The organism is Ruegeria sp. HKCCA0370, assembly GCF_013033705.1.
In the GTDB taxonomy this organism is placed as follows: domain Bacteria; phylum Pseudomonadota; class Alphaproteobacteria; order Rhodobacterales; family Rhodobacteraceae; genus Ruegeria.
On sequence record NZ_WQEP01000003.1, the window covers coordinates 229,490 to 287,160 of the forward strand.

General features: G+C 57.0%; 45 protein-coding genes and 3 pseudogenes (2 of these 48 running past the window's edge). 29 read left to right on the plus strand and 19 right to left on the minus strand.

The features are described from left to right. Positions 1-95, minus strand: partial view of a cytochrome c gene (locus GOW31_RS09705; protein ID WP_171169642.1) — the beginning only. The gene continues 373 nt to the left of window position 1, outside the view; the window shows 95 of its 468 coding nt (coding positions 1-95); the start codon lies at positions 93-95; the stop codon falls past the left edge of the window. 86 nt (positions 96-181) lie between these two features. On the opposite strand from GOW31_RS09705, the gene GOW31_RS09710 reads away from it, so the two are divergent. The 3 genes from GOW31_RS09710 (at position 182) to GOW31_RS09720 (ending at position 3,323) form a co-directional block, all read left to right on the plus strand. After that, on the plus strand, positions 182-1,027 hold the full coding sequence (locus GOW31_RS09710) for a LysR family transcriptional regulator (protein WP_171169644.1): 846 nt from the start codon (positions 182-184) through the stop codon (positions 1,025-1,027). 509 nt (positions 1,028-1,536) lie between these two features. Continuing rightward, positions 1,537-2,679, plus strand: a complete 1,143-nt coding sequence (locus tag GOW31_RS09715; RefSeq protein ID WP_171169646.1) for a sensor histidine kinase — start codon at positions 1,537-1,539, stop codon at positions 2,677-2,679. Beyond that, positions 2,676-3,323 (plus strand): response regulator transcription factor, encoded by a 648-nt coding sequence (locus GOW31_RS09720; protein ID WP_171169648.1) that lies wholly within the window; start codon positions 2,676-2,678, stop codon positions 3,321-3,323. Before GOW31_RS09715 ends, GOW31_RS09720 begins: the two co-directional genes overlap by 4 nt. 248 nt (positions 3,324-3,571) lie before the next feature. Here the strand turns inward: GOW31_RS09720 and GOW31_RS09725 are convergent, their stop codons facing one another. After that, the gene (locus tag GOW31_RS09725; RefSeq protein ID WP_171169650.1) at positions 3,572-4,495 is read right to left on the minus strand and encodes a LysR family transcriptional regulator; all 924 of its coding nucleotides are present in this window, start codon (positions 4,493-4,495) and stop codon (positions 3,572-3,574) included. 117 nt (positions 4,496-4,612) lie between these two features. Here GOW31_RS09725 and GOW31_RS09730 point away from each other — a divergent pair, with 117 nt between their 5' ends. The 3 genes and pseudogenes from GOW31_RS09730 to GOW31_RS22030 all read left to right on the plus strand — a co-directional run bounded on the left by GOW31_RS09730 (position 4,613) and on the right by GOW31_RS22030 (position 7,221). Continuing rightward, the gene (locus GOW31_RS09730; protein WP_171169652.1) at positions 4,613-5,239 is read left to right on the plus strand and encodes a pyridoxamine 5'-phosphate oxidase family protein; all 627 of its coding nucleotides are present in this window, start codon (positions 4,613-4,615) and stop codon (positions 5,237-5,239) included. A gap of 58 nt (positions 5,240-5,297) precedes the next feature. Next, positions 5,298-6,278, plus strand: coding sequence for an alpha/beta fold hydrolase (locus tag GOW31_RS09735; RefSeq protein WP_171169654.1), 981 nt, complete (start codon positions 5,298-5,300; stop codon positions 6,276-6,278). 55 nt (positions 6,279-6,333) lie between these two features. Continuing rightward, positions 6,334-7,221 (plus strand): annotated as a pseudogene (locus GOW31_RS22030) (PhzF family phenazine biosynthesis protein). A gap of 200 nt (positions 7,222-7,421) precedes the next feature. On the opposite strand, the gene GOW31_RS09745 reads toward GOW31_RS22030, so the two are convergent. After that, a complete protein-coding gene (locus tag GOW31_RS09745) occupies positions 7,422-8,642 on the minus strand; it encodes an adenylate/guanylate cyclase domain-containing protein (RefSeq protein WP_171169655.1) in 1,221 nt (406 codons plus the stop codon). 348 nt (positions 8,643-8,990) lie between these two features. Here GOW31_RS09745 and GOW31_RS09750 point away from each other — a divergent pair. The 10 genes and pseudogenes from GOW31_RS09750 to GOW31_RS09795 all read left to right on the plus strand — a co-directional run bounded on the left by GOW31_RS09750 (position 8,991) and on the right by GOW31_RS09795 (position 23,453). Next, positions 8,991-10,015: pseudogene (locus tag GOW31_RS09750) on the plus strand (LacI family DNA-binding transcriptional regulator). A gap of 95 nt (positions 10,016-10,110) precedes the next feature. Further along, positions 10,111-11,415 (plus strand): sugar ABC transporter substrate-binding protein, encoded by a 1,305-nt coding sequence (locus GOW31_RS09755; RefSeq protein WP_171169657.1) that lies wholly within the window; start codon positions 10,111-10,113, stop codon positions 11,413-11,415. A 109-nt stretch (positions 11,416-11,524) separates the two neighbouring features. Next, the gene (locus GOW31_RS09760; RefSeq protein ID WP_171169661.1) at positions 11,525-12,391 is read left to right on the plus strand and encodes a carbohydrate ABC transporter permease; all 867 of its coding nucleotides are present in this window, start codon (positions 11,525-11,527) and stop codon (positions 12,389-12,391) included. 12 nt (positions 12,392-12,403) lie between these two features. After that, positions 12,404-13,234, plus strand: a complete 831-nt coding sequence (locus GOW31_RS09765) for a carbohydrate ABC transporter permease (RefSeq protein ID WP_152460301.1) — start codon at positions 12,404-12,406, stop codon at positions 13,232-13,234. A gap of 12 nt (positions 13,235-13,246) precedes the next feature. Continuing rightward, positions 13,247-14,251, plus strand: coding sequence for an ABC transporter ATP-binding protein (locus tag GOW31_RS09770; protein ID WP_171169663.1), 1,005 nt, complete (start codon positions 13,247-13,249; stop codon positions 14,249-14,251). After that, entirely contained in the window at positions 14,248-15,021 is a 774-nt protein-coding gene (locus GOW31_RS09775) for an L-iditol 2-dehydrogenase (RefSeq protein WP_171169664.1), read from the plus strand. The genes GOW31_RS09770 and GOW31_RS09775 overlap by 4 nt, the downstream gene beginning before the upstream one ends. Further along, on the plus strand, positions 15,021-16,526 hold the full coding sequence (locus GOW31_RS09780; RefSeq protein WP_171169666.1) for a mannitol dehydrogenase family protein: 1,506 nt from the start codon (positions 15,021-15,023) through the stop codon (positions 16,524-16,526). Before GOW31_RS09775 ends, GOW31_RS09780 begins: the two co-directional genes overlap by 1 nt. 207 nt (positions 16,527-16,733) lie before the next feature. Continuing rightward, positions 16,734-19,652 (plus strand): M10 family metallopeptidase C-terminal domain-containing protein, encoded by a 2,919-nt coding sequence (locus GOW31_RS09785; protein WP_171169668.1) that lies wholly within the window; start codon positions 16,734-16,736, stop codon positions 19,650-19,652. A 745-nt stretch (positions 19,653-20,397) separates the two neighbouring features. Beyond that, positions 20,398-22,137: a type I secretion system permease/ATPase gene (locus tag GOW31_RS09790; protein ID WP_371808055.1), complete on the plus strand. Its 1,740-nt coding sequence runs from the start codon at positions 20,398-20,400 to the stop codon at positions 22,135-22,137. Continuing rightward, positions 22,137-23,453: an HlyD family type I secretion periplasmic adaptor subunit gene (locus GOW31_RS09795; RefSeq protein ID WP_171169670.1), complete on the plus strand. Its 1,317-nt coding sequence runs from the start codon at positions 22,137-22,139 to the stop codon at positions 23,451-23,453. Before GOW31_RS09790 ends, GOW31_RS09795 begins: the two co-directional genes overlap by 1 nt. 11 nt (positions 23,454-23,464) lie before the next feature. Here GOW31_RS09795 and GOW31_RS09800 read toward each other — a convergent pair whose 3' ends face one another. Genes GOW31_RS09800 through GOW31_RS09810 form a run of 3 tightly spaced genes read right to left on the minus strand, consistent with a single transcriptional unit; the run spans position 23,465 to position 26,488 of the window. Next, positions 23,465-24,472: an ABC transporter substrate-binding protein gene (locus GOW31_RS09800; RefSeq protein ID WP_171169672.1), complete on the minus strand. Its 1,008-nt coding sequence runs from the start codon at positions 24,470-24,472 to the stop codon at positions 23,465-23,467. Beyond that, on the minus strand, positions 24,451-25,830 hold the full coding sequence (locus tag GOW31_RS09805; RefSeq protein WP_171169674.1) for a sensor histidine kinase: 1,380 nt from the start codon (positions 25,828-25,830) through the stop codon (positions 24,451-24,453). The genes GOW31_RS09800 and GOW31_RS09805 overlap by 22 nt, the downstream gene beginning before the upstream one ends. Continuing rightward, positions 25,820-26,488 carry a response regulator transcription factor gene (locus tag GOW31_RS09810; RefSeq protein ID WP_171169676.1) on the minus strand — a complete coding sequence of 223 codons (669 nt, stop codon included), beginning with the start codon at positions 26,486-26,488 and terminating at the stop codon, positions 25,820-25,822. The genes GOW31_RS09805 and GOW31_RS09810 overlap by 11 nt, the downstream gene beginning before the upstream one ends. Before the next feature lie 107 nt (positions 26,489-26,595). On the opposite strand from GOW31_RS09810, the gene GOW31_RS09815 reads away from it, so the two are divergent. From GOW31_RS09815 to GOW31_RS09835, 5 genes are all read left to right on the plus strand, one after another. After that, positions 26,596-27,579, plus strand: coding sequence for a tripartite tricarboxylate transporter substrate binding protein (locus GOW31_RS09815; protein WP_171119311.1), 984 nt, complete (start codon positions 26,596-26,598; stop codon positions 27,577-27,579). A gap of 66 nt (positions 27,580-27,645) precedes the next feature. Beyond that, on the plus strand, positions 27,646-28,128 hold the full coding sequence (locus GOW31_RS09820) for a tripartite tricarboxylate transporter TctB family protein (protein ID WP_152460311.1): 483 nt from the start codon (positions 27,646-27,648) through the stop codon (positions 28,126-28,128). Between the two features lies 1 nt (position 28,129). Further along, a complete protein-coding gene (locus GOW31_RS09825) occupies positions 28,130-29,641 on the plus strand; it encodes a tripartite tricarboxylate transporter permease (RefSeq protein ID WP_152460312.1) in 1,512 nt (503 codons plus the stop codon). Further along, entirely contained in the window at positions 29,634-30,818 is a 1,185-nt protein-coding gene (locus GOW31_RS09830; protein WP_171169678.1) for a CoA transferase, read from the plus strand. Before GOW31_RS09825 ends, GOW31_RS09830 begins: the two co-directional genes overlap by 8 nt. Then, positions 30,815-31,582 (plus strand): citryl-CoA lyase, encoded by a 768-nt coding sequence (locus GOW31_RS09835; protein ID WP_171169680.1) that lies wholly within the window; start codon positions 30,815-30,817, stop codon positions 31,580-31,582. Before GOW31_RS09830 ends, GOW31_RS09835 begins: the two co-directional genes overlap by 4 nt. A 4-nt stretch (positions 31,583-31,586) precedes the next feature. Here GOW31_RS09835 and GOW31_RS09840 read toward each other — a convergent pair whose 3' ends face one another. The 7 genes from GOW31_RS09840 to GOW31_RS09870 form a co-directional block, all read right to left on the minus strand. Continuing rightward, positions 31,587-32,783, minus strand: coding sequence for an acetate/propionate family kinase (locus GOW31_RS09840; protein ID WP_171119313.1), 1,197 nt, complete (start codon positions 32,781-32,783; stop codon positions 31,587-31,589). Next, a complete protein-coding gene (locus GOW31_RS09845; RefSeq protein WP_171169682.1) occupies positions 32,780-34,177 on the minus strand; it encodes a bifunctional enoyl-CoA hydratase/phosphate acetyltransferase in 1,398 nt (465 codons plus the stop codon). Before GOW31_RS09845 ends, GOW31_RS09840 begins: the two co-directional genes overlap by 4 nt. 172 nt (positions 34,178-34,349) lie before the next feature. Beyond that, positions 34,350-36,527: a Tex family protein gene (locus GOW31_RS09850; RefSeq protein WP_171169684.1), complete on the minus strand. Its 2,178-nt coding sequence runs from the start codon at positions 36,525-36,527 to the stop codon at positions 34,350-34,352. Between the two features lie 163 nt (positions 36,528-36,690). Continuing rightward, complete coding sequence (locus tag GOW31_RS09855) at positions 36,691-37,431, minus strand: aspartate/glutamate racemase family protein (RefSeq protein ID WP_171169686.1); 741 nt, start codon at positions 37,429-37,431, stop codon at positions 36,691-36,693. Between the two features lie 39 nt (positions 37,432-37,470). Next, positions 37,471-38,709, minus strand: a complete 1,239-nt coding sequence (locus GOW31_RS09860) for an FAD-binding oxidoreductase (protein WP_171169688.1) — start codon at positions 38,707-38,709, stop codon at positions 37,471-37,473. 1 nt (position 38,710) lies between these two features. Then, a complete protein-coding gene (locus GOW31_RS09865) occupies positions 38,711-40,924 on the minus strand; it encodes a TRAP transporter fused permease subunit (RefSeq protein WP_171169690.1) in 2,214 nt (737 codons plus the stop codon). A gap of 80 nt (positions 40,925-41,004) precedes the next feature. Next, a complete protein-coding gene (locus GOW31_RS09870) occupies positions 41,005-42,012 on the minus strand; it encodes a TAXI family TRAP transporter solute-binding subunit (RefSeq protein ID WP_171119318.1) in 1,008 nt (335 codons plus the stop codon). Between the two features lie 129 nt (positions 42,013-42,141). Here GOW31_RS09870 and GOW31_RS09875 point away from each other — a divergent pair, with 129 nt between their 5' ends. Further along, complete coding sequence (locus tag GOW31_RS09875) at positions 42,142-43,086, plus strand: LysR family transcriptional regulator (RefSeq protein ID WP_171169692.1); 945 nt, start codon at positions 42,142-42,144, stop codon at positions 43,084-43,086. A 44-nt stretch (positions 43,087-43,130) separates the two neighbouring features. Here GOW31_RS09875 and GOW31_RS09880 read toward each other — a convergent pair whose 3' ends face one another. The 3 genes from GOW31_RS09880 to GOW31_RS09890 are packed head-to-tail and all read right to left on the minus strand — an operon-like array spanning position 43,131 to position 47,247. Beyond that, complete coding sequence (locus tag GOW31_RS09880; RefSeq protein WP_171169694.1) at positions 43,131-45,344, minus strand: PAS-domain containing protein; 2,214 nt, start codon at positions 45,342-45,344, stop codon at positions 43,131-43,133. A 3-nt stretch (positions 45,345-45,347) separates the two neighbouring features. Beyond that, the gene (locus GOW31_RS09885; RefSeq protein ID WP_171169697.1) at positions 45,348-46,517 is read right to left on the minus strand and encodes an FIST N-terminal domain-containing protein; all 1,170 of its coding nucleotides are present in this window, start codon (positions 46,515-46,517) and stop codon (positions 45,348-45,350) included. Between the two features lie 46 nt (positions 46,518-46,563). After that, on the minus strand, positions 46,564-47,247 hold the full coding sequence (locus tag GOW31_RS09890; protein WP_171169699.1) for a response regulator transcription factor: 684 nt from the start codon (positions 47,245-47,247) through the stop codon (positions 46,564-46,566). Positions 47,248-47,447: 200 nt separating this feature from the next. On the opposite strand from GOW31_RS09890, the gene GOW31_RS09895 reads away from it, so the two are divergent. The 5 genes from GOW31_RS09895 to GOW31_RS09915 all read left to right on the plus strand — a co-directional run bounded on the left by GOW31_RS09895 (position 47,448) and on the right by GOW31_RS09915 (position 52,157). Next, a complete protein-coding gene (locus tag GOW31_RS09895; protein WP_171169701.1) occupies positions 47,448-47,684 on the plus strand; it encodes a hypothetical protein in 237 nt (78 codons plus the stop codon). A gap of 72 nt (positions 47,685-47,756) precedes the next feature. Continuing rightward, complete coding sequence (locus GOW31_RS09900; protein ID WP_171169703.1) at positions 47,757-48,281, plus strand: CoxG family protein; 525 nt, start codon at positions 47,757-47,759, stop codon at positions 48,279-48,281. Positions 48,282-48,309: 28 nt separating this feature from the next. Further along, complete coding sequence (locus tag GOW31_RS09905) at positions 48,310-48,792, plus strand: (2Fe-2S)-binding protein (RefSeq protein WP_171169706.1); 483 nt, start codon at positions 48,310-48,312, stop codon at positions 48,790-48,792. 80 nt (positions 48,793-48,872) lie between these two features. Continuing rightward, positions 48,873-51,233: a xanthine dehydrogenase family protein molybdopterin-binding subunit gene (locus GOW31_RS09910; RefSeq protein ID WP_171169708.1), complete on the plus strand. Its 2,361-nt coding sequence runs from the start codon at positions 48,873-48,875 to the stop codon at positions 51,231-51,233. 132 nt (positions 51,234-51,365) lie between these two features. Beyond that, positions 51,366-52,157: a xanthine dehydrogenase family protein subunit M gene (locus GOW31_RS09915; RefSeq protein ID WP_171169709.1), complete on the plus strand. Its 792-nt coding sequence runs from the start codon at positions 51,366-51,368 to the stop codon at positions 52,155-52,157. Positions 52,158-52,346: 189 nt separating this feature from the next. Here GOW31_RS09915 and GOW31_RS22265 read toward each other — a convergent pair. The 3 genes and pseudogenes from GOW31_RS22265 to GOW31_RS09930 form a co-directional block, all read right to left on the minus strand. Further along, a pseudogene (locus GOW31_RS22265) lies at positions 52,347-52,556 on the minus strand (FAD:protein FMN transferase); the annotation flags it as partial. A gap of 307 nt (positions 52,557-52,863) precedes the next feature. Beyond that, positions 52,864-54,690 (minus strand): BCCT family transporter, encoded by a 1,827-nt coding sequence (locus tag GOW31_RS09925; protein WP_171169712.1) that lies wholly within the window; start codon positions 54,688-54,690, stop codon positions 52,864-52,866. A 423-nt stretch (positions 54,691-55,113) separates the two neighbouring features. Next, positions 55,114-56,058, minus strand: coding sequence for a PDR/VanB family oxidoreductase (locus tag GOW31_RS09930; RefSeq protein ID WP_171169714.1), 945 nt, complete (start codon positions 56,056-56,058; stop codon positions 55,114-55,116). A 140-nt stretch (positions 56,059-56,198) separates the two neighbouring features. Between GOW31_RS09930 and GOW31_RS09935 the strand changes: the two genes are divergently transcribed. Both GOW31_RS09935 and GOW31_RS09940 read left to right on the plus strand, forming a co-directional pair. Further along, on the plus strand, positions 56,199-57,104 hold the full coding sequence (locus GOW31_RS09935; RefSeq protein ID WP_171119329.1) for a LysR substrate-binding domain-containing protein: 906 nt from the start codon (positions 56,199-56,201) through the stop codon (positions 57,102-57,104). A gap of 103 nt (positions 57,105-57,207) precedes the next feature. Then, positions 57,208-57,671, plus strand: the 5' end (the start) of a protein-coding gene (locus GOW31_RS09940) for an aromatic ring-hydroxylating dioxygenase subunit alpha (RefSeq protein ID WP_171169716.1). Its footprint extends 694 nt past the window's final position; only the first 464 of its 1,158 coding nucleotides appear in the window; it begins with the start codon at positions 57,208-57,210; its stop codon lies beyond the right edge, outside the window.

The window sequence follows — 57,671 nt, forward strand, 5'->3', positions numbered from 1 at the left end:
TTCACCGCAGGATTTTCGCTTTCATGGGCGATGGCTGATCCAATGATAGCTACCGACAACAAACCTGCCGCAACGGCCGGGATTTTCTTGATCATTGTGCGTCTCCCTGTTCAATGCGTCGGATATTAACCTGAACAATTTTTCTTGTAATTGTTTGTTACTCGTCGTTCCTTGTTAATTTATGCACAACCAAAACTGGGATGATCTTCGATACGCGCTGGCCGTAAGGAAACACGGATCACTGAATGCGGCTGCCGGGGCGCTGGGTGTCACTCATGCAACAGTGCTGCGTAGAGTCGCCGCGCTTGAAGACCGTTTTGGATGCGTGATCTTTCAAAAACACCCGTCAGGGTACACCGCCCTGCCCGAGGCCAGAGCCATTCTTTCGGCGATGGAAAGCGTTGAAGAGGCCGTACTTTCCGTAGAGCGGGCAATAGTTGGGGCAAACCGGTCCCCTGCGGGTCAAGTCCGCATTGCGTCCACGGACAGCCTTTGTCAGCTTGTACTGCCCCAAATATTGACTGAGATATCGCGGCTTTACCCCGGCTTGGAACTGACTTTGTTAAGTGGCAACAGCCATCATGATCTGTCGAGGTTGACCGCGGACATCGCCGTGCGACCCTCGATCAAACTTGAAGAAGGGCTTGTCAGCGAACGAGCGGGAACATTGTCATTCGGCGTTTTTGACGATGGTTCCCCAAACCGAAAATGGATGAGGCTTGATGGGGCGTTGAGCCGCTCGCTTCCCGCCAAATGGTTGGCCGAACATGTCAGCGCCGATGAGATGGCCAACGGGGCAGACAGCTTTTTGGTGCTTCAGCAGATGGCGGCATCCGGGGTGGGCAAAGCGTTTCTGCCCTCGTTTATCGGGAATGCGGATCCTCGGCTTCATCGGTCGTCAGAAATTGATCCCGGAATAGACGTTCCGCTGTGGGTGGCGACACTGGACGAGATAGCGCGCACTCCCAGATTTGCCATTGTGCAAAGAGCTTTGGTTGAACGCCTGTCCATTGCTCTGCCGGGGTGACAAAAAAATACTCGCCCGTAGGTGTGGCTCCTCCGAGGACGGCTTTGGGCCGATGCGCTGGTCGTCTGGACGGAGTTTTGAGCGAACTCCGTGTACCTCCTGCAAGGCCACGCGTGCCTTCTGTCCGCCGCCTGCGCGATTGCGCGATCAAGGGGTCGACATGATCCAAATTCTGAAACCGAACGCTGATGAGTTCAGACCAAGGTCGGTGGTGCGGTCAGGGATTGTCGTTCATAGTTGAACACGAAATGAGACCCGAGATTTCCGATCTGTCAGTTCGCAATTGGTCATTGTCGCGAGTTTTCCTTGCGGCCTGCATTGTCGTGATGGGAACGGCCACCGCGATAGTTGGCGTATGGGTGTCAAATCGGATCGAGAATGCAGTTGTGCAAAATTCAGCCAATTCCGCAGCGCTGTATATGGAGAGCATCGTATCCCCTCTCAGCCAGGAACTTGCATACGGGGATCGTCTCTCAGATCAAGCAAGGCGGGCACTGGACGAAATATTCATGACCCAGCCAATGCGGGACCGCATTGTGTCCTTCAAGTTTTGGAAACAAGGCGGCGTGATCGCGCACGCATCGGATCCAACCATCATTGGACGCCGCTTCGACCCGACTGATGATCTGAGCCGAGCCTGGAGCGGAGAGATTTCGGGTTCTTTCGAAGATCTCGACCATGCTGAAAGCGCCGCAGAAGCAGCACTTGGGATCCCGCTACTTGAAGTGTACAGCCCGATCCGAGAACTCTGGTCAGGAGATATCATCGCAGTTGCAGAGTTTTACGAGAAAGCTGAACAGCTGGAAGTTGATATGGCCAGAGCCCGCCGGACAAGCTGGCTGGTCGTCGGGTCAGCATTTACAGCAAGTACAATCGTGCTGTTTTCCATCGTGGCAATCGGTGACAACACCATTCGACGCCAGGGGCGCCTGTTGGAGCGGCGTCTGAAAGAGAGTGAGCAGATGGCAGAGCAGAACGCCAGGCTGCGGTCGCGCGTGGTCGAAGCGTCGGAACGATATGCCACGCAAACGGATCGCTTTCTGAAGAAACTTGGTTCCGAGCTTCATGACGGCCCAGCTCAATACCTGTCCCTTGCGGCCCTCAGGTTGGAGGCGGCGTTCTCGGACAGGCCAGAAAAGCCTGCGGAAGCTGAGGAAATACAACAGTCTTTGCAGAAGTCCCTGGCCGAAATTCGTGCGTTGTCGCGGGGCTTGTCCGCTCCGGACATCGACAATCTGGCGCTGATTGATGTGGTGAAAAGAGCCATAGAAGATCACTCGGAACACAGCCCGCTGCGGCCAGAAGTTTCACTTCAGGGAAGCCAGACGATCGAGTTGTCCGTCTCCGACAAGTTGTGTGTTTTTCGGTTCCTTCAGGAAACGCTTTCCAATGCCGCCAGGTATGCTCCGAATTCTCGATGCACCGTCATTTGCAAGGCGCATGACGATCGGGTCGTCATTCATGTCGACGATGACGGGCCCGGATTTGACCCCTCGGACGGAAAAGTACTGCGCGACGATGGAGGCCAGGGGCTTCTGGGTTTGCGAGATCGTGTTGAGAGTATCGGTGGCAGGTTCGAAGTCTGGTCAAGCCCTGGCAAAGGCACCTCTGTCACAATGACATTATTTCCCAGAAAGATGAGTACGTCATGACAACATCTGTCGTAATAGCGGATGATCACCCGATTTTCAGGGACGGTTTGCACCGGACATTGGACGAAGCCGATGGGTTCGAAGTTCTCGCTGCCGGCTCGAGCGCGGATGAGGCAATTTCACTTGTCGGCATTCATCAACCTGACATCGCCATCCTCGATCTTTCGATGCCCGGGGGCGGCATAAATGCGACGCGAAAAATCGCGGCTATGGCAAACCCGCCATTCATCGCGATATTGACGGTCTCGGAAAACAACAGTGACGTTGCGGATGCTTTGGAAGCAGGGGCAATCGGCTACATCGTCAAAGGTGTGACAGCCAGCGAATTGACAGCCTCATTGCGCAGCATCGCCGCAGGTGAAGGATTCGTGTCGCCCGGGTTGGCCTCGCGCGTGCTGCTTCAGATCAACAGAGAGGCGGAAGCTTCCAAAGACAGTGATGTTCTGGATGATCTCACGCATCGCGAGGAAGAAATACTTCGACGTGTGGCGAAGGGGATGAGCAATCGGGAGATCGCAGATCAACTGGATCTTCAGGAAAAAACCGTAAAGCACTACATGACGGCGATCCTGTCCAAGCTCCACGCCCGAAACCGGGTCGAGGCCGCGCTGATCGCGCACGATGCTTGGGGCAAGACCGATTAAACCATGGGTCAAACGTGATTGCATGCTCAATGCTGGCCCTATCGCTTCGAAAAGCGTGTGCACCCGGGATCTGAGATTTCAGTTTCGTGCCGGCAAATCCGGTTGGTGGCGAGCTTTGTTGCACATGTTCGCATATGGGCAGACCCCGCGCTGTATCACCTCAAAGGGCATGCCCAGAGTGATCTGCCGGTCAGGACCGTGGTGATGCTGGCCGCGACCGGATGGCGTGGTTCAGCGAATCTTTTGGCCTAACTCTCAGGCCTGTGTCGGAATCCATCCAAATAGGGGTCGGATTTGAGACGCTTGGCCGCAAAATCGACAAAAGCGCGCACTTTTGCAGACACGGTGCGGCCCTCTTGATGCACAAGATGGATGGGGACCTCGGGTGGTTCATACGAATTCAGAACGGTCCTGAGCCGCCCGTCCGCAACGTAGGGTGCAACCTGATAGGATAAAAGCCGCCCGATGCCATGCCCTTGCAGGGCCAGCTCGATCACCGCGTCATTGGTGTTCATGCTGATGCGCGGGTTTACGCGCTTTGTCATAACCATTTCGCTTTTTTGAAAATGCCATTGGGCCGAGGCGTGCAGGGCGGTTGAGTTTATGATGGCGTGATTGGCCAGGTCGTCGGGTGTGTCTGGTTCGCCGCGCGTATCGAGATATGCCGGAGCGGCAAACACGACCTGCCTCACCGCACCGCATCTCAAGGCCATCAGGCTTGAGTCTGCAAGATTTCCAATCCTGATGCCGACGTCGAGGCCCTCATCCACCAGATTGACCACGCGGTCCACATAGAGAGTGCGCGCAGAGATCTTTGGATGCAGTTCCAGAAATTCACCCAGAATCGGAGTGACGAACATGCGGCCGAACAACACCGATGCGGTCACGCTGAGTTCCCCGGTCGGTTCGGCATAGGATCCGACGGCGGCACGCTCTGCCTCCTCGAGATCCATCAAAATGCGTCTGGCATCTTCAAAAAACCTTCGCCCGCTGTCCGTCAGCATGACTGATCGCGTGGTGCGCACAAAAAGACGAAGCCCCAGGCTGTCCTCCAGCATGGAGACCAGTCGGGTTACCGTTGGTGGCGACATATTGAGGTGGCGCGCCGCGGCCGCAAAGCCTTTCAGCTCGGCCACCTTCACAAAAACGCTCAGTGCGTGAAATCTATCCAAACAACTATTCCATATTTTGGAATAATATATTGCCAAATAGGGATATTCTGCAACACCAAGGCTTTGACTAGCTTCACCTCAACCCCAGGGCTCTGCCCGGCTGAGATGGAGAATTCAATGACACGCCCATTTGCAGAAATCAGTTTTACGCCTTCCGTACGTGCAACACAGGCCAAGAACGGATCGGCTGAAGGCTACGCAAAGTTTCTGGCCGGCGCTGTTCAGGAAGACCTCATCAGCCCGGTCGAAGCCAGCTTCATCGCACAAAGGGACGGCTTCTATCAGGCGACCGTCTCTGAAACCGGCTGGCCTTATGTTCAATTCCGCGGCGGACCGGCAGGCTTTCTGAAAGTGCTGGATGAACGGACGCTTGCCTACGCGGATTTTCGCGGCAACCGGCAATATCTGAGCGCAGGTAACCTGCTGAACAACGACCGCATTTCATTGATCCTGATGGACTATCCCAACCGGAGACGCCTCAAGATCTGGGGCCGGGCGAAACTTGTTGATGGCGCGGATGATCCGGCCCTGATGCAACGTTTGCATGACCCGAATTACAGGGGCCACCCAGAGCGGGCCATTGTGATCAAGCTTGAAGCGATGGACTGGAACTGCCCGCAGCACATCCCCCAACGCCTGACCCTGGAAGAGTTTGAAGAGCACATGGCGCCGCTTCGCGATGAACTGGCGGAACTGAAAGCTCAAAACGCAGAGCGCAACGAAAAGCCCGGCCATAAACGCTGACCGATGCTGAACCCCGCGCGTTCAGACGCGCCCCAAAACCCCAAGAAAGGAAATACCCATGTCGCGCAATTTGAAATCCATCCTCAGCGCCAGTCTTCTCGCGCTTACCATCGCGGTGCCATTAACTCCGGCCCCTGCAATCGCAAGTGAGACCGGCATTGAAGCCACCCAAGCGGTCAGTTTCCGCGCAGAAAAAATCGGCGAGGTCAATATCGCCTATCGTGAGGCCGGAGACCCGAGCAGGCCAACCGTTCTGTTGCTTCATGGGTTTCCGACCTCGTCACATATGTTCCGCAACCTTATCCCCGAGCTGGCCAAGCACTATCACGTGATTGCGCCCGATTTCCCCGGATTTGGGGCGTCGGACATGCCGCAAGCCGAAGATTTCGAGTATTCCTTTGCGAATATCGCCGAAATCATGACCTCCCTGCTGGATCGGAAGGGTGTCGATCAATACGCGGTCTATCTGATGGACTATGGTGCCCCGGTTGGATTCCGGATGTTTGCCGAACAGCCCGAACGGGTCACCGGCTTCGTCATTCAGAACGGCAATGCGTATGAGGAAGGGCTGCGCGAATTCTGGGACCCGATCAAAGCCTATTGGGCCGACCCCTCGAAAGAGAATGGCGACCAGCTTCGTGGGTTTCTTACTCTGGATGCGACCAAGTGGCAGTTCACCCACGGTGTACAGAGGCCGGAACTGATCAACCCGGACAACTATTGGCACGTCCAATACCTGCTTGATCGCGAAGGCAATCAGGAGGTGCAACTTGAACTTTTCCTGGACTACGGCACCAACGTTGCCGAGTACCCGAAATGGCAGGCGTTGTTTCGTGAGCATCAACCACCTGCGCTGCTGATGTGGGGTAAGAATGATCACATCTTTCCGGCCGAAGGCGCCCTACCCTATCAACGCGACCTGAAGGATCTTGAGTTTCATCTGCTTGATACCGGACACTTCGCGCTGGAAGAATATGGGCCTGAAATTGCGGAACGGATGACCGCATTCCTGCATTGCATCACCGCCGCCGGCAACTGATGCGCAACTGGCCGCGCCTCGATCAAAGGCGCGGCCTCATGTTTGGAGACGATCAATGAATACGCAAACAAACACTGCCAAGGAAGTCACGGTTGAAATCGTGCACGGGTTTGTCGATGGCGGCACCGGAGGAAACCCCGCAGGCGTCGTTCTGGACGCTGATGATCTGAGCGCGCAAGATATGCAAACCGCGGCGGCAAGAGTTGGATTGTCCGAGACGGCGTTTGTCTCGCGGTCCAAGACGGAAGGCTTCAAGCTGGATTTCTTCACACCGAACCGGCGCATCGCTCATTGCGGTCATGCAACAATCGCCGCCTTCTCTCACCTTGATGCACTTGGCCGGATCCCCAAGCCCGATACGTCAAAGGAAACTATTGATGGCCCCAGGCGCATACTCACGAAAGACGGCGCCGCCTATATGGAACAATTGGCCCCACGCTACTCGGGTGCTCAGGAATGGATCTAAAAGGGCGTGAAACTCGACGATGTGCTGAGCTCTCTCGGGGTCGACAAAACTGACCTGGATCAGAGGTTTGCTCCGGTTTTGGTCAACACCGGCAACAGCTTCATCCTCGTCGGTCTTTCGGATGCGGCGGGCCTTGCCAAAATCAGACCAGATTTGGCCAAAATCAAGCAAATCAGCGAGCAACTGGATCTGATTGGCTATTACGTATTCACGAAAGACCCTTCAATCACCAGCCGGGACGCCACAACCCGTATGTTCGCACCCAGATACGCGATAGATGAAGAAGCCGCCACGGGGATGGCACCTGGGCCACTTGCATGCGTGTTGCATGATTTCGGCGGCACGTCTCAGCGATCATTTGAAATCGAACAAGGGGTGTTTATGAACCCGGCAAGCCCGAGCCTGATAAAGGTCGAACTTGACATCGAGAATGGTGCGATCACGGCCTCATGGCGGGTGGTTACGGAAAAGCCATGACCTCGGCCCGGATTGCTTTGTGACACGAAAAGGCCAGGTGTGTCCGCAGCATCAGCTTCGGATGCGCCCAGGCCCTTGAACTCGAATACGTTTCGTCCAAGGGTCCTGCGACGGGACCTTAGTCAGCGCAGTGCGAGGCCCGGTCGCCCGCAGCCCAAATCGAAACCGGCCATTGAGGACAATGTAGAAGCTTGCGATTCTCAATCCATGTTGTCCGGATCAATGTGGCGATCCGGTATGGGACTGCCTTGATGCTCCTTTTCGACGAGAGAGTACAACTCGATGGATCCGGCAAGCCCTCGAACTTCGTGAAACCCACAAGCAGAGAACAGGTCAGGCGAAGCAGCGGCAACGGCTGACGTCGCCAGAACTCTTTGGCCCAGGGATTTCGTCAACCCCTCAATACGGCTTGCGAGGTTGACTGCCCTACCCAGAACAGTGAAATCCAGCCTGCCGGGACTGCCGATATTGCCATAGCTGACCTGTCCGACATTGATCCCGATGCCTATATCCAACGGCGGCTTCCGAGCCTCTTCGCGGCGATGGTTGAGTGCGGCCAAACCGGTCAATACGCTTTGAGCGGCCCGTGCTGCCCTTTTGCATTGGTCGTTCAAATCTTGCTGTGTCGCGACGGTGAATATCGACAGAATGCCGTCTCCCATAAACTTGAGAATGTCGCCGCCATTCTCTTCGACAGACTGCACGACCAGATCAAAATATCCACTCAGCATGTCGAAAACGTCCTCTTCGGATGCCCTGTCCGAAAGAGCGGTGAAACCGCGCAGGTCAGAGAACATGACAACTGCGTCAAGGGTCGTGAGTTCCCCTCGCTTGATCCTCCCGTTCCACACAGCATCAGAGGGCCCATCGCCAAGATAGGTTCTCAGAAGACCTTTGGACGACTTGCGCATCGTGACCGGTTCCAGAGCAGAGGACAAAGCGGGCAATGCATCCTCAATCATTTTCAGATGCCGGGGCGAGAAGCCTTCTGGCGACCGGGTGACAAAAGTGCAGCCGTGCAGCGATCCGTCTCCGTAATAAAGCAGCGTAGCATAGTAATCGGTGCCACCCAGCTCAGCGAAATCAAGATATGATGAGTGCTCAGTCCTGGGGTCCAGTTGCCGCAGACTTTTGTGAAGTGGGTTCCGGTGTTCAAGAATGTATTCGAATGAGCTGCCGACATACCCATCCGTCAGCATGGTCTCATGTGTTACGTCATAGCTTTCGGTGCCATCCGGTGTCCAGACGATCCCCCATGCGATGAGCAGCGGATTGGCGAAACGCTGACCGATATTGACCCGCCAGAGCGGCACACCCGCCTCGATCAGAGACGAACAGAAATATGACACCACTTTTTCCGGGTCATCCGAACGACGCCCCTCGGCAATCATCCAATTGGTCAGTTGGGCAATAGCATCCATAGTTTAAAACCAATCGCTTAGATAAGATCGTCAAGAATTTGGGTTCAGTGTTTGATCATAATATTCTAGCCTTTTTCTTACCCCTTCCAAGCCTGCTGTTCAGTCCACAGTTATCGGCCGTAAGCGCCGGCCAAGCTACACACAGACCTTCCTGGATACGTTTTGCCAGCCTTGTCATCAATTTGAATGAATCTTGCCAAAAGACCGGCTTCGCTCTCGAAACCCTTTGAACGCCTTGTCGCGCGCTGGTTGCGTGAGGACGCTCTGGCTATTGATTTATTAGCGCGCGCAAAGAATATGTAAATCTATGATAAATTCACGGCGAACAAAACCAGCAGGCAGACTGGCATGACCAAGATAAAGAATATGGAAGAGTTTGCAGCGCTCAGCGGCATCTCGCGCCCCACGGTATCCAAATACTTTCACGATCCCGACAGCGTTCGCCCCACGACGCGGCCCGAATAGAAGAGGCGCTGGAACGGTTCGACTATCGCCCCAACATTTACGCGGTGAACCAGAACCGGAAGCTTACCAAGAATATCGGTATCGTCGTACCGTATCTGGCCGATCCGTTCTTTGCAGAAATCGCACGCTATCTGGAACAAAGCTGTATCGCGGCCGGATACCGTCCGTTCCTGTTCAGCTCTCATGGTGAACAAAAGCTGGAAAACGAAATTCTGGACGGTCTGCAATCCATGAAGCCGGCAGGGGTACTTTTGGCGCCTCTCGGACGCGTTTCGGACAGATCAGCAATAGAGAAATTCTGTGCCAATGTTCCGACGATCTTGTTTGACAGTAATCTCGATGGTTTGGGGGCTGCATTCGTTGGTTCTGATAACTTCAGTTTTGTTTCGCAAACCGTCGAATACATGACCCGCACTGGTGAACCGCCTTCGTTCTTTGAAATGCGCACACCTGCGAACCCAAACGCCAACAAGCGAAGGAAAGCCTATATCAAAGTGATGGAACGTCTCGGACTCGAGCCGCATATTATCAAAGTTGAAGGCAAAGGCTGGGCGTTTGAAGAAATCGGCCAAAGAGGGGCGCTGAAAGTTCTGGAAGAACGCGGTTTGCGAACCGACTCGGTACTATGCAGCAATGATCGACTAGCCATTGGCTTTCTTGCAGCTTGCTACAAACAGGGGATTCGCGTCGGTCGTGATGACAGTTGCGCGCTGCGCGTGGCCTCAAATGATGACCATCCCTTTGCGCAGTTCACTTGCCCATCCCTGACAACGGCGGCTCATGACTATGACAATGTCGCCGTTCGCAGCGTCGAAACCCTGTTTCAACTCATTGAAAGTGGAGGGAAATTCAAGACGCGATCAGAAACGTTGTTTCCCGCAAGATTGGTTTTGAGGGATTCCGCGTAACCAACAACTTTTAACGCGCGTAAAGTTTTTATTGATGCCGCGACAATTTAAACACTACTTTCTGTGTACGGCATCCAAGCTCAGGGAGGACAAGGATGTATTTGAAGAACGCACTTCGTGCGGCGACGGCTTTAACCTTTGTCGCAACGGCCGCGGCCCATGCAGAAACGATCACGATCGCAACCGTCAATAATGGCGACATGATTCGGATGCAGGGCTATACCGACAACTTTACCGAGGCGACTGGTATCGACGTGGAATGGGTGACGCTGGAGGAGAACGTCTTGCGTCAGCGTGTTACCACCGACATCACCACCAAGGGCGGTCAGTTCGATATCATGACCATCGGCATGTACGAAACGCCGATCTGGGGCGCGAATGGCTGGTTGGTTCCTTTGGATGGACTGTCAGAGGAATATGATGTCGGCGATCTGCTTCCTGCGACGGCGGCTGGCCTGAGCCATGAGGGCACGCTGTATGCGGCACCGTTCTATGGCGAAAGCTCGATGATCATGTATCGCACCGATCTGATGGAAAAGGCCGGGATGGAGATGCCTGAGGCGCCGACATGGCAGTTTATCCGCGAGGCGGCGGCTGCGATGACGGACCGCGACAACGACATCAACGGCATCTGCCTGCGCGGCAAGGCCGGTTGGGGTGAGGGCGGTGCCTTTATCACTGTGACCGCGAATTCCTTTGGTGCGCGATGGTTTGATGAAGACTGGAAACCTCAGTTTGATCAGCCGGAATGGAAAGAGGCGCTGACCTTTTTTGTCGACATGATGAATGAATCCGGCCCTGCCGGTTACGCGACCAACGGCTTCAACGAAAACCTGTCGCTGTTCCAGCAGGGCAAGTGCGGAATGTGGATCGACGCCACTGTTGCGGCGTCCTTCGTGACAAATCCGGATGATTCAACTGTCGCGGACAAGGTCGGGTTTGTACTGGCACCAAATTCGGAAGGCGTCGACAAGCGCGCCAACTGGCTGTGGGCCTGGGCACTGGCCATTCCGGCGGGAACCCAGAAAGAGGATGCAGCCAAGCAGTTCATCGAATGGGCGACCTCGAAGGATTACATCGAACTGGTGGCGGAAAACGAAGGTTGGGCCAATGTCCCTCCGGGCGCGCGTACCTCGCTTTATGAGAACGCGAACTACAAGGACATTCCGTTCGCCAAGATGACGCTCGAGTCGATCCTGTTGGCCGACCCGCAGAACTGCTGTGCCAAGCCAACACCCTATACTGGCATCCAGTTCGTTGCGATCCCGGAATTCGCGGGCATTGCCACACAGGTCAGTCAGGAATTCTCGGCGGTTTATGCCGGACAGCAGACTGTAGATGAAGCGCTTGAAAAGGCGCAGGCCTTTACAGCCGAAGAAATGGAAGCCGCAGGGTACTGAGGCATCCCTCCCAGTAGGGGACAGGTAATCTGTCCCCTGCTCTCTCCACTTCCACAACTCGCGTTTTTCTCGCAGGCTGAGTTACGCCTGAACAGAGAGGGTTTGCGTAATGGCTACTCAACACTCCCGATCCGTTGCTCGCCTGATGATGGCACCCGCAGTGGTCCTGCTGCTTGGCTGGATGCTCGTGCCATTAACGATGACGCTGTACTTTTCTTTCAAAAAATATCTGCCTCTGCGCGGGGGTGATCTGGGCTGGGTCGGGTTCGACAACTATGTCCGCTTTGTCTCGTCCAGTACATTCTGGCCCGCGGTGCAGGCAACATTGGTCATTGTTGGCGGTGTTCTGATCATAACCGTCATTCTCGGAATTCTGCTTGCCATGCTGCTGGATCAGCCGATGTGGGGGCAAGGCGTTGTCCGAATCCTTGTCATCGCGCCGTTCTTCGTCATGCCCACCGTGTCTGCGCTGGTGTGGAAGAACATGTTTATGGACCCGGTCAATGGTTTGCTGGCCCATCTGTGGCGTTTTTTCGGGGCCGAGCCGATCTCGTGGTTGTCCGAGGCGTCGATGACCTCGATCATCATGATCGTTTCGTGGCAATGGCTGCCCTTTGCAACGCTGATCCTGTTGACCGCCATTCAGTCGCTGGACAGCGAGCAACTGGAAGCAGCCGAGATGGATGGTGCACCGCCGTTGAAGCGCTTTTATCACATCATTCTGCCGCATCTGGGCCGTGCGATCACCATTGTGATCCTGATCCAAACAATCTTTCTTTTGTCGATTTTCGCCGAGATCTTCGTGACCACCGGCGGCGCTTTCGGCACCCGTACACTCACCTACCTGATCTTCCAGCGCGTGTTGGAAAGCCAGAATGTCGGCCTTGGATCAGCCGGAGGTGTCTACGCAATCATCCTTGCCAATATCGTTGCGATCTTCCTGATGCGCATCGTCGGCAAGAACCTGGACGCGTGAGGAGGAAAACCCATGGCCCGCGCTGTCACATCTCGACGCAAATCGCTGAACACCGCCCTTGCCTGGGCTGTTGGACTGCTGATTTTCTTCCCGATCCTCTGGACGATCCTGACCAGCTTCAAAACCGAAGCGCAGGCCATTGCCAGCCCGCCCCTGTTTTTGAACTTTGACTGGACGCTGGAAAACTACGCCATCGTGCAGGAACGCTCGGACTATATGCGGTTCTTGTGGAATTCGGTGATCATCGCCGGTGGGTCGACCATGCTGGGCGTGATCATCGCCGTCCCCGCCGCCTGGGCGATGGCGTTTGTTCCGTCCAAACGAACCAAGGACATCCTGTTGTGGATGCTGTCCACCAAGATGTTGCCAGCCGTAGGTGTGTTGTACCCGATCTACTTGCTGTTCATCCAACTGGGCCTTCTGGATACGCGCGGAGGGTTGGTCGTGGTGCTGATGCTGATCAACCTGCCGATCATCGTCTGGATGCTTTACACTTATTTCCGCGAAATTCCGGGTGAAATTCTGGAAGCCGCGCGGATGGATGGGGCGACGCTGAAAGAGGAAATCCTCTATGTCCTAACCCCCATGGCCATTCCCGGCATCGCTTCGACCGTCCTGCTGAACTTTATCCTTGCGTGGAACGAGGCGTTCTGGACCCTCAATCTGACCGCTGTTGACGCGGCACCGCTCACGGCCTTCATCGCCAGCTATTCCAGCCCCGAGGGCCTGTTCTTTGCCAAGCTCAGCGCGGCCTCGACCATGGCAATTGCGCCCATCCTGATCCTTGGCTGGTTCAGCCAGAAACAACTTGTCCGCGGCCTGACCTTCGGCGCTGTGAAATAAGGAGCATTCCTCATGGGACGCATACAACTCAAGTCCGTGACCAAAAGCTTCGGCGACGTTCAGGTCATCCCTCCGCTGGACCTGACCATTGAAGATGGCGAGTTCACCGTTTTCGTCGGCCCTTCGGGCTGCGGAAAATCCACGCTGCTGCGCCTGATCGCAGGGCTGGAAGACATCACCAGTGGCCACATAGAAATCGATGGAGCAGACGCAACAGACGTGCCGCCCGCCAAACGGGGGCTGGCAATGGTGTTCCAATCTTATGCGCTTTACCCGCATATGACCGTTCGCAAGAACATCGCATTTCCGCTGCGCATGGCGAAACTGGATCAGGCTGAAATCGATAAGCGGGTTGAAGGTGCGGCCAGTGTCCTGAACCTGACCGATTACCTGGATCGCCGCCCGGGCCAGTTGTCCGGTGGTCAGCGCCAGCGCGTCGCCATTGGTCGGGCAATCGTTCGTGAACCGGCCGCGTTCCTGTTCGATGAGCCGCTTTCAAACCTCGACGCAGCGTTGCGGGTGGGCATGCGGTTGGAGATCAGCGAGCTGCATGAACGCCTTGCGACAACGATGATCTACGTCACCCACGATCAGGTCGAAGCCATGACGATGGCGGACAAGATCGTTGTACTTCAGGCAGGCGTGATCGAACAGGTTGGCAGCCCGCTGGAACTGTACCGAACGCCACGAAACCTGTTTGTTGCGGGATTCATTGGCTCTCCCAAGATGAACTTCATCGAAGGGCCCGAAGCAGCAAAGCACGGCGCGCAAACGATCGGCATTCGCCCGGAACACATCGCGGTGTCGGAGTCCGAAGGAGAATGGTCCGGGCGTGTCAGCGTCTCTGAACACCTCGGTTCGGACACGTTTTTCCACGTCCACGACACCGGACTGGCCGAGACAATCACTGTTCGTGCCGATGGCGAGGTTGGTTTTCGCCATGGGGATCGCATTCATCTGACCCCACGCGCCGATGTGATCCACAGATTTGACGCAGACGGTCTGCGGATCGAATGAAACGTCTGACGGGCAAAACCGCCCTGATTACAGGGGCTGCGCGGGGCATTGGATTGGCATTTGCCAAGGCCTATGTGGCAGAGGGCGCGCGGGTCGCAGTCGCCGACATCGACATCCAGCGCGCGCAGGACGCGGTCGCTGAAATTGGCGCGGCGGCTTTCGCTGTCGAAATGGACGTGACCGACCAGCAGAGCATCGATCAGGCCATAGCCAAAACCGCGGCGCAATTCGGCCCAATCGACATTTTGATCAACAACGCGGCCATCTTCAGCGCCGCACCATTCGTCGAGATCGAGCGCGCCGACTACAATCGTGTGTTTGACATCAACGTCGCGGGCGCGCTGTTTACGATGCAGGCCGTCGCCAAACATATGATCGAGCACGGAACCAAAGGCCGAATTATCAATTTGGCCTCGCAGGCCGGGCGAAGGGGTGAACCGTTGGTCGCTGTCTACTGCGCCAGCAAGGCGGCGATCATATCACTGACCCAATCGGCGGGGCTGAACCTGATTTCTCATGGGATCAATGTAAACGCGATTGCCCCCGGTGTAGTCGATGGCGAACACTGGGATGGCGTGGACGCCTTTTTTGCAAAACACGAAGGCAAGCCCCTTGGCCAGAAGAAGCGCGAAGTGGCGGCAGCTGTTCCATATGGCCGCATGGGGCGCGCGGAAGACCTGACGGGCATGGCGGTTTTTCTGGCCTCTGACGAGGCCAAGTATATCGTCGCGCAGACTTACAATGTCGACGGCGGAAATTGGATGAGCTGATGGACCCTGTGGCGAACGCAAAAACCCCTGCACGGCTGCGGCAAGAGAGCCTTTCCAAGCTGCCAACCACCGTGAAGACTCCGATGTATGAACGTACGGATCTGACGCCGGGCATCGTTCATATAGGATTGGGTAACTTCCATCGCGCGCATCAGGCCTGGTATATCCATCGGCTCATGCAGCAGGGGTTGGCCCATGACTGGGCAATCGTCGGAGCGGGTGTGCGAAGCTATGACGCCGTCATGCGAGAACGATTGCTGGCGCAGGATTGCCTCACAACGCTGATCGAGTTGGGGCCAAACGGAATGTCCGCCGAGGTGATTGGCCCGATGATCGATTACCTGCCGATCGAAGAAAACAACGCTGCCCTCATCCACGCGATGGCCGACCCGGCCACCCGGATCGTTTCGCTGACTGTTACCGAAGGGGGATATTTTCTGGATGCCAACAGCGGCGCATTCGATTTCGATCACGCAGATATCCGTCATGACGCAGAAAACCCCAATCAGCCCCGTACGGCCTTTGGCGCAATGGTTGCGGCACTCAGACGACGGCGCGCCGAATGCCTCAACCCGTTCACGGCGCTCAGCTGCGACAATCTTCAGGGCAACGGAACGATTTTGCGAAACTGTGTTGTGGGATTGGCGCGCATGTCCGACCCGGAACTGGCCAACTGGATCGACAGGCGTGGCGCGTTTCCCAACTCGATGGTGGATTGCATCGTACCAGCGACGACCGACCAATTGGTATCGCAATGCCGCGCCCTTGGCGTCGATGACAGAGCGCCCGTCTCGCATGAGAACTTTCGTCAATGGGTCATCGAGGATGCCTTCTGCGCCGGACGTCCGCCCCTCGAAAACGTCGGCGCAATACTGACCAACAACGTCCATGGTTACGAGACCATGAAGTTGCGCATTTTGAACGGAGGTCATCAACTGTTGGCGAATGTCGGAGAAGTACTGAGTGTTCCGACGATTGCCGACTGCATGAAGGACCCGGACATCGTGGCGTTTTTTCGAAAAGTGCAGTTTGAAGAAATCCTTCCGCATGTCGAAGCGGCTCCCGAAACCACTGCAAGTGAGTACCTTGAGTTGATCGAGAGCCGATTTGCGAACACGGCGATTCACGACACCACACGCAGGGTTGCATTCGACGGATCGGCAAGACATCCCGGATTTTTGCTGCCGTCGCTGCGTGATGCACTTGCATCAGGGTCTTCTGCAAACGGGCTCGCCCTCGCCGAAGCGTTCTGGTGCCGGATGTGCGCGGGTATTCGTGAAGATGGCTCCGAGATCACCCCCAATGATCCCCAGTGGGAAAGCCTGAACAGCACTGCAAAAGCGTCCAAAGCTGATCCTGAGCTTTGGTTGGAACAGGGTTTCTACAGCGGTGATTTTGGAATCAGCACACAGTTTTCCAACGCCTTTGCCCGCTGGCTGACCCTGATATGGCAGCGTGGCAGCCGGGCCGCCATTGCTGAGTATGTTGCCAACGGTTCAACGTAGCAAATCAATCTCGGCGCTCGGTTCAGCCAGGGATCGCGGGTTTCTGTTGCACTTATGCGACGGTTCTGCCGTTGAAAGAAAGTGTCATTTGAAACATGGTGTCACCTCCTGTTTCAAAAGGGTTGGTGCATAGTAGTTTGTCATAAAAAGAACAATTTAAGCGTGCATCTGAGCGCAATCTAATCTTCCGAGGTACAGGGCTGAGCAATGGCTACTACGACTATAATACCAAGACCTTCCGCTTCTTCTCCGCTCAGTCCAATACAAGGTTATGTTGCCTACGGTGACGGCAATCCCTCGAACACCACCACAATTTCTTATCACTTCGAACAATACGCGGGCACACAAGCGTGGACTGCGGAATACAAGGCGGAATTCCGAGCAGCTCTTTCTGCCATCGAGGCCGTCGCAAATGTGAGGTTTGTCGAATCCGGCAGCGCTTCCGCCGACTTGGTAGAGGTCATTGCGCCCACCAGCTTTTTTTTAAATCCTAGAACGCTTGGCTACCACTACACGCCATCGCGCAACCCCTCCGAAGGCGCTTTCAACACCGCCTACTGGACTGCCGGAGCAAATGGAAACGGCGATCCGGGCGGGTTTTTCTTTACTACGTTGCTCCACGAACTGGGCCACGCGCTAGGGTTGGGTCATCCCCACGACACCGGTTTGGGTACAACCGTGATGAATGGCGTCACATCGCCATTTGACTCTTTCGGGACCGGCAGCCTGAATCAGGGTGTCTACACGGTGATGTCGTATAATGATGGCTGGACCGAAAAGAACGGAATTCTCTCTGTCAACGCGACTTATGGTGGTTCAACGGGTCTTGGCGCTTTGGACATTGCTGCGTTGCAGGCGATGTATGGCGCCAATACCAACCACAACTCTGCCAACAATACCTACACGCTTCCTTGGGCAAACGTTGCGGGTACCGGCTATCAGTCTATTTGGGATACTGGTGGAAACGATACCATCCAGCATGTCGGCAGTTCGAAGGCGCGGATCGACCTGCGGGCCGCAACACTGGACTATTCCGAGACCGGCGGCGGCGTAGTGTCTTACGCAGAGGGCATAAAGGGCGGCTTTACAATCGCGCATGGCGTTGTGATTGAAAACGCGATCGGCGGGACCGGTGACGACGTGATCGTCGGGAATACCGCTCAGAACGTTCTGAACGGCAACCATGGTCACGATAAGATCTATTCAGTGTCCGACGGAACCAACAACAACACCGTTTATGGCGGCTTGGGGAACGACACCATTTATCTGGCGAACGGTTCCGGCGCAGACCAGGTTTTCGGCGGCCAGGGCGACGATTGGGCCATTGTGACCAACAATGCCGGCTCGTTTTCCGGAGGAAGCGGTACTGACACAATCCGATTTGTCAGCGCCATCAGCAGCTATCTGTTCATTAAAAACGGCACGAAATACGAATTTATCGATGCCGTTTCACGTATCACTTTCACGGTGGAAGATGATGTCGAGGCCATTCAATTCCTGAATGGATCACAGGCGTATACTCGTTCGAATATCGAAGCTGCCATGCAGCTTTCGGATATCGAGACGACCGGCACCACACTGAAACATGCAAGTCAGGGCATTTACGTTCTGGATGCAGGCAGCTCGAACGTGACGCTGGTATTTAATGGTCAGGCTGTTGGTCAAAACACGATCGCCGGCTGGCAGGCCATTCAGGCCGAGGCTTCGGGCGGCGGTTACAAAGTGCTGTGGAAAAACGTGAATGGGACGTACGGGGAATGGACGGTAAATGCCAATGGTCAGTTCCTCAGCAGCGGCAGCATCGGCAACGTGGCTGATGTTGAGGCCTTCTATGGTGCTGATTTGAACAATGACGGGCTGACGGGTCATGGTACGGTCACGGTTGAAACCACTGGCTCCACGACACTCGTTTCGTCAAGCCTGGGTTCATACTTAATTAATGGCACCATTGAACTGACCATAAACGGCGCCAAAGCCGGCTCGGGCAGTTTTCCTGGCTGGCAGGCCATCCACGCCGAGGCTTCGGGCGGCGGCTACAGGGTGCTGTGGAAGAATGCGAATGGCACGTTTGGGGAATGGGTGACGGATGCCAATGGTCGTTTTGTCAGCAGCAGCACCATAGACGACGTCAGGGATGTCGAGGTCTTTTATGGCGCAAATCTGAACAATGATGGGCAAATCGGCCATATCACGACCAGCATCGAATCCAACGGTTCCACGACGCTGGGATCGTCAACCAATGGCGCATATGTAATCGGCGGCAGCATCGACTTGAAGCTCAACCAGGCTAATGCCGGTCCTGGCAGCTTCCCGGGTTGGCAGGCCGTTCAGGCCGAGGCTTCAGGTGGCGGCTACCGGGTGTTGTGGAAGAACTCGGATGGGTCCTACGGTGAATGGACGACGAATGCGGCCGGTGAATTCCTAAGCAGTACAACAATCACCAATGTTGCGGATGTAGAGGTCTTCTATGGCGTTGATCTGAACAATGACGGGCTGACGGGTCATGGAACGATCAGCATTGAGTCCAACGGCGCGACAATGCTGGGAGCGACAACCCAAGGTGAATATCTGATTGGCGGCACCACCAAGTTGACATTCAACAACGCCACTGTCGGACCGAACAGCTTCGCGGGCTGGCAGGCCATTCACGCCGAGGCTTCAGGTGGCGGCTACCGGGTATTGTGGAAGAATTCGGACGGAACTTACGGTGAATGGGTCACGGATTCCAATGGTGTATATGTCAGTTCCAACACCGTCCCTGACGTGGTCGCGGTCGAAACTTTCTATGGCTTTGATATCGATGGCAGTGGGACAGTGGGATACGGATTGCCCAAACTCGCTCGGTTTACTGAAGGCGATCAGAAAACGCCGACGGGCGAAGACGTTTTGGGTGTGTCCGATTGGGATGAAACGGTCGATATTCTAAAGTTCGTCCCTGATCTTGAGGCTCCCGAAGACGTGGAAAACGACTACACACTGGTGAACTTGCATCAGGCTCAGGACGGGGCGCTTAACGTTTCCGAAGACTCATTGGCCGCCGTATTGGGTGGGAACTTGGAGGTCGAGGATGACGAGGCCAGTCCGACACTTACACCCCATTTGGACGAAGACAGCTTTTGGATTTAAAGATCCTTTGGCGCTGGAGGCGGCCCGTTCGGTTAAACTGACGGTGCCGTTTCTGGCGTAGATCGGCGAATAGGCTTGCGATTTCGATCGGTGTCCCGGCCCTGCAGTCCCGCCTTGTCAGCTCTGTCAAACCAAACAGCAGAGTGAAAGCAAATCGCCAAGGTTTGAGCGGAGCCGTAGCAACATACCCTGCCGCCAGCAAGCCACCACCGGTGTTTCCAGGCAGTTCTGGCAACATCTTAAACCCATAGTGTGTCGCGCGAAGTTCCGCGATCGATCACGGTGATACTCCAAACATCTTTGCGAGGAGGTATTATTCGTTTGTCCTATTGGCCCTGATAGTCTGTGCGGTCGCGCTGCTGAAATGCGCGAATGCGCATCTTCTGGGCGGCCTGAATAGGTGCTCTCATTTCGATCTCGGGCGCTGATCCAGGCTTTGCAATCAGTCATCACCTGATGCGCATCGTGTGGGCCATCATTGGCGTATCCGTCGCCGACAACCTGACCTTGCGTTAGCCCAGACCTCGGAACTGGTCAGGTGCTTTGGGCCGCGACCGCATAGTTACTGTGCGTCGGAACCACCGCGTTCAAACGTTGAGACAGTCTTTGCGACGTTGGCCAAAAAGTGCTTCTTCCAGCCCGCAGTCTGCGGTTTCTTGCTCAAAAAAACATGTGCAAACTTGGCAATGCTGAACTAACTTTCTAAATGCGGCGATGCCTGTCCGAATGATGTGGATTTTAAACTGTGAAACCTCAACACCGCCTGTCAGCGGCCCCTCGCCATGAATTGCGCAACGTGCGCAATCAGGGCATTGCCTTTCTGGCCTTGGCGTTTTTGTTCAGCATCTTCGTCAACCTGCTCATGCTGACAGGTCCGCTGTTCATGCTGCAAGTATATGATCGGGTTCTTGGTTCACGGGCAGTTGAAACTCTGACCGCACTGTTTTTGCTTGTTGCGTTGCTTTATGCGCTGATGGCCATGCTGGACTATGCACGCGGTCGTATTGTTGCCCGCTTTGGTGCGCGGTTCCAGTCGCAGCTGGATGAGCGCGTTTTCGAAGCCACAATGCGTCGGTCTCTGGTGCCCCAGGTGCGATCGGCTCCGGCAACTGCACTGCGGGATCTCGAGGCCATTCGCACCTTGTGCTCTTCGCCCGTGTTGCTTGCAGTAATGGATATTCCGTGGACGCCCGTCTTCCTGGGGGCAATTTTCATTTTTCATCCTCTGCTTGGCTGGTTGGCCGTTGCAAGTGGCGTACTGCTTGTGGTGATTGCTTTGCTCAACCAGGCCCTGACCAGCCGTAAGGTGGCCGAAGCACAATCCGCTGCGGCGCGGGCGAATGCCTTTTCCGAACACGCGAGGCAGGCAGCAGAAGTTGTACGGTCGCAGGGAATGCAGGCGGACGTGACCAGGCGGTGGTTGAACCAGCGTACGGAAGCTTTGCGTCAAAGCATTTCCGCCAGTGACTGGACAGGTAGCTTCACGTCGCTGACGAAATCGCTTCGGCTTTTCCTGCAATCTGCCATGCTGGCTTTGGGCGCGTGGTTGGTACTGCAAAACGAAATGACGCCCGGGGCGATGATTGCGGGCTCGATTCTCTTGGGACGGGCCTTGGCCCCGGTGGAACAGGCTGTCGGCCAATGGAGTTTGGTCGAACGGGCACGCACGGCCTGGAATTCGTTGAACCGGTTTCTGGACCAGACACCGCCAGAGGAACAGCGGATTCGTTTGCCGATCCCCAAATCCCAATTGGAAGCCAAATCCCTGACGGTAATCCCTCCGGGTGCTACTGCGCCAACGTTGCGGAACGTTAACCTGAAACTGGAACCGGGAAAGGCGCTTGGTGTGATCGGGAAAAGTGGGTCGGGCAAGACGACCCTGGCCAAGGCTCTGCTTGGGCTTTGGAGACCGGCGGCGGGCGAGATCCGGTTGGGCGGCGCCACGTTGGACCAATACAATCCGAACGATCTGGGCAGCCATATCGGATACCTGCCGCAGCAGGTCACTCTGTTCAACGGAACCGTTGCTGAGAATATTGCACGGATGTCGGAAAACCCGGATTCAGAAGCGGTGGTTGCGGCGGCCAAGAAGGCCAAGGCACATGAACTGATCCTGTCATTGGAAAAGGGTTACGGCACCTTCCTTGAAGGCAATGACAGTCAGTTGTCGGGCGGTCAGAAACAGCGCATTGCGTTGGCCCGTGCGCTGTATGGCGACCCGGTTCTGCTCATTTTGGACGAGCCGAACTCGGCCCTCGACGCAGATGGCACCGAGGCTTTGAATGCAGCCGTGCGCGGCCTCAAGGAAGCGGGAAAGGCCGCCATCATCATGACGCACCGCCCGCAGGCCATTTCGGAATGTGACGATCTTGCTGTTGTGGAAAAAGGCCAAGTGGTGAGGTTTGGCAGCCGCGATGAGGTTCTGAACGCAATGGTCCAGAATGCGGGCGCGATTAAGCGCAAGCTTAGCCCCGTAGGTGAATAATGGCGAAAAAATCAACCAAGACACCCGTCCCCGTCTGGGGCATCAAAATACCTGCGCTGGTGGGATTCCTTGCCCTTGGCATTCTGGTCGGCGGGTTGGGCCTTTGGGCCGTGAAAACGCGGCTGGCCGGGGCGATTGTATCTTCGGGCGTAATCGAAGTTCAAAGCAACCGTCAGGTCGTTGAACATCCTGACGGCGGCGTGGTCGGCGAGATTTTCGTGCGCGACGGTGATACGGTTGCCTCGGGCGATTTGCTTTTGCGGTTGGATGACACATTTCTGTCTTCGGAACAGACGATCGTAGAATCTCAACTCTTTGATCTGCTGGCCCGCCGTGCCCGGCTGGAGGCCGAGCGGGATGGCCTGACATCCGAAGAATTGGCCGCGCGCCTGGCTGAGGTTCAAAAAGAATACGATATCGATCCGGACCTGATTGCAGGGCAACAGAACCTGTTCGATGCCCGGCTGGAAACGCTGTCCAAGCAGGACGAACAACTGCGCAAACAGTTGGTTCAGATAGAAAGCGAGATCGCAGGCACGCAGGCTCAGTTGGTCTCGTTGCGCCGCCAGACAGAGTTGATCGAGGCGGAGTTGAAGGATCAGCAAAGCCTGTTGAGCAGGGGTCTGACACAAAACAGCCGCGTGCTGGCGCTGCAACGCGAAGAAGCCAGTCTGACAGGCGAAATCGGCAAACTGGAAGCCTCCGTTGCCCGCCTTAAAGGACAGATTGCATCAACCGAGATCAAGATTGTCGAACTGACCGCGACCCGGCGGGAAGAAGCGATCACCACTTTGCGGGACGTTCAGGCGCAGGTGGCAGAGCTGTGGGAACGACGTTTGTCCCTGGCGGAACGTCTGGCCAGGCTTGAAATTCGCGCACCTGTCAGCGGAACGGTTTACGGCAGTCAGGTCTTTGCCCTGCAATCGGTCATTCAGCCGGGCGAACCCATGATGTATGTGGTTCCGCAGGACACGCCGCTGTTGGTGGCAGCGCGGGTGGATGCGATCCATGTGGATCAGTTGCATGTCGGGCAATCCGTTGCCCTGCGCTTTCCGGCGTTCAATCAACGCGAAACGCCCGAACTCGAAGGACAGGTCAACAACGTCTCGGCGGACACCTTCACGGATGAACAGTCCGGTTTCACCTTTTACCGCGCCGAAGTGGTGCTGAATGACGGTGAGGTCGACCGGCTCAATGGTCAGGAACTTTTGCCGGGTATGCCGGTTGAGACTCTGATCAAGACCGACGAACGCACGCCGTTGTCCTATCTTGTGAAACCGATGGCAGACTACTTCAACCGCGCGTTTCGCGAATGATGCGGACGCGGTTATCGCTGGATGACCGCGTTTTCCCATTCAGCCAGAAAACGGCGGCGTTTCAGCCTGTCTAGAAATGTCATGAGCCCCGGGTCCAGCCCAATCGTTTCGCGATCGGTGCCAGTTTCGTGCGGGGCCAAGGGCGGCAAGGTAACGGGGTCGCCTACCCGTTTGGTTTGGTTGGAAATCAGGTGTTTGAGAAAAGACGTGGCGGCGTCCGGTTGCGGGGTGCCATTCAGCACCATGGCCGTGCGCATCATGGTCGTCTGAAAATCCGACGGCAGAATGATTTCCACCGTGTCCTTGCTTCCGGCGCGGGCTTCGGCGTAGCTGCCCAGAACGTTGTAAGCCACTGCAATCTCACCTTTGACGAGGTCATCGATCATATCCGCCGAACAACAGTACAGGCGTACGTCCAATCCACCCATCACCTCCATAAGCCGCCAATACGTCTCGGACGCGCGGGCATCCTGCGTTGCGAACAGATAACCCAGACCGGATTGACGGATGTCATAGGTGCCCACACGGCCCCTGAAATCATCGGGACGCAAACGAAGGATTTCGATTAGTTGTTGCCGGGTCTCGGGGATGGGGCCGCCGGCAAAGGCCGCGCGGTTAATCACGATTGTCGCCGGTTCCGATGTGAACGCGAACAGGCTTTGATGCCATTGGGCCCAGGATGGCAGCGGTATGTCGTCGATGATTCGCCCGAAACCGTCGTTTGCCAGCTTCAGTTGCAGATCCATCGCGCTGGATATGACAACATCGAAGTCTTCCGGCGCGGCGCGGACTATTCGGTCGATATCTGCGGTGCCGGTCACCAGGTATTCAACAGAGATACCGGGGTTTTCTTCGATGAAACCCGCAATCAAGGGTTCGAACAGAAAGGTGTCCGTGCTTGAGATCACGCGTAGATGCGCCTCATTTGCCGAGGCGTTGAAAACCTGCCTGTCCTCCCAGGTTTGGGCGGCAGCAACGACAGGAAGGCTGAAGAAAATCAAAGCGATAAGATAACGCACGCGCCGCCCCCCTGCCGATTGGTCAATTCCAGTGAGCCACCATGCGCAGATGCCACGTCCTGAACGATTGTAAGGCCCAATCCGGATCCGATGGTTCCGCTTGCGTTCTTCCCGCGCTCAAAACGGCGCGTCAAAGTGCCGATCTCGTCAGGAGGAAACCCCGGCCCACGGTCTTTGACAATTATCTGAATGCGTGGCTCCGAAACAACCTCGATGCGTACAAAACTGTCCGCAGGGGCATATTTCAGAGCGTTGTCGATCATGTTGCGCACAGCGTTTTGAATAAGAATCGGGTCTCCCGAGTAGGAAACCTTTAGATCGCCACTCAGGGAAAGCGACAAGTCCTTCATCTCGGCGATTGGCGTGAGACGCTGCACCAGATCACGGACCAAAGCATTGAGATCAATGTCTTCGCGCTCCAGATGATCGGCGCGGAACGTGATCATCGCATGATCCAGCAATTGCCCCGCCGCGCGCGAGCTTTCATCAATCGCCCGCACCATTGAGCGCAATGCTTCGCGATTTTCTTCCTTTTCAACCCTCTGCAATGTGGCATCGGCATAAGATCGAACGGTTGCCAAAGGGGTGCGCACCCGGTGGGCCGCCTCGGCGATGAAATCCTCCGATTGGCTCAATGACTGATCCAGTCGCCCCATCAAAGAGTTCAACGACGCCACCAAAGGCGCCATTTCGCGGGGTACGGGCTTTTTGAACGGGCTCAGGTCCTGCGGGCCGCGCCGGGTGACAGAGGTCGTAAGCCTGTTCAATTGGCCAATCGTGGACGAGGTGGCCCAGAACGACAGCGCAGCGGCAAGGGCAAAGAACCCGACGCCCAAAATCGCCGCGTTGCGTGAAATCTGGTCCAGAGTTTCCGCAAGCGCGTCCTGCGTTTGGCCCAACGCGACCTCGATGACGATTTGTTTGTTCAGGCCCACCAGGGTTCGCCGAGCACTGACCTGACGTATGGTTTCACCCCGTATCCGACTGGTTTGAAAGCTCCACTTGCCGTCGAATTGCCCTGTGGCCGGCGGCAGATCTTCATATCCTGACAGAAACGCGCCATCCTGAAAAATCGCGTAAAAAACCCGGTCGTCGGACGGTGTGCTGAGCATGGCGAAGGCTGCATAGGGAATATCAACCTCCAACTGACCGTCGCGCAAGGCAGCCGCGTCCAGAATTGAGGTGACCGACGCCCCAAGGATGTTGTCCTGCCCTTGCTGCGCGACCTGTGCGGCATAGTTGCGAACCGCGATAAACAGAAGAAACGCCAATATCGCGGCACCACCGATCAAAGTCAGGACCAGCCTGTTCCGAAGCGATCCTGACACATAGGGATCAGGAGGGAGATCAGGAGGCATGATCCAGCCTGTATCCCAGTCCGCGAAGCGTGGTGATCTTCAAGTCCGACGGTTCAAGATGTTTGCGAAGGCGGCCAACGTAAACCTCGATTGCATTGTCCGAGACATCGTCATCATAAGAAAAAAGCCGGTCGGTCAGTTTCTGTTTCGAAAAAACCTGACCAGGCGCGCTGATGAACAGTTCCAGAAGGCGCAGTTCCCGGTTGCGCAACGAAACAGTCTCATCCCCTACGGTCAGATGACCTGCCAATGGATCAAAGATTATTCCGCCCACTTCAATCGTTGTCCGGGAATTCCCGGATTTGCGACGCAGAACGGCGCGGCAGCGGGCCTCAAGTTCGGCGTGGTCGAACGGTTTGGTGACATAGTCGTCGGCCCCCAGATCCAGCGAACCGATTCGATCCGAAACCTGGCTGCGTGCGGTCAAAACGATCACGGGTGTGTCCAGATGACCTGCGCGATGCCGTTTGAGAAAGTCGCGCCCGTCCCCATCCGGCAACATGATATCCAACAGAATAAGGTCGTATTCCTGAGTTTCGGTAAAGGCGGTCGCCTCGTCCAATTTAGACGCATGATCAACCACATGGCCGTCTAACCTCATGCGCGAACAGATGGCGTTCGCCAGATCAAGATTGTCTTCCACAAGGAGGAATTTCATGGGGTTTTTGCTATTTTTCGTGCGTGACAGGTTGATGTCAGGTTGATGTGTTTTTGTTCCACCCAATCTGAGCCGCCATGCGGCTGGTTGTCAAATGGGAGGACATCATGACGACATTCACACTGGGCCGTCGCGCCCTGATCGCAGCTGTGGCCGCAATTGGCCTGACAGGGCCGGCTTTGGCTGATGGCCATCAGGTCGTGGACAGCATTCACTTTCTGATCCCCGGTGGCGCCGGTGGCGGCTGGGACGGAACCGCGCGCGGCACGGGCGAAGCGCTGACAAAAGCTGGCCTTGTTGGCACGGCGTCATACGAAAACATGTCGGGCGGCGGTGGTGGCAAAGCCATTGGATATCTGATTGAAAATGCCGACAGCAACCATGGCACTCTGATGGTGAATTCGACGCCGATCGTGATCCGCTCATTGACCGGTGTATTTCCTCACAACTTCCGCGATCTGACGCTGGTTTCGGGCACTATCGGCGACTATGCCGCGATCGTTGTAGGCAAAGACAGCCCGATCAACTCGATGGCGGATCTGCTTGCCGCTTTTGATGCGGACCCAGGCGGCACGGCGATCGGTGGCGGCTCGGTTCCCGGCGGCATGGACCATCTGGTCGCCGCGATGGTGATGGAAGCAGCGGGCAAGGATGCGCTTGGCGTGAAATACATCCCCTATGATGCGGGCGGCAAAGCCATGGCGGCCCTGCTGTCGGGTGAAATCGCCGCCTTGTCCACCGGTTTCTCGGAAGCGGTCGATCTGGCGAATGCGGGTGAAGTCAAGATTATCGGCGTGACATCCGAAGAGCGCGTTGATGCGGCTCCTGACGCGATGACGATGAAGGAACAGGGTATTGATACCACTTTCGTGAACTGGCGCGGCTTCTTCGCGGCCCCCGGCCTGCCCGAAGAAAAACTGGCCGCCTACCAGGAAGCGATTGCCAAGATGTACGACACCCCGGAATGGGAAGAGGTTCGTGCACGCAACGGTTGGGTCAACATCCACAACTCGGGCGCAGATTTCCAGACCTTCCTGGAGCAGCAGGAACAGCAGATCGGCGATCTTATGAAAAAGCTGGGCTTCCTCTAAGTCCGTTTTCGGCAGAGCGGATCCGCCGCTCTGCCTCCCCACGAACAGGAACAGGGAGGGGCTCTCATGGCGCTGGATCGCTGGATCGCGCTCATTCTTCTGGGTGTGTGTTTGACATATGGCTACGCCGCCTGGTTCACGATGGACGGCAGCCTGCCCCCTTTCATGCAGAGAAACCCGATCTGGCCCAGCACATTCCCCAAAGTGCTGTCGGTTCTGGGTGTCGTCACCACCACGATCATTTTGCTGGGCTTTGAAAAGGCGGAACCAAAGGAAGCCGATATCGATTACCGGCGGCTGGGGGAATACCACCTTGATCAAGCACTTATGTTGCTGGCCTTGATGGTGATTTACGCGCTTTGCCTGCGCCCTGTTGGGTTTCTGATCTCGACCTCGGCCTTTCTGATCCTCGGGTCTTTCATTCTGGGTGAGCGCAAATGGCACGTCATGCTACCCGTCGCGCTGATCGCCACAGGCGCGGTCTGGTATCTGGTTCAGGAAGTTCTTGGCATCTACATGCGCCCATTGCCGGGCATTTTCGGAGGCTAACATGCTCGAAGGACTTCTGATCGGTCTGCAAACGGCGTTTTCAATTCAAAACCTGCTGATGGTGATCGCAGGGTGCCTGATCGGCACGTTCATCGGCATGCTTCCGGGTCTTGGGCCGATGTCGATCATCGCCATCATGATCCCGGTCGCGATTTCCATGGGCGACCCGTCCGCAGCGCTGATCCTGCTGGCCGGAGTGTATTACGGCGCCATCTTTGGCGGTTCGACATCTTCGATCCTTCTCAACGCGCCGGGGGTCGCGGGCACTGTTGCGTCCAGTTTCGACGGCTATCCGATGGCCCGCCAGGGCAAAGCGGGCAAAGCGTTGACTGTTGCAGCTATTGCAAGTTTTGCCGGCGGTACGATCGGAGCCATTTTGTTGATGGTCTTTGCCCCTGCTCTGTCTTCGGTGGCACTGCTGTTCCACTCGGCCGAGTATTTCGCGCTTATGGTCGTGGGCCTGTCGGCAATCGCAGCCTTCGCAGGCACCGGTCAAGTGGCCAAAGCCGTCATCATGACGCTACTTGGGTTGATCATGGCAACGGTCGGTGAAGGTGCATTGTTCAACCTGCCGCGTTTCACAATGGGTATCATGGATCTGCAATCGGGCTTTGGCTTCATCACGCTTGCCATGGCCATGTTCGCCCTGCCCGAAGCGCTGTTTCTGGTGCTCAAACCCAAAAACCTTCAGGGGGATGACGGCGAGATCAAGGACCTGCGCATCACAGGCAGTGAAGCCAAAGCCATCGCACCGGTGATCGGCCGCCAATCTGTACAGGGCTTCTTCATCGGGGTTCTGCCCGGTGCGGGGGCAACGATTGCCAGCTTCCTCGGCTACGCGGTCGAGCGCAACATTGCCCCGAAAGAGGAACAGGACGAATTCGGCAAAGGGTCAATAAAAGGTCTGGCTGCGCCCGAAACGGCGAACAACGCGGCATGTACCGGTTCTTTCGTGCCGCTGCTGACACTGGGCATTCCCGGGTCCGGCACCACCGCGATCCTGCTTGGCGCACTGATTGCCCTGAACGTGACACCCGGCCCACGGCTGATGCTGGACGAGCCGCAGATATTCTGGGCCGTCATCATGTCAATGTTCATTGGCAACCTTGTTCTGCTGATCCTGAACCTGCCGCTGATCCCATACATCGCAAAGGTTCTCTCGGTACCCCGCAATTACCTGATCCCCTTCATTTTGTTCTTCACTCTGATGGGGGCCTATATCGGGCAGAACAACGCGACCGAGCTTTTGATACTTGTTGGCTTCGGTGTTTGCGCCACGGCGTTGAAATTTGCCGACTACCCGCTTGCGCCGCTGCTGATCGGTTTCATCCTCGGGGGGATGATGGAGGACAACTTTGCCCGCTCGATGCAGCTCTATGACGGTATTGCTTTCATCTGGGAACGTCCGATGACGCTGGGTCTGCTTGTTGTCGCGGTGCTGCTGGTGCTGTTGCCCAGCTATCGCGCGCGCCGGGCGCGTGCCCGGGCGGCAGGGGTTGCGGACGGTGACTGAGCCACTGGCAGGAATACGGGTTCTCGATCTGACGAATGTCCTCGCGGGTCCGTATTGCTGCTATCAACTGGCGCTCATGGGCGCCGAAGTGATCAAGGTCGAACGCCCTGACGGTGGCGACCTTGCCCGCGTTCTGGGTGCTGATCCTGCCAGAAACAAGGCCGGTATGGGCGTCAGCTTTCTGGCGCAGAATGCTGAAAAAAAATCCATCACGCTCAACATGAAATCAGAACGGGGCAAAGCGCTTCTGAAACGCCTTGTCCAGACAGCCGACGTGTTGGTAGAGAACTTTCGCCCCGGTGTGATGGATCGGCTTGGACTTGGGTATGGCGTCTTGCGCGATGTGAACCCCAGCCTGATTTACTGTGCCATAAGCGGGTTCGGTCAGGACGGTCCGCGCCGAGGCGATCCGGCCTATGACCAGATCGTGCAGGGTATCAGTGGCGTGATGTCTGTCACCGGCGGTCCTGACACCGCACCCTATCGCGTTGGCTATCCTTTGGCGGACACGATCGGTGGGATGACGGCCGCTTTTGCAGTGTCCGCCGCCCTGAACGCGGATCCTCGCGGGGCCTATCTGGATGTGGCAATGTCCGAAGCCGTGATCTCGACAATGGGTTGGGTCGTGTCGAACTATCTGATCGCCGGTGCCGATCCCGGGGCCCATGGCAACGAAAACACGACGTCAGCACCGTCGGGAACATTTGCAACTGCTGACGCGCCCATCAACATTGCCGCCAACCGCGACGAGCAGTGGCAGGCACTGGCCAGGCATCTGGGCCGGCAAGACCTGCTGGCCCACCCGGACTATGAAACGCGCGAAGACCGCAAGCGCAATCGCTACGCCCTGCGCGCGGCGCTGGAGGAGACCTTGCGGACCAGAGCGGCATCAGACTGGGTCAGCGAACTCAACGCAATAGGAGTGCCGGCCGGGCAGGTATTGACCGTGCCCGAGGCGCTTGATGACGAACAGCTTGCCGGTCGCGGCCTGATCGGGTCTTTGCGGGTGCAGGGCGAAGACATGAAACTTGCAGGCAGCCCTATTGTCAGGGACGGCGAACGGCAAATGCCCCAAACCGCGCCGCCTGAACTTGGGGCAGACAATAACGCGATCTGGTCTGAAATTGGGTTGTCCGGCGCGGAAATTGACGCTTTGAGCAAGGAAGGCATCATATGAGCGATGTGTCCGATTGGTGGACGACTTCCATCATCGATATGGAACCGGGCCGGATCGACCTGCGCGGAGAGCCGATTCAGAGTTTGATCGGACATCTCAGTTTCAGCGAGATGATCTGGTTCATAGTTCGTGGCGACCGACCATCTGGGGCGCATGCCCGGTTGTTCGAGGCCGCGCTGGTCGCCGCCGTGGACCACGGACCTCAGGCCCCTTCCATCGCAACGGCGCGCATGGCCGTGACCTGCGGGCTGCCCCTGAACAACGCGATGGCGAGCGCTGTGAACATGTTGGGGGATATTCACGGCGGGGCTGGCGAGCAAGCGGTTATGCTGTACCATTTCGTGGCGCAACATCCTGGCCGGTTGGATCAAACGCTGGACGAGTGGATCGAGCGTGAAGGAAAGATATTGCCGGGTTTTGGCCATCGGTTCCACACGCCGACGGATCCGCGCGCACCACGTCTGATGGCGTTGGTCCGTGATGCTGTGAAGGACGGGGCTTGCGATGGTCAGTTCCTACAGATCGGGCAGGCGATCGAAGCAGAGTTGGCCCGGCGCAAGGGGAAGCCCGTTCCAATGAACATAGATGGTGCCACCGCGGTGATCTATGCCGAGTTGGGCTTTGCGCCCCCACTGGCACGCGGTCTGTTTTGCCTATCCAGATCTGTTGGCATTCTAGCCCATGCGTGGGAACAGATGCAGCAAGGCGGCCGGAACAAGGGACCGACCCCGCCTGCCTATCGCTGGACCTATGTCGAAACGTAGATCGCTAGGCAGTTCTGAGCCGTGGGCGTTTGGCCAACAGGTCTGCCGCCGCACGGGCAATGACCAGTTCTTCATTGGTCGGGATTGCCATCACCACGACGCGGGACAGATCGGTTGAAATGATCCGGTCATTGTCCGCATTTGCATCAGGATTGAGCTCGATGCCCAGCCACCCCATCCCAGAGCATACCCGCTCACGCACCAGACGTGAGTTTTCTCCGATCCCACCGGTAAACACCAAGGCGTCGATACCGCCGAGAATGGCTGCCATCGCGCCAAGCTCGCGCCGGATACGGAAGGTGAAATAGCTGATCGCCTGTCGGCTTTCGCGTGTGTCCGCCTTTTCCAGGGTACGCATATCGTTGGACAGCCCGGACAGGCCCAACAGCCCCGACTTTCGGAACAACAGGTCTGAGATTTCGTCAGCGCTCAGCCCTTCCTGGTCCATCAGATACAGGACCACGCCGGGATCAAGTTGACCACAGCGGGACCCCATCGGCAGCCCGTCCAGTGCCGAAAACCCCATGGTCGATCCGACGGATCGCCCGCCGATCATCGCACACATCGATGCACCATTGCCCAGATGGGCCACGACCACGCGCCCTTCGTGCAAAAGCGGCGCTGTCTTTGCCATGTGATCCGAAATGAATTCATAGCTGAGCCCGTGAAAGCCATAACGCCGAACACCTTTGTCGTAATACTCTCGCGGCAAGGCAAAAACGTCATTCTCCCACGGGTGATTGCGGTGAAAGGCGGTGTCGAAACAGGCAATCTGAACCGCATTCGGAAAACGTTCCATCGCGGCCCTTGCTCCGGCCAGATTGTGCGGCTGATGCAAAGGCGCGAATGGCGACAGCTTGTCCAGCTCTTGAATGGACGCCTTGGTCAATGGCACCGGAGCGTCGATGTCAGGTCCACCGTGGACAACACGATGCCCGACCGCAGTCACGTCGCTGTTTGGAAATGAGCGCGCAAGCAGGTTCAAAACCCAGTCCAGCGCTGCGGCGTGATCGCGTATTTCTCCGGCGGTACCGCTAGCAAGGACACTTCCGTCGGAAGACTTCGCCTTGACAAACGGCTCTGGCTCTCCAATCCGCTCCACAGCGCCGGTGCACACCATGATCGGATCGTCATCGGTCAGCTCGAACAGACCAAATTTCATGGAAGACGATCCAGCGTTCAGTGTCACGACATGTGTCATGCGGGTGCTCCGGTGCGCGGTAAGGAAAAGGCTTCGTGCAGTGCCGCCACGGCACAGGACGCCAGCCGGGCTTTGTCGTCATCGGCGCGGCTTGTCAAAATGATCGGAGCTTTGGCCCCCATGACCAGACCGGCCCCTTCTGCATTGGCGATATAGGTCAGCTGCTTGGCCATCATGTTCCCGGCATCCAGATTTGGCACCACCAGAATATCGGTTTTGCCCGCGACATCCGACACAATCCCTTTGGAACGTGCAGCCGCAAGGCTGACGGCATTGTCCATGGCAAGCGGGCCATCCACAAGCCCGCCCGTGATCTGACCGCGTTCCGCCATTTTCGACAGCAAAGCCGCATCAACCGAGGATCGGATCGCCGGATTGACGGTTTCGATGGCAGACAGAACACCTGCCCTGGGGTTTTCGATCCCCAGCGACAGGGCCAGGTCGATTGCGTTCTGGACAATATCAATCTTGGTTTCCAGGTCCGGCTCGATATTGATCGCCGCATCCGTCACCAACAAAGGTCTGGGTTGTCCGGGCACGTCCATGACAAAGACATGGGTAAAGCGGCGGCCGGTGCGCAGGCCGTTTTCACGCCTGAGCGCAGCCTTCAGCAATTCATCCGTATGCAGATGCCCTTTCATCAGCGCTTTCGCTCGACCTTCTGCAACCAGATCGACCGCCGCATGGGCCGCATTGACGTGATCGCTCTGCGGTATGATTTCAATCCCATCCAACGACGCTCCGATTTCGGCGGCCGCGTTCGCGATTTTGTCCGGGTCACCGATCAGAATGGGTGTGATGATCGTCTCATGCGCGGCCAGCAGCGCCCCACCCAAGGCGTTGGGCACTTCCGGGGCCACGACAGCGGTCGGCATGGGCGGCAGCGGGCGCACCTTTTCCAGCATGGCATCAAAGTGACGATGACGTTTCACCACCAGCCCGGGCAAATCCAACTCGGCGAACACCATCTCTTTCTCCGGCGCGATCACGACGGCCTGCCCGCTGACGATCACGGCACCGTCCGATGGGCGCGTAACGACCGTGTCAAAGACAACCTCCCGGTTTGGTCGCTTTTCCAGAACGGTGACTTTGGATACCAGCTCATCACCGGCATGCGCCCTTTCCACAAAATCAAATCGCTGCGATTTGTAGAGCGTCCCTGCCCCCGGCAGAACGTTTCCCAAAACGGCCGAGATCAGGGCGCCCACGAACATGGCAGGGGCAACCGCTTCGTTGATGTGGTCGCCGTCGCCGTCTTCGCTGGCCAGATGAAGCGGATTGTGGTTGCCGGAATTGTTGGCGAACACATAGAAATCATCGACCGAGCACGTGCGGGCCAGCTCGGCAGTATCACCGACCTGAAGCTTGTCGTAAGGCGTGTTGTGGTACTGCATGAACTGTCGTTTCCATTTCGATCCGATTGGCGACGCTGCGAACTCTCTTGCTGATACCCAGTTCAGCGCGCAATGAAAACAACGCATGCCGGCTGCCCGTATCGGTCTGCACGCTATTTCCGGCGGGTAACGCCTTCATGTCGTTACGCCCGGATAATGTGCAGATTGCAGATCAGGCGCGCCGCTTTCCGCCGCCGCCCTGTTTGCGCATCGAAAGCCCGATCCGTTTTCTGGGTACATCCACCTCGACAACGCGCACTTTCACGACTTGCCCGGCCTTGACGACCTCGTGCGGGTCCTTGACGAAGCGGTCGGCCAACTGGCTGACGTGAACCAGACCGTCCTGATGAACGCCCACATCCACAAAAGCCCCAAAGGCCGCCACGTTTGTCACGGTGCCCTCAAGAACCATTCCGGGTTTCAGATCGGTTATCTCTTCGATGCCATCCGCGAAAGTGGCCGTGACAAAGCTGGGCCGGGGGTCTCGTCCGGGTTTTTCAAGCTCGGCAAAGATATCCAGAACCGTGGGCAGGCCGAAATCTTCGGTTACGAATTGTTGTGCCCGCAACCCTTTCAAGGCCCCCTCATGGCCCATGATGTGCCTGATATCCCGCCCGCAGGCCGACACGACGCGGCGGGCGACTTCATAGGCTTCGGGGTGCACCGACGACGCATCAAGCGGTTCGGCGCCGTCCCTTACGCGAAGAAACCCGGCGCATTGTTCAAAGGCACGCGGCCCCAGCCCGGCAACGGACAACAGGTCCTTGCGCGATTGGAACGGCCCGTTCAGATCACGATGAGCGACGATGGCTTCGGCTTGCGCGGGGCCCAGCCCCGAAACACGCGCAAGCAAAGGTGCAGAGGCCGTGTTCAGGTCAACCCCGACCGCGTTCACGACATCCTCGATCGCGGAATCCAGGGATTGCGACAGGCGGTGCTGGTCAACGTCATGCTGATATTGCCCGACGCCGATGGATTTCGGTTCGATTTTGACCAGTTCTGCCAAAGGGTCCTGCAGCCTCCGGGCGATGGACACCGCCCCACGCAGCGAAACGTCCAGATCGGGAAACTCTCGTGCTGCCATCTCCGACGCGGAATAGACCGAAGCCCCGGCTTCGGACACTACCACCTTGGTCGGCGCTTTTACCGCCTTGGGGAGCAGAGCCAGCGTATCTGCAACCAACCGTTCGGTTTCCCGGCTCGCTGTTCCGTTTCCGATGGCGATCAGTTCGATCTGATGGGCCGAGATCAGATTCAGGATGGCAGCCTGCGCTCCGCGCAAATCGTTTTTGGGTTGAAAGGGATATAACGTGTCAGTGGCCACGACCTTGCCCGTTGCGTCAACCACCGCCGCTTTCACGCCGGTGCGGATGCCGGGATCGAGGCCCAAAGTGGCCTTGGCACCCGCCGGAGAAGCAAACAGCAAGTCTTTGAGGTTGCGTGAAAAGACCTGAATTGCCTCGTCCTGTGCCCGACTGCGTAGTTCGGCCATCAGTTCGACCATCATCGACAGCGAAAGCTTGACCCGCCATGTCCACCCGGCCACCTTGCGCAACCAGGCATCACCCGGTCCTTGGCCACGGGTCTGCAAATGCGCGGCCACGATGGATTCGGCCCGGGCTGCCCCGAACTCCGGTTCCGGCGCGATATCAAGTGAAACAATGCCCTCTTTTGACGCCCGCAGCATCGCCAATGCCCTATGCGACGGAACATCCGCCCATCGTTCGGAATGGTCAAAATAATCACTGAACTTGGCGCCTTCCTGTTCTTTCCCGTCGACAACCCTTGCACTGAGCAGTGCCTCGCGCTGCATGAAGGCCCGCAACTCACCCAGCAGAGTCGCATTTTCCGTCAATCGTTCGGTCAGAATGTCCCGCGCGCCGTTCAGCGCGTCACGAGGGGTGGCAACGGCCTCGCTCAGGTATGCCCCGGCCAGTGTTTCCGGGTCCGCATCGCGATCGGCCAGAATGGCTTCGACCAGGGGTTCCAGCCCGTTTTCACGCGCGATCATCGCCTTGGTGCGCCGCTTGGGCTTGTAAGGAAGATAGATGTCTTCCAGCTGTGCCTTGGTTTCTGCCCGAGCTATCGATTTACTCAGATCTTCGGTCAGCTTCCCCTGTTCTTTTATCGACTTCAGGATGGTTTCCCGCCGTGCCTCAAGCTCACGCAGATAGGTCAAACGCTCGGACAGAAGGCGCAATTGGGTGTCGTCCAACCCACCGGTTGCTTCTTTCCGATAGCGGGCGACAAAGGGAACCGTCGCTCCGTCGTCCAATAGATTGATCGCAGCACCGACCTGATCGGGACGTGCATTGATCTCGGTGGCTATGGTGCGGGCGATACGGTCCAAGGGGGCCTCCTGAAACGGCAATGGAAGGGCTTCTTAACCAGCCGTTTCAGCAAGGGAAAGTCCCATGTGCCGGTCCGTCGAAAAGCATCGGCAAATAGCGACTGTTTTCGCGGCTATTCGACATGTCTGAGCCATTGGACGAAAACACGAGCCTGCAAGGGCCTCAGCCCCACGGCATCAGCCCGCAATACCCTGTGCGCGCGCCTACATTGTGCGCCATTTGCGCCAGCGTCGTCAGGTCAAAGACCGGCAGTTTCAGGTCTTCCTGAATGCGTTTTGCATAAGGCGGAAGATCCGTGCATTCCAATACCACAGAGCGTATTTCAGGTGTTTCGCGCTTCAGCCTGCGTGCAGCGTCCAGCACTTCGGCCTCGATCAGATCTGTGTCCATACGGGTGCGCGCGTTGCGCAGGATGACTTCGGCAAACTCACTGGTGTGTTCCAGACCCTGTACGGCCACCGGAACACCCCCCGCTCCAACGCCTTCGAAATGGCGTTGCGTCAGCGCTGACGAATCTGCTGTAATCACCCCGACCGGTGCGGTGGCCCCGGTCATGTGAAAGGCCAACGGCACCTGTATCAGGCTCGAAGCGAAGACAGGCACCGATACGGCCGCAGCCAACTCTTTTTGGAACAGGGCGAGAAACCCGCAACTTCCGGTAATGGCGCGCACGCCCTCAGCCTCAAGCCGTTGCGCGCCTTTTATGAAGGGGTTCAGAAGATCAGGCGTCGGATTGTTCAGCAGCGTAGGCACCGTGACGCCATCTATCATCTCGTACAGCACCGGGAATGGCAGGCTGGAAGGGTTCTTGATATGACCGGGAGGTTTGGGAAAATAGCTTTCCAAACACAAAACCCCGATAGAGGCTCCGCAGATATTCTGTCCACCCTGATAGATCGGCATGATGGGGTAATCCTTCTTCGAAACGGTGGTTGTTGCGCGTCAAAATCGCGACAAGGCGAATGAATCCAATGGGATGTTGAGGCGTTGCCCTGACACCAGATCAGCCACCAACTCACCTGTTTTGGGGGCCATCATCAAACCGTAATGGGAATGACCAAAGGCGGTGAACAGGCCCTTGTGCCCCTCAACCGGACCGATCGCAGGCAAACTGTCGGGAAAAGACGGGCGTCTGCCCATCCAGAACTGTGTATCCGAGGTGTTCAGATCCGGCATCATTGCGCGGGCCTGTGCGGACAGAAGCGACTGTTTGCGTGGATCCGGCGGCGCGTCGATGCTGCCGAATTCGGCCGTGCCCGCCACACGCAGACCGTCCTGCATTGAACTGGCCACCACCTTGGCGTCCACGTCCATCACCGAGTTTTCCAGGCTGGCAGAGGGGGTCGGGAATTGGACATGGTATCCACGCTCGGCCACCAGTGGCACGGGCAAACCCAAAGGTTTCAGCAACCCGGCAGACCAAACCCCGGCGGCCAGCACGACAGTATCGGCGTGAAGCGCGCCGGCCGGTGACGTTAAGTGCCATTGTCCGTCTTCCGTGCGCTTTAATTCTTTGACTTCTGTCCGCACGAACTCGGCGCCTTGTTGACGTGTCTTGTCGGCCAAAACCGCACCGACCCGGCCAGGAGACGTGACCCGCGCCTGTCCCTTGATCAGGATCGCAGCCTTGAAATCTCTGGACAACGCAGGTTCGATCCGGCGCAATTCCGGTCCGTCGATCCGCTCTAGATGTCCGCCTTTTTCCTGCCGGATCAGATATCCCAGTTCTTTCAGGTCAGCCTGATCCGGGTTGCGAAACGCGTGGATATAGTTGGAATCAACAATAAGGTCTTCGTGCCCGGTATTTTGCAGATGTCTTCGGTACAGATCTATCGAAGGGCGGCACAGCACCTCCATTGCGTCCGAGATATTGCGTACGGATTTCACGCTTGAATTCTTCAGGAACCTCAGGCCCCAGGGTATCATCCTGGGCCAGTACGAAGGTCTGACGGTCAACGCGCTTTTCGGGTCCAACAGCATCCCGGGGATCGTTTTCCAGATACCCGGCGTGGCCTGTGGAATGACCGACCAGGGCGAGACGACACCGGCATTGCCGAACGATGTCTCCTGCCCCGGTTCTCCACGGTCGATCAGACGCACGGCAATACCGCGCTCCTGCAACGAGAGCGCACAGCACAGACCGACGATCCCGGCGCCGATGATGGTCACTTGTTCAGGCATGTCAGACCGTTGCTTGAAATCGGCTGCGGGCGATCACCTGTGTGACGATGACAGGAGACGCCACCGCCAATGCGATCAGGTCAGCCGTCAGCGTGGGCGCCACGAAGATAATCCCGGCAATGGCCATCAGGATGCGCGACACGAGGTTGAGTGGCTGCAACCAATACCCCACGACCGCTGCCGAAAGGGCGATGACGCCGGCAATACAGCTGGCGGCGGTATAGGTGAATTCCCAAAGATCGAACCCGGTGGAAGACACGAACAGCAAAACCGGCGCATAGACGAACGCCATTGGCGCGATGACCTTGCCCAGTCCCAGCGTAAAGGCGGACAGCCCGGTGCGGAACGGGTTGGAATTCGCAATCGCCGCCGCCGCATAGGCCGACGTACAGACCGGAGGTGTGATCTCGGAGACCACGCCGTAATACAACACGAACAGATGGCTGGCGATGGGTGGAACCCCCAACTGCGCCAGCGCCGGCTGCGCCACCGAGACGAGCATGATGTACAGCGCCGTGGTCGGGATGCCGGCACCCATCAGGATGCAAACGATGGCAATGAAGACCAGCGAGATAAACAATTGCAGGTCTTCCATCGCAAACAATTGCCAGCTGCCGAACGAAATCATGTTGTAAAGGTCCGCGGCGAGGTTTCCTGCGCCCTGAGTAACCATGAACCCGATGCGGAAACCGATACCGGTTGTGTTGATCACACCAACGACGATACCTACCGCAGCGGCTGCAGCGCCCACGGCCAGAGAGTATTTCACACCCAACTCAACCGCTTGCAGCATCTCGGGCACTTCGATCCGCTTCTGCGGGTTCAGCGTGGCGATTACCGACAATCCGCACAGAATCGCGGTCATTGACAGGTCGAACCCACCGTCGGAGAACTTCCAAAGCACGAAGGCCAAGAACGCCGCTGCGTAGATCAGTGTTGGCGGTTGCTTGATCCGCGACATGCCCGCGATCACCGCCAGAGATATGCCGCAGAAGGCCGACATGAAGGGCGTGTATCCAGTGAACAGAACCACCAGCAGACCGATCAGCGGCACGATATTGGCCCAACCCTCGGCCCAGACGGCCTTGAGCTGCGGCAATTGCTCTTTCGCCAGACCTTGCAGGTTCAGCTTGCGTGCCATCAGATGCACCACGGCAAAGACGCCGACATAGTGCAGGATCGCCGGAAAGATCGCTGCGATCACGATTGTGGTATAGGGCACCTCCAGGAACTCGGCCATGATGAAGGCCGCAGCGCCCATGATGGGCGGAGTGATCTGACCACCGGCCGAAGACGCGGCCTCGACCCCGCCTGCAAAGTGACCGGGATATCCAAGGCGCTTCATGTTGGGAATTGTCAGCGCGCCGGTCGAAACGGTGTTGGCCACCGAAGAGCCCGAGATCGTGCCGAAAAAGGCCGAGGATACCACCGACACTTTGGCCGGACCGCCTGTATAGCGACCCGCCAAAATGGTTGCGTTGTCAATGAACAGTTGTCCAAGCCCCGTTCGCTGAGCGATCACGCCGAACAGGACAAAGTGGAACACGATGGTCGAAACGACCCAAAGCGTCACGCCATAGATTCCTTCCTGCGGGAAGTACATTGACGATACGAAGGTTTTGAAGTTCACGCCCGGATGTTGCAGCAATCCGGGAAAATAGGGGCCCATCAGCGCGTATGAGATGAATACGCAGATGATCAGCGGCAATACCCAACCCAGCGTGCGGCGCGCAATGTCCAATACCAGAAGGATGATGATGACGCCGAGGATCACATCATAGATGTTTGGGTTGCCCATGCGGAAGGTTTGTTCCTCGATCCCCAGGAACGGGATGCCGCGCCAGGCGAAACCAACGTAAAGTGCGGCGATGATGCCAAGCGCCATGAACACCAGATCATAAAGAGGGACGTTGCCGATGCGGAAGCGACTGACTTTGAGAGCATAAAGGCTTTTGGCCCCGACAATCGGGATCGTGGCGTAGACCAGAATGAACAGCAGAGCCAGATAGATGCCCATGTGCCAGTGGTCGGCAGGCAAACCGAAGCCAGCCGTGAAGAATTCGTAGAATGCAAAGATCAGGGCGACGACACGCAACACCTTGCCTGCCGTGGGCGTGACCTGCCGGACAGCGGCGCCTTCGTCGAACTGTTCTTCGATGGCCGCCAGTTCCTCGGCCGTCAGTTCGTGGTCATCAAGTTTCTGGGTCTCGGACATGATGGCCCCCCGATTTCGCATGATTCCAGAGTGCGGTGCCCCGGGAAGGGGCACCGACGACAGGTTACAGTCAGGTGTGGTTATTGAAGAAGACCGGCTTCTTTATAGAATTTCTCGGCACCCGGATGCAGCGGAACACCCAGCGCCTCGACGCCGTCGAGCGCAGTATCAGGCGTGATCTGCTTGCCTTTTGCGTGGCCGTTGTCCAGCAGCTTGCGCGTGTTGTCGTTCCACAGGGCCTTGGTCAGCTGATAGACCAGATCTTCGGACAGATCCGATGAAACAACCAGCATCGCGCTTACCGCGGGGGTCTTGGTTTCGGAATCGATGCCTTCATATACACCTCCCGGGATAGCGGACGGGATATAGGCAGGAATGATCTCGTTGATCTTTGCCAAATCTTCATCGCTGAAGGAATGCAGGTTCATGCCCTTGGTCGAAGACAACTGCACCATCGCGGCAACCGGCCATCCCGCTGCGTAGAAATAGGCGTCCAGTTGGCCATCGGCCAGACGCTCGGCGCTCTGGCTGTTGTTCAACTCGGCCTCATCCATGTTGTCACGGTTGACGCCCCATGCTTCCAGCATTTGCAACACGGCCACCTGCGTGCCGGAACCAGCTTGGGCAATACCAACGCGCTTGCCTTTGAGATCACTCAGATCGTTGATCGTCTGACCTGCGGGAAGAACCAGGTGCAGGTCTTCCGGGAACAGGTTTGCGACGATGCGCAGTTTCGGGTGGGGTTTGCCTTCAAACTTGCCCTCACCCAGATACATCGAACGGGTTACATCTGCCGCGGCCAGGCCGGCCTCAAGCTCGCCGTTTTGCACGGCGGCATTGTTGAAGACTGACGCCGTTGTCGACTGTGCAATCGCGATCAACCCGGGCACGCCGCATTGGCCGCCCTCTTCGCAGGGGCGTGAGCCCGGAGGGGCCGAAATTCCGTTGGCGATGGTCCCGCCGATCGGGAAATAAGTGCCGCCTGCACCGCCGGTGCCGATGCGGAAAAAGGTTGGGTCCTGTGCAAGCGCCGGTGCAGCCAATGCACCCGCCAAAGCCAAACCCGTCAGGCATTTCATCAATCTCATCGTAAGCTCCCAGTTGTGGATCATTGGATTCGGTTTGTCCGAATTCTGATCCGTTCAGCCTATGGAGTTTTAGCATAAATACAAATTTGTTATATTTAACAAAACGAAAGTTTCGATTATATATTAAACATGAACCTTGCTCAATTGACCGTTTTTCGTGAGGTGATGGAAACCGGGTCCATCTCTCAAACCGCAAAGAAGCTGAACAGGACACAACCTGCTATCAGCCTGGCAATCAAGAACCTGGAAAGAAGTCTTGGACTGACCCTGTTCGAACGAAAAGGCCGGCGTCTGATCCCAGTGCCAGAGGCGCATTACCTGCTGGCCGAGACCACCGGAATACTGGACAGATTATCTACGGTTTCCAGCACGATGCACGGGCTTCTTAAAGGAAGTTCGGGCAATCTGAACATTGCCGCCATGCCGGGGCCGTCCATTTTTGCCTTCCCAAATTTCATCAGCCGTTCAGTTGGCGGGAACCCGGACATCCGGGTTACGCTGTCAACCCGCAGTTCGCCACAGATAATGGAACTTGCAGGCACTCAGAACATTGATTTCGGGTTTGCTGATTTCGAACACCCGGTCGGAAAGAAGCCGCAATTCACGGCAGAGATCATCAGCGGAGATTGCTTTTGCGCAATGGATCGGGACAACCCGTTGGCGAAAGAAAAGGCTGTGACAATTTCGGATCTCGATGATGTGCCAATGGGTGGACTATACGACACCCACCCTTTTCAGAAGAAAGTGCAACGCGCTTTTCAGATGGTTGCCGCCACTTACAAACCAAGTGTGACGTGCCAGTATTTTCTTCCGCTCATTCCGTTTGTTGGATCGGGGCAGTGCTGCTCGATTGTCGATCCGTTGACCGTTGCAACCGAACGGAAGCTGAACATCTCGCATGGCCGTGTGGTATTCCTGCCTTTCAAGGACCCCCTCAGATATGAATACGCCATCCTGTCGCCGGATCACCGTCCCCCGTCGCAATTGGCGCTGAAAATAAAAGCGGGATGGAAGGCGGAAGTTGTGTCGATGCTGGATCAGACCAACGCCAACCCGCGGACGGAAGACTTCTGAAAGACACCCGACCGCACTGCGAAATGGGCGACAACCGGAAGAACTCAGATGCCGCGCGCAACAGAGGCCTCCAGCGTCGATTTGAGCAGTTGCGGATCTATCGGTTTGTAAAATAGCGGCAGCTTTGCTTGTTTGCATTGCTGGACAAGCTCTTGTGATCGATTGGCTGAGATAATACAGCCGGGCAAATGCCCGAATTCATCCGTCAGGGCGCGCATGGCGTCCGTGCCTGTTTTTCCGTTGTTCAATTGATAGTCGGCGACAACAAAGTCTGGCAGGATGCCTATTTCGCGCAGAAGGCCAATCGCTTCGCTTTCGCTTTCGCATTCCAGAACCTCGACGCCCCAGGATTCGATGGTCATGGTCAACGCGCCGCGCAGGTTTTCATCGTTTTCGATCAACAGGGCGACGGTGTTGCCCAGCACATTCGAGTTTGGTTTTTGTACCACTGAAGAGCAGAGAGAAACCTCTGGTTTCGCCCGGGCTAAAGGTATTTCGACCGAAAACCCCGTGCCCTTTCCAACTTCGGAAAACAGGTGGATGGGGTGTTGTAGCAACCCGCAGGCCCGCTCGACAATCGCAAGACCCAATCCCATGCCTTCGGCGGCGCTGGCATCTGAATGCAAACGCTGAAATTCATGAAACACGACATCTCTGTGATCTGATGCTATGCCGATGCCCGTGTCCCAGACTTCCAAAGCAATTGCGTTCTTGCGATGCCTGACACCAACAAGAACTTTCCCGGTCTCGGTATACCGGATCGCGTTTGACAACAGATTCTGCAATATCCGCCGAAGGTAACTGGCATCGCTTGTGACCAGAGCCTTTGTGTCAACAAAACGCAAATTTAAACCCTTGGCCTGGGCGACGGGCTTGAAGGCGTCTTCCATCTGCAAGAAAAGCTCGCCCACCGACACTGTGGACAGATGCGCCTTGGCCCGCCCGGAATCCAGCTTTGAGATGTCCAGCAGGGCCTCGAGAATGTGTTCGACACTGTTCAGGGCGCTTTCTGCTTTTGCTGCAACGGTCCGGGCGGTGTCAGTGTCCAAACCGCTGCCCAGTGACGCAACATAGAGCTTTGCAGCAGACAGAGGTTGCAACAGGTCATGGCTGGCGGCGGCCACAAAACGCGATTTTGACGCGTTCGCCCGTTCAGCCTCGTTCAGCGCATCCGCAAGTTCCATAGTGCGTGACGCCACACGTTGTTCCAAAAGTTCCTTGGCTTCATACAAGGCCTGCGCAGACTTCCGTTCCGCAGTTACATCGGTAAAGGAAATCACAAAGCCCCGATCGGGCATTTCCTGGGCAAAGACCGACAGGATTTTCGAGCGCCCCCGATGCATCTGGAACTGAAGAGGGCGGCGATAGGTTGGTCGGCTGACCCAATCCAGCAGATCCGCCTCGGTTATGCCTTTCTGAAAGCTGATGTTGTCGCCCAGGCGATTGGACAGGGTTTCAAACCGCGTGCCCATCTGAAACTGAGTGATCGGTATGGCCAAAAGCTCGCTTGCGCGGGTGTTCCACCCGATCATGCGGTGCTTGTTGTCAAAGATGCAGACGCCCTGATCGATATGTTCAAGCGTGGCGCGGATCAGCCGCGCCTTATCGTCAAGAATGCGATCCCTTTCTTGCCGTTCGATCCGCATGATATCTGTCACGTCGGTTTGCAGGATCACGGTGCCCCCGTCTGGGGTGCGGTGTTCTGACACCTGCGTCCACCGATTGCCCGAAAGACGAACATTGAACACCACGTGGTCATCTGCGTGACGATCCAGACGGCTTTTGGCCCAGTCTTCTGGGGTCATTGTCTCTGGCAAGGACAGGAACCCGGATTGGCTGACCAGTTCCACGTAGTCGGCAAAGCGCAAGCCGGGGTTCAGCTGTTCCTGAATGTCGGGCATATGCATCCCGAACCGGCTGTTGCACAGCACCAGTTCTTCGTCACGATTGAACAGGGCAAAGCCTTCCTGCACCGTTTCGATCGCATTTGCCAAATCTGCGCGCGCCGCTTCGGTTTCCTTGTTGGCCTGCGCCAACCTGGCGTTGGAGTCATTCAGAAGCTCAAGCGCGCGCTCAAGGTCATCCGTTCGGGCGCGGACCTCTTGTTCAAGCACCGCCGCCCGTTGGAACTGAGCATAAGCCGCGCCAGAGGCATTGGTGGATTCTTCGACCCGCCGCATCAGGGCTTCGGCGATTTTCCTAAGCTTCTCGTTCTGACGATCAAGTGAGTCCGAGGGGTCTGTGAGATGCTCGATCATACCTTACTCTTTCTCGGGCGGGTATATCGCCACGCCGGTCAGGGTCTGGTTCACATGGATCGAATTGAATTGCTCTCCATAGGTCGAGAAACCGACCACGTGATGGCGGGACAGGATGTCAGAGATCGCGTGCGTCTTCTGCTTTTGCTGGGCCTCCAGCCGACGAAGGATGCAGTCACAACCCAAAATGGTGTCGGGTAGCTGCTTCTCGGTCAACAGGCTGATTTCTTCCTGTAGATGTTCAACCATGTCCCGAGGTTCTGCCAGCGTCAGGACCAAGCCTTCGTCAATCGCCGAAAAAAAGACGAGATCGCCATTTCCTGCCACCTGCTGGATCGCGCGGACATGGTGTTGCCCGCCTATTTGCACAACGACTGGATGGGCCGCGAATGTGAATGTGGTGAGCTGTTCCGGGTCTTTGCCGAGAATACGGGCGTATTCGCGGGCAGCGGGTTCGGCATTGATTTCCTGAACGATGCGTTTTGCCGGGTCTGCCTTGGTCACGACCATACGATGGGCGGTGGGCAGAAGGTGATCGGTTTTGAACACCTTGATCGGACACGGCGTGCGAACCTGCGTGAGTACGGCTGCGTTGCTTCTTGCCTGCCCCTGATGCAGAACATATGTGCGCCCGAATTTGGTTCCATCCCCCGCCGAACCGCCGAACAATGGCACTGGTCCCAGCCCCACAGCCAATTCCGACGTCAGTTCATCTTCTTTTGTCGACAGCCCGTCGATCATCAGGAAAGTGAATTCATGGCTCCAGTCGGGCGCGTTTGCCATCATCGCGTTTCTGTTGTGGATCATCTCTTTGATGATGCTGTCGGAATCGAATTCGTTCAGATCCGGAACAAGAACCGTGCGTATGTCGAAATGGGATTGCGGCAGGCCGATCGCGACGATCTGATCTTCGCAATACCCACTATCCGCCAGCTCTCCGGCGGTGGTGCAACCAACAATCGGGGTCGGCGCAAAGGCGCGTTCGGCATCCGCGATCACCACGGATGCATCGGCGTTCGGGCTGACAAAAAGAATGACAAGCGCAAGTGCGTCATCACCCAACTGGCGTTTGAGTGTCTCGATCGACTGCCCGGTGTCGTGGCGTGCAAAAGCCGTTTTGACGATGCTTGGCGTACGGGCCTGGGCTGTTGCCCACCCGACTGCTTGGTCCATCGTGCCTCCTCCCTAAAAGCGCGACGATGACGTGAGAGTATGACGCTTAGCCTTGGTCTTGCAAGACACTGGCAAAGGACGCTTTCTTGACGATCAGAACCGCCTGCGTGCGGCTTTGAACACCCAGTTTTCGCATTATTGCTGTCACGTGCGCTTTGACCGTCGTTTCCGCAATCGACAAGTCATAGGCGATTTGCTTGTTCAGTTTGCCTTCGCAGATCAGTTGCAGGATGCGCGCCTGCTGATTTGTCAGTGTCGCCAGTCGTTTTACGGCTTCGCCGTGTTCGTCCTCTTCCTCTGTGTCAATCAAAATACAGCCCTCCGGCACGAAAACGTCACCGGCGTGCACTGTCTCGAATGCAGTGCGGAACACGTCGCGCTGACTGTGCTTGGGGACATAGCCTGATGCGCCGGCCTGTATCACCTGGCTGACAACGCGGTTATCCGTCAGCGACGACACCACGATCACCGGTGCGTCCGTGGAAGCCTTCAAGCGGATCAGACCTTCCAGACCGTCCACATCCGGCAAATTGAGATCCAGCATGACCGCATCGGGCTTCAGCCCACTTGCCAGCAGATCCAAGGCATCCTCCAGTCGGTCTGCCGTATGGACTTCCCGGATCTGAGCCACACTTTGCAGGGTCATCGACAAGGCGTCGCAAAACAACGGATGGTCATCAACGATCAGAACGTTATCGAAATCATTGCGCGCGGCGGATTCAGCAAACATCTGGTATAGCCTTTTGCATTCAAATGGTCTCCAGCCTAACCAATCCTAGCAACGAATGAAAACCACGCATACTGGCGGAAGGTCGTATAACAACGCGCACCCCGGATCAGGATCAGAAGCGTGTGACATGTTCTATAACTGAACCGGATCAGCTCGCCGTTCTCTTGTCCGGGTTGCAGGCTGCCCGGCGATGCCCGAGCATGTCAGGAACGACCAAGTTTTCTACTCCGTCTTGGTCGCCCACCGCAGTGAATGCACTATCCGACATCCAGGATATCAGAACTGCTGGCGACCTGAGCCAATATCAGTCGCGTTTCAATTTTCGGTTACACAGCTATGATGCTGGTGTTTCCAAATCAGCGATGTCGCAGGAAGGGCGCATCGCCGAAATCTTCAAACGTCACGGCCAAACACATTCGCCGCCCGCGCTGCGGTGACTACACCCAAGGTCTTATAGGCAAGGCTGCGAACAGCGCGTAGCGTAACAAAAATATACTTGGAGAAGTGAAATGGAACTCAATGACAGCCGCGTTATCGCCGCGCCGCGATCCAAAGTCTGGGCCTCGCTCTTGTCGGCAGAAGTTCTTAAGGAATGCGTGCCGGGATGTCAGGAGATGACAGGTTCGATCGAAGACGGGTTCGAGGCCACCGTCGTGCAAAAAGTAGGCCCGGTCAAAGCGACGTTCAAAGGCTCTGTGACCCTTTCTGATCTCGTGGAGCTTGAAAGCGTGAAGTTATCGGGTGAAGGTAAGGGAGGAGCCGCCGGATTTGCCAAGGGTGCGGCCGACGTCACCTTGTCGGATGCCCCCGAAGGTACGCTGCTGACCTACAAGGTCGATGCGCGCGTCGGTGGCAAGCTGGCTCAATTGGGGGGGCGCGTGATCGATGGGGTTGCCAGAAAAATGGCCGACCAGTTCTTTGAGAACTTTCAGAATGCGGTCGAACCTCAGGATGCGCCCGAACCCGAAACCTCGGAAGAAGGCGAGGCCGGGGAAGAAAAGAAAGGTTGGATCAAGCGCGTGTTAGGCGGTTGATCCTTTGGAATTCAGGGAGGAGAAAGTCATGAAAATTTCCATGACCGTGAACGGCAAAGCCGTAAGCGGAGACGTCGAGGGCCGGACATTGCTGTCCGGTTTTCTGCGCGATCATCTGTCTTTGACGGGCACGCATGTGGGGTGCGACACAGCGCAATGCGGTGCTTGCGTGGTGCATGTGAATGGCGAAGCGGTGAAATCGTGCAACATGCTGGCTGCCGAAGCAGATGGGGCTGATGTCGGCACGATCGAAGGTCAGGCATCGCCAGATGGTTCGTTGAACGTGATCCAGCAGGCGTTTCAGGATCACCACGGGCTTCAGTGTGGGTTCTGCACTCCGGGCATGGTGATGAGCGCGGCGGCTCTGCTGAGAGAGAACCCGCGGCCGTCAGAGGCGGAGATCCGGAAGTATCTGGAAGGCAACCTGTGCCGCTGTACCGGGTACCACAACATCGTCAAAGCGATCATGGCCGCATCCGGCCAGGACGTGGGCAGCATCGCTGCTGAATGATGCCGCTGCGGGCGTGATCTTAACGCCCGTGGGATGAGTAAGGGATGCAACAGCATCCGTTTATGGGAGGAGAACAAGCAATGCCCAAAGACAGTGGCATCGGAGCCAGTTCCAAGCGGCGTGAAGACGTACGCTTTCTGACCGGAGCAGGCAATTACACCGACGACATCAACGTACATGGACAAGCCTATGTGCATTTTCTGCGGTCTGATATCGCGCATGGCCGAATCAAATCCCTGGACACTTCGGCGGCCGAAGGCATGCCGGGCGTGATCAAGGTTTTTACCGGCAAGGATTTCGAAGGCGTGGGCGGCATGCCCTGCGGCTGGGAAGTCACCGACAAGCACGGCGCGCCGATGCAAGAGCCGCCGCACCCCATTCTGGCGCAGGGCAAAGTGCGTCATGTGGGCGACCCGATCGCGGCCGTTGTGGCCGACAGCCTTGAGCAGGCCCGCGACGCGGCTGAGGCCATCGAGGTGGATATCGAGGAACTGCCCGCGGTGATCGACATGAAGGCAGCCGCGCAGGACGGCGCGACGCTGGTCCATGACGATCTGAAGAACAACATCTGCTATGACTGGCAGCTGGGTGAGGCGGACGATGCCAAGGTGAACGAGGTGTTTGCCAACGCCGCGCATGTCACCACGCTGGAGCTTGTGAACAACCGTCTGGTTGCCAACCCGATGGAACCGCGCGTGGCCGTGGCGCAATACAGCCGGGGCACGGATGAATACACGCTCTATACTACGTCGCAGAACCCGCATGTGATCCGGCTGCTGATGTGCGCCTTTGTGCTCGGCCTGCCCGAGCACAAGGTCCGCGTCGTGGCGCCGGATGTGGGCGGCGGTTTCGGCACCAAGATTTTCCACTATGCGGAAGAGGCATTCTGCACCTTCGCCGCCAAGGCCTGCAACCGCCCGGTCAAGTGGACGGCCAGCCGGTCCGAGGCGTTCATGTCGGATGCACAGGGCCGCGACCATGTCAGCAAGATCGAGCTGGCGCTGGATGCCGACAACAATTTCGTCGGCCTGCGTACCAACACTTACGCCAATCTGGGCGCGTATCTATCCACCTTCTCCAGCTCGGTCCCGACCTGGCTGCACGGCACGCTGATGGCGGGCAACTACAAGACGCCGGTCATTCAGGTGAACGTGAAGGCAATGTTCACCAATACGGTGCCGGTGGACGCCTATCGCGGCGCAGGCCGCCCCGAGGCGACGTACCAGCTGGAACGTGTGATCGACAAAGCCGCGCGCGAACTGGGTGCCGATCCGATCGCCCTGCGTCGACAGAACTTCATCACGCAGTTCCCCTACGACACGCCGGTGGCGCTGACCTATGACACCGGGGACTACAACGGAACGATGGACAAGCTTGAGGCCGCCGCCGATCTGGCAGGTTTTGCAGCGCGGCGCGCGCAAAGTGAAGCCAACGGCAAGCTTCGGGGTTTGGGCATCAACTGCTATATCGAGGCCTGCGGCATCGCGCCTTCCAACATTGTCGGCATGCTCGGGGCCCGAGCGGGCCTCTATGATGCAGCAACTGTTCGGGTTAATGCGACAGGCTCCATCAGCGTCATGGTCGGCGCGCACAGCCATGGACAGGGACACGAGACGGCCTTTCCGCAGGTGGTGGCCGACATGATCGGTATCGACGAGTCGATGGTCGAGATCGTGCATGGCGATACCTCGAAAATCCCGTTCGGTATGGGCACATACGGTTCGCGTTCGCTGGCGGTCTGTGGCTCGGCCATGGTCAAGGCGACCGAAAAGGTGATCGACAAGGCCAAGAAGATCGCGGCGCATCTGCTGGAGGCGTCCGAGGCCGATATCGAGCTCAAGGACGGTCAGTTCAGCGTCGCGGGTACTGATAAGTCAGTGGCCTGGGGCGATGTGACCCTGACGGCCTATGTCCCGCACAACTATCCGCTGGAAGTGGAGCCCGGGTTGGAGGAAACCGCTTTCTATGATCCGGCCAACTTTACCTTCCCGGCAGGCGCCTATGCCTGCGAGGTCGAGGTCGATCCGGAAACCGGTCAGGTCAGCATCGAGAAATTCACTGCGGCGGATGATTTCGGCAACATCATCAATCCAATGATCGTGGATGGTCAGGTCCATGGCGGTATCGGTCAGGGCATCGGGCAGGCGCTGCTTGAGAACTGTGCCTATGACGAAAACGGCCAGCTGCTGAGCGCGTCCTTCATGGACTATGCGATGCCGCGTGCGGATGACGTGCCATTCTACGGCGTAGATCATTCCAGCCAGACGCCATGTACGCACAATCCCTTGGGCGTAAAGGGCTGTGGCGAAGCCGGTGCGATCGGGTCGCCGCCTGCGGTCGTCAACGCGGTTCTTGACGCGCTGAATTCGGGCGGCAAGGCGGTGGACCACATCGACATGCCGGTCAGCCCGTCGCGCGTTTGGGCGGCGATTAACGGTTGAGTGGAGAGAGCGGACCGGGGGCCGGCCCGTCGCCATTGGTTTCTCGGACCAATGACGCAACCAATAACGACCCCCGGGATATTTACAGCCAGATGAAGGGCGGATCCGCGCCTTTCGGAAAGGAAAGACGAAATGTACAGTTTCGAGTTTGAGAAACCCTCGACCATTGCTGATGCGGTTGCTGCACTGGCCGCCGAGGATGCGCAGGCGTTGGGGGGCGGACAGACGCTGATCCCAACATTGAAGCAACGGTTGGCGGCCCCGTCCAAGTTGGTATCGGTCAGCGGAATTCCCGAGATGCAAGGCGTTTGCATCGAGGATGACGGATCGGTGTCGATCGGTGGCGCGACGCCCCACGCTGTCGTCGCCCGCGAGGCCGCGGGATCATATCCAGCGCTTGCAGCGCTGGCCGGTCAGATTGGCGATCCGGCAGTCCGCAACCGCGGGACGATTGGCGGCTCGGTTGCCAACAATGACCCTGCGGCCTGCTATCCGGCAGGCGTATTGGGATCAGGGGCGACTATCGTGACCAATACCCGCCAGATTGCCGCCGATGACTTTTTCCAGGGAATGTTCACCACGGCGCTGGATGAGGGTGAAATCATCACATCGGTCCGTTTCCCGGTGCCGCAAGCCGCGAGCTACCGGAAGTTCCTTCAGCCAGCGTCGCGTTTTGCGCTTGTCGGGGTTTACCTGGCTCGCTTTGCGGACGGCGTACGCGTCGCGGTTACCGGCGCGAGCGAGGATGGCGTTTTCCGGTGGTCCGAGGCTGAACAGGCGCTGAACAAAGAGTTTCGCCCTGATGCCCTTATGGACCTGCGTGTAAACCCGGCAAACATGATTGCGGATCTGCATGGGAGCAAGGCGTATCGGGCGCATCTTGTTTCGGTCATGACCAAACGCGCGGTTGAAGACTGCTTGTAAAGAATTGGTCGGTAAAATCGAAAAGTCCCGGTGTGATCCGGGGCTTTTTATCTTTGCAGTGTCACCACTTTTCCATTGGGGCGGACACAGATCGCGATGCACTCGCCGGTTGCCCGCGCAAGGGTCGCGGCTATTTCTGCCTCGGAAGCATGACAGAATGCCGTTGAAAGCGCGTCTGCCGTCGTAGCGTCCGGTGCCTGGACCAGACGTAGCGATGGCGCGGTCTTTCAAATGCGTGACTTCGACAGGTCCGTACACTGGATCCGAGACACCCAGCATCCACTGATGGCCGCTTGCATAAAACTTTCCGATATTGACCAGAACCTTGTCCCACCCGGCTTTGCGCAAGGCGCAAACGACCAGATCGGTGGCGAAACCTTGAGCGATGCCGTACAGGGTAAGCGCTAGTCCCTGCCCATAGCCCTAAGGCGGCCTTTCATCCAAAGTTGCAGCCGCAAGGAAATCGACCCCGGCGGGTGATGCGGCCCTCGCCGGTCCGGTGTGCAAACTGTCACCACGTCAGCCAAGGGCGGCGGACGTACGGGGCATGCGGCCGGTAGACAGGGGGCAGATTTGGTTCGCCGATCAGTGCGGCTTTGGCCTCGGGGTGATATTGGGGTTTTTCACGTCAAAGGCGACGCTTTGCCAAAAAAGAACAGGCCGCCCAGATGGGGCGGCCTGACCAGGTTTTTCTTGTGCCTACGCCTTACTCGGCTGCCTGCGTGCTGCTGGCAGAGTGCTTGTCACGCTGACTGTCGCGGAACAGCGCCTTGGCCAGCGATACGCACATCAGGCCCATCACCATGGTGAACGGAAGCGCACCGATGATCATGGCATTGCGCAGCGCGTCCATAGGGTTGTTTTCACCCGCGGCCAGAATCAGCGCACCGATCACTGCCGTCAGGATCACACCCCAGATGATGCGGTGCTTGATACCGGTTTCCTGGCTACCACCCGACATGATGGTGTTCATCACCAGAATACCCGAGTCCGCCGAAGTCACCAGGAAGGTCATGATCAGGATCACGCACATGACGTTCAGCATGGACAATAGCCCACCGTCGATCATGTAGGACAGTGTGGTGAACAGCTTGTTGGTGTTCGATGCACCGATGATCGCACCTTCTGCCGCGCCTGCCAGTTCCAGATCGATCGCTGTGCCGCCGAGAACGGTCATCCAGGCAAAACACACCAGCGCAGGTGCGAACACGCAGCCCAAGATGAACTCGCGAACGGTACGACCCTTGGAGATGCGCGCCAGGAACAGACCCACGAAGGGCGAGAATGCGATCCACCATGCCCAGTAGAAGGTGGTCCAGCCTGCCTGCCAGCCGAATTGACGACCTTGCTCACCCGCAGCATAAGCCGCGGCCAAGGTTGCTTCGTCCAACTCGGCTGCTGCACCTTCCAGACCGCTTTTGAAGCCGTCGAAGCTGCCCCAGGCGTTGGTCGCCCCACCCATCAGGTCTGCGGCATGTGCTTGCGCCTCGGCCGGCAGGGCCGCTGCGAATGCTTCGGCCGACAGCGGGCCATAGGCGTTGAAGCTGAGCGACAGGAAGTGCAGGACATAATCGACCATGGCAGTACCATAAGTGGTCATGGCAAAGACAAACGAGCCGAAGACCACGAAAGTGCCCAGCAAGATGATCGACAGCACCAGATTCAGGTTGGACAGGTACTTAACACCCCGGCCAACACCGGATACCGCCGAAATGATCGACAGGCCCATGATGACGACCAAGCCTGAAATCAGACCAACCTTGCTGGGGGTCGGCACCTCGCCGCCCAAATCCATGATCCACTGCATGCCGGTGATCGCATAAAGTCCGTCGATGAACTGGCTGACGCCATAACCGATGGTTACGGACACACCGAGGATCGTCGCGACAACGCCCAAAACGTCGACCACGTGGCCGAAAAAGCCGTTGACGAAACGGCCAAACAGCGGAGTCAGCGCCGAGCGGATCGTCAAAGGCATGTCGCGTGTGTAAGCGTAGTAAGCCAACGACAGGCCGGTCACCACGTAGATCGCCCAGGCGTGGAAGCCATAGTGTAGAAAAGTGAAGCGGTAAGCCGATTGCAATGCCTCAGGTGTGTTACCTTCGACCGCGCCGGAAACGACAACCGGGTTAGATCCCCAAAGGCCCAGCGGTTCTGCTGTGGCGAAAACCATGAGCCCCACACCAAGACCGGCACCGAACATCATGGAAAACCATGAGAAGTTCGAAAACTCGGGCTTTTCCCCCGGCGTTCCCATGATCCGACGACCCGTGGACGGAATGATCGCAACAACGGCCAGGAAGAAGAAGAAAAAACCGACAATGACGATGTAGAAGCTGTTGAAGACCTCCAGCAACTGGCTGTTCAGGCTGCCCAATGTGCTGTTTGCATTCGCTGGGAAAACCAGGGCCCACAGGACCAGCCCGACCATGATGGCCTTGCTGATCAGGGCAATTGGGACGCTGTAGTTTTCATAGAATCCGGAATCAGCCGTTTCTATTTCAACGTCCGTGAAAGGTTCGGGTATCGACATATCGCGCGTTCCTCCTCGAGTGTGTCGTTTTTGTTCTTCTGAAAAAGTGCTGGAAAACATCGCGTTGCACGACGTGGACAATCATGCACGTTGCACAAACCGATGCTGAGTTGTGTTCAGCCCAAACTTGGGCTTGCAGTAATAACGCGTGCTCCCATTACGTCTCTTACTGCAAATTTCCTCCGATTACTTGCTGCCTGCTGTCATCACCGGTCCTGGTGGTAAGTCAGCCTGAGGTTGAATATCGTCGCAGCATCCAAAGTGGTTGTTGGGTTTCCAGTTTCGAAAAACCTATAGCAAGGGTGAGATGTTCCAACTTGAGAATCCGACACTTCGATCACATGAAGCGACCACCGAATTCACTCGATTGCGATGTTAGCGAGAACACTACGGCGACATGATTTGTTGTGACCACTGCGTCCTTCACAGCTTCAGGACCAGTTTATCGGACTTGGCCCGCGAAACGCAGGTGCACAGGAATTCGTGGCTTTCCTGCTCTTGCGGTGTGAGTATTCCGTCGCGGTGATCGACCTGCCCTGACACTACGTCAACAATGCATGACCCGCACAACCCTTCAGAGCAGCCGAAATCGACATGCACGCCGTTGCTTTGCAATACTTCGAGAATGGTTTCCTCCTTTCCAACCGGGTAGACCGCGCCGGTTGACCGGATTTCGATCTGAAATTCCGCGTTTGGGTCGTGGTCGATGTCAGAGGCGGGTGCAAATCGTTCAAAATGGATTGCCCCGCCACGCAAGGATGCACCTGCTTCCAGAACAGCATTCAGCATCGGTTCAGGTCCGCAGGTATACACATCCGCACCGACGGGCATCGATTGCATGACCGATGCCAGATCAAACCTGCCGTCTGTGTCATCGCAATGCAAATGATACCATTCATCCAGCCCAAGGGCCCTGAACTGCGCGTCCATCGCTGCAAATTCTTTCGATCTTACAAGGTAGTAGACCCGAAAATCCTGCCCGCGGTTCATCAGTTCCCGCGCCATTGCAACCAGCGGAGTCGCCCCGATGCCGCCTGCGATCAACGTGACATGCCGATCGTGGTTTTCGAGTTTGAAGTGATTCCGCGGCCCGCCGATTTCGACCATCGCCCCTTCTTGAAGCGCGTGCATGGCCACCGAGCCGCCACGCCCTTCATCTTCGCGTTTGACGGCGACATTGATTACACGGCCGTCCTGACTCCAACTCCACAGTGAATACTGCCGCACCAGATCGTCGGCCAGATGGATATCGACATGTGCGCCGGGTTGAAGGTTTGTGAAGCGGCCGTTTTCGATTTCAAAGCAAAAATCGGACGTGTCCGAGCTCAGCCGTGTTTTGCGCACGAGGCGGGCAACTTGTGTATCCATCACACATCCTGTTCGTTCTCGGTCGACTTTGGTTCTGTACCCGATCGCAAACAGCAGGAAAAAACATAGATTTCAATTGCAAAATTTCTCACATTCGGATGAATGTAACTCACCTCTACCTTTTGAGCAACGCAGCACCCATGTCACGACGCCACTATAATCTTCCACCACTCACGACTTTGTCGGCCTTCGAGGCCGCCGCGCGGCATCTCAGCTTCAAAGAAGCGGCCGGCGAACTGTCGGTTACGCCGGGCGCTGTCAGCCACCAGATAAAAGCGCTGGAAAGTGAACTGGGTTCGGCACTGTTCGTCAGAAAACACAGGGGCGTGGAACTGACCGAGGATGGCCAGGACCTGTTTGAAGTGCTCGGTACGTCGTTCCGGCAGATATCGAAGGTGCTTGAAAAGATTCGCAGCGGTGATTCAGAAAATCCGGTGACGGTAGGGTCCACTACCGCTGTGGCAGCGTTGTGGCTTTCTCCGTCGGTCATCCGGTTCTGGCAGGACTACCCGCACGTAAAAGTGAACCAGATGGCGCAAGACAAGCCATTCTCGGACAGACCGGATATCGACTTTTTCATCCGTTACGGTCGTGACGTGAACTCGCAGCTGAACCATACTAAACTGTACCGTGATACTCTGACGCCGGTCTGTAGCCCCGAGATGGCCATGGAACTGAAGGGGGCAAGCCTTGAAGACCTGGTCGAACGTCGCCTGATCCACCTTGAAACGCAGGACAACACCTGGACCACTTGGCCGTCTTGGTTTCACGACCTCGGATATACCGGAGTTGTACCGGTGCAGTCGCGCGTAAACAGCTATGCGTTGGCGTTACAGTTGGCCCGGAAAGGGGCCGGGCTTGCATTGGGGTGGAAACGCTTGATCCAGCCCATGCTGACATCAGGAAAACTTGTTGCGCTGGAAGAATTCAGCCTCCCTGCCCCGAACAATTTTTACCTCGTCGGTCGCCCGGACGACCAATTGACAGAAGGTGCCCTGGCGCTGAAAAACTGGTTGCTGGATGAATTGTCCGGGGGTTCGGTTTAGTCTGCCTCAATCGGCCATGAGGTTTTTTGATATTGAATGAAGCCGGCTCGACCGGCCAATGGGAGTAACGTTCAACACATTCCGAATTACTCAGGAGCAACCGATGAACAAGCATTCAGCGCTTTCGTCTGTTCTGACCCCGGTAAACACCGCCAAGGGCCTGCCGAACGAGCATTATATCGATCCCGATGTCTTCGCCGAGGAACGGGAGGCGGTCCTGTTCGCGAACTGGTCGGGCATCGGTTTTGGCAAAGACATTCCCGAAGCGGGAGATGCCTTTCCGATCGACTTCCTCGGTGTGCCGCTTCTGATGGTGCGCGACCGTGACGGGCAGATCGGCGTTTTCCAGAACACCTGCCGCCATCGCGGAATGATTTTGGTCGACAAGCCGCAGAAAATCCGCGGCGCGATCCGTTGCCCCTATCACAGCTGGTGTTACGGCCTGAATGGCGAGCTGCGCACTGCGCCGCATGTCGGTGGCCCCGGACAGAACACGCATGAAGATCTGGACTTTGCTGAACTGGGCCTGATCCGCATACGTTCCTATGTCTGGCGCGACGTTGTCTT

Bases quoted from the DNA above. Each gene is read 5' to 3' on its own strand.
- GOW31_RS09720 (WP_171169648.1), top strand. From the start codon at position 2,676: ATGACAACATCTGTCGTAATAGCGGATGATCACCCGATTTTCAGGGAC.
- GOW31_RS09770 (WP_171169663.1), top strand. From the start codon at position 13,247: ATGGGACGCATACAACTCAAGTCCGTGACCAAAAGCTTCGGCGACGTT.
- GOW31_RS09755 (WP_171169657.1), top strand. From the start codon at position 10,111: ATGTATTTGAAGAACGCACTTCGTGCGGCGACGGCTTTAACCTTTGTC.
- GOW31_RS09765 (WP_152460301.1), top strand. From the start codon at position 12,404: ATGGCCCGCGCTGTCACATCTCGACGCAAATCGCTGAACACCGCCCTT.
- GOW31_RS09760 (WP_171169661.1), top strand. From the start codon at position 11,525: ATGGCTACTCAACACTCCCGATCCGTTGCTCGCCTGATGATGGCACCC.
- GOW31_RS09905 (WP_171169706.1), top strand. From the start codon at position 48,310: ATGAAAATTTCCATGACCGTGAACGGCAAAGCCGTAAGCGGAGACGTC.
- GOW31_RS09775 (WP_171169664.1), top strand. From the start codon at position 14,248: ATGAAACGTCTGACGGGCAAAACCGCCCTGATTACAGGGGCTGCGCGG.
- GOW31_RS09745 (WP_171169655.1), bottom strand. From the start codon at position 8,642: ATGGATGCTATTGCCCAACTGACCAATTGGATGATTGCCGAGGGGCGT.
- GOW31_RS09875 (WP_171169692.1), top strand. From the start codon at position 42,142: ATGAACCTTGCTCAATTGACCGTTTTTCGTGAGGTGATGGAAACCGGG.
- GOW31_RS09930 (WP_171169714.1), bottom strand. From the start codon at position 56,058: ATGGATACACAAGTTGCCCGCCTCGTGCGCAAAACACGGCTGAGCTCG.
- GOW31_RS09780 (WP_171169666.1), top strand. From the start codon at position 15,021: ATGGACCCTGTGGCGAACGCAAAAACCCCTGCACGGCTGCGGCAAGAG.
- GOW31_RS09785 (WP_171169668.1), top strand. From the start codon at position 16,734: ATGGCTACTACGACTATAATACCAAGACCTTCCGCTTCTTCTCCGCTC.
- GOW31_RS09880 (WP_171169694.1), bottom strand. From the start codon at position 45,344: ATGATCGAGCATCTCACAGACCCCTCGGACTCACTTGATCGTCAGAAC.
- GOW31_RS09805 (WP_171169674.1), bottom strand. From the start codon at position 25,830: ATGCCTCCTGATCTCCCTCCTGATCCCTATGTGTCAGGATCGCTTCGG.
- GOW31_RS09900 (WP_171169703.1), top strand. From the start codon at position 47,757: ATGGAACTCAATGACAGCCGCGTTATCGCCGCGCCGCGATCCAAAGTC.
- GOW31_RS09840 (WP_171119313.1), bottom strand. From the start codon at position 32,783: ATGACACATGTCGTGACACTGAACGCTGGATCGTCTTCCATGAAATTT.
- GOW31_RS09715 (WP_171169646.1), top strand. From the start codon at position 1,537: ATGACCCAGCCAATGCGGGACCGCATTGTGTCCTTCAAGTTTTGGAAA.
- GOW31_RS09910 (WP_171169708.1), top strand. From the start codon at position 48,873: ATGCCCAAAGACAGTGGCATCGGAGCCAGTTCCAAGCGGCGTGAAGAC.
- GOW31_RS09795 (WP_171169670.1), top strand. From the start codon at position 22,137: ATGGCGAAAAAATCAACCAAGACACCCGTCCCCGTCTGGGGCATCAAA.
- GOW31_RS09890 (WP_171169699.1), bottom strand. From the start codon at position 47,247: ATGTTTGCTGAATCCGCCGCGCGCAATGATTTCGATAACGTTCTGATC.
- GOW31_RS09820 (WP_152460311.1), top strand. From the start codon at position 27,646: ATGGCGCTGGATCGCTGGATCGCGCTCATTCTTCTGGGTGTGTGTTTG.
- GOW31_RS09865 (WP_171169690.1), bottom strand. From the start codon at position 40,924: ATGTCCGAGACCCAGAAACTTGATGACCACGAACTGACGGCCGAGGAA.
- GOW31_RS09710 (WP_171169644.1), top strand. From the start codon at position 182: ATGCACAACCAAAACTGGGATGATCTTCGATACGCGCTGGCCGTAAGG.
- GOW31_RS09730 (WP_171169652.1), top strand. From the start codon at position 4,613: ATGACACGCCCATTTGCAGAAATCAGTTTTACGCCTTCCGTACGTGCA.
- GOW31_RS09895 (WP_171169701.1), top strand. From the start codon at position 47,448: ATGTCAGGAACGACCAAGTTTTCTACTCCGTCTTGGTCGCCCACCGCA.
- GOW31_RS09925 (WP_171169712.1), bottom strand. From the start codon at position 54,690: ATGTCGATACCCGAACCTTTCACGGACGTTGAAATAGAAACGGCTGAT.
- GOW31_RS09835 (WP_171169680.1), top strand. From the start codon at position 30,815: ATGAGCGATGTGTCCGATTGGTGGACGACTTCCATCATCGATATGGAA.
- GOW31_RS09885 (WP_171169697.1), bottom strand. From the start codon at position 46,517: ATGGACCAAGCAGTCGGGTGGGCAACAGCCCAGGCCCGTACGCCAAGC.
- GOW31_RS09815 (WP_171119311.1), top strand. From the start codon at position 26,596: ATGACGACATTCACACTGGGCCGTCGCGCCCTGATCGCAGCTGTGGCC.
- GOW31_RS09825 (WP_152460312.1), top strand. From the start codon at position 28,130: ATGCTCGAAGGACTTCTGATCGGTCTGCAAACGGCGTTTTCAATTCAA.
- GOW31_RS09855 (WP_171169686.1), bottom strand. From the start codon at position 37,431: ATGCCGATCTATCAGGGTGGACAGAATATCTGCGGAGCCTCTATCGGG.
- GOW31_RS09935 (WP_171119329.1), top strand. From the start codon at position 56,199: ATGTCACGACGCCACTATAATCTTCCACCACTCACGACTTTGTCGGCC.
- GOW31_RS09810 (WP_171169676.1), bottom strand. From the start codon at position 26,488: ATGAAATTCCTCCTTGTGGAAGACAATCTTGATCTGGCGAACGCCATC.
- GOW31_RS09915 (WP_171169709.1), top strand. From the start codon at position 51,366: ATGTACAGTTTCGAGTTTGAGAAACCCTCGACCATTGCTGATGCGGTT.
- GOW31_RS09735 (WP_171169654.1), top strand. From the start codon at position 5,298: ATGTCGCGCAATTTGAAATCCATCCTCAGCGCCAGTCTTCTCGCGCTT.
- GOW31_RS09860 (WP_171169688.1), bottom strand. From the start codon at position 38,709: ATGCCTGAACAAGTGACCATCATCGGCGCCGGGATCGTCGGTCTGTGC.
- GOW31_RS09845 (WP_171169682.1), bottom strand. From the start codon at position 34,177: ATGCAGTACCACAACACGCCTTACGACAAGCTTCAGGTCGGTGATACT.
- GOW31_RS09870 (WP_171119318.1), bottom strand. From the start codon at position 42,012: ATGAGATTGATGAAATGCCTGACGGGTTTGGCTTTGGCGGGTGCATTG.